Source organism: Cupriavidus lacunae, from assembly GCF_003353055.1.
GTDB lineage: Bacteria > Pseudomonadota > Gammaproteobacteria > Burkholderiales > Burkholderiaceae > Cupriavidus > Cupriavidus lacunae.
The window spans coordinates 169,516-219,928 of the sequence record NZ_QKWJ01000006.1 but is presented as its reverse complement, the minus strand read 5'-3'; the positions used below and the strand labels follow the sequence as shown (position 1 = coordinate 219,928).

The window sequence follows — 50,413 nt, the reverse complement described above, 5'->3', positions numbered from 1 at the left end:
CGCCAGCGTTCAATCTGAGCCAGGATCAAACTCTTCAGTTCAATCTCTGTGTGGACCCTCGCGGGTCCTCGCTCTTTCGAGCGGTCGCTCACTCTCAGAAAACTGACTGACCAGATCCGAAGATCCAGTCACGTTTTGCTGTGCGAGCACTGTATAACTTGTGAAGCATCACTGTCCGAAGACAGCGGCGTCCGCTACCCAGCGCCCACACTTATCGGTTGTTTGTTTGTTAAAGAACTCGTCCGTTCGTTACCGTCCGGACCCGCACCGGCTTTGCCGTTTGCGTCGCTGCGTTGTCAGCAGCAGAGAAACNCAGCAGAGAAACGAGATTATGCAGAGCTTTCTTCGTTTCGTCAACCGTTTCAGCAATCTTTTTTTGCTGCGGCCGGCGCGCTGACTTCGCTGCGCCAACCTTCCCGGTCGACCCCGTAACCCGCGCCCCGTCTGCTTTGCAGCGCTGCGTTGTGTTGCGAGGGGGGCGAATAATATGCGAGCACGGCGGGGTTGGCAAGGGGTTTATCGGGAAAAAGCCAAATTGCCTCAAAAGTGCCTTTTTCAATGCCTCGGCCATGAAGCAGCGCTACTTATAGAATGACCGTTCCGGCCCGTGGGGCCGCTCTCTTATAGATGGGGACGTTCGATGACTATCCAAGCGACATGGAAGCCAAGCCAGGGCAACAGCATCTGCCACCTGACCAACGGCACGGCCGAGTGGCAGGCCGACCTGGACGCTTCGGCCGGCGGCGACACGAAATATCCGAACCCGCATGACCTGCTGGACTCGGCCCTGGCTGCCTGCACTACCCTGACCTTGCAGCTGTACGCCAAGCGCAAGGGCTACGTAGTCACCGAAGTCCACGTGTCCGTCGGCCACGAGGAAGCGAACGGCACATATACGATGAACCGCGAGGTCAAGGTCAGCGGGGAACTCACGCCCCAGATCCTGGACGACCTGCTGCGCGTGGCAAACCGCTGCCCGGTGCATAAGACCTTGTCCGGACAATTCTCCATCCAGACCTCGATTACCTGAGCTCACGCAACAAGGTCCTCCGTTGGCTGCCGTCAACACACAAATGATAATCTTTATCATTTAAAGACTCGGATTCTGACACGGCCTGAGTCAGCTAATTGGTTGACCGGACACTGTTGTGTCCGATCTCTTCTTCCGGCACCCACCGCCGTGTCATCGCCCTGACTCAGGCGGTGCAGTATCTTGGCCGCCGCGAAATCCGTTTTTGGGCCCACCCGTTCGGGGGTAGCCCCAACAGATGTGTTGGCCGGCGCACCAAGGATTCGCCGCATTCCGTCCAAACCGGGGTCGTGCGCTTGGTCTGCCATGCATCGCCGACTTACCATGAACGGAAAGCACAAAAATAAAAAAAATGCTTACATACCGTAGCGAGCGGGGGATGCCTTGACCAACTTTATTGAAGCGTATTGCGCGCAGGTGCGACTTGCGGGGGCAGCCGGCGTCATTGCCAAACCGGTCGTCGTGGCGCAGAACGGCACGTATGCCATGCACTACGTGCCTAGCGAATACCTGAACGCCCAGGCGCACCTGGTGCTGGTCAGCACCACGCCCGGCCATGCCCATGTGCGTCTGGCCGCCGCCGTCACCGAAGAACTGATGCGCACCCATGCGCCCGGTCGCGTGATCCAGCGCGAGAACAAGCGCCGCGTCGAGCTGGGCGGCAAGCTGGTGCGGCCCAACCTGATCCGCATGCTCGACCACTTCCGCGTGCCGGAACTGGTCGGCCTGCCGCACGCCGCGGCCTTGTGGAACGACGGCTTCGAGCGCCTGCAGCCACTCGCCTTGCTGCCGCATGCCACCACGCGGCGCGGCCTGGCGTTCGACGGCCCCCTGGAAGAACTGCAGGATGTGCCGATGTTGCGCGAAGTCTTCGAGACCCGGTTCCTGGGCGCCGTGCGGCAGATGCGCACCGATGCCCTGTACATCGCCCTCGGCCGTACCGCCTGGGCCGGGCTGAGGCATGCCGTCAGCCTCCGGCTGCTGGCGCGCCACCAGTTGCTGGGGATGATGCCGGTCCCGGCGCGCGCCGGCAGCATGGTGCGCTACTTCCTGCGCGAGATCGCGGCCAGCGCCCTGTCAGCCAAGGATCCTGTGAGGCATCGCGTGGACTGGCTCGATGCCGCTCATGCGGAACTGGAGGCCAATGTCAGAAAATTGCGCGCGGCCATCAACCCGGATCCGCGTTCCACCTATCTCATCGCGTAAGCGGTCACTCGCCTTCATCCCTGTGATCGACAGACCCCACCAAGGTGGGGTCTTGGGAGGCCGCTTTGCGCCGATAACGTCTCCTGAGGATACTGACACTCCTCGCATTCCCGATTTGCGGCCCCGCGTGGGCCGCGATTTTTTTGGGACGATCGCCTGCTCGCGTCAGGCCAGCCACCAGGCACAAGCTTTGCCTCCGGTCTGAACCGTTTCGCGCCCACCAGCCATGACGACCCTGTCCGCCTTGCGCATTGCCCTGTATGCCACGCTGCTGCTTGGCTCGCTTCCCGCGCCGGCGCAAAGCGACAAGCCGGGACTCGCCATCGCCGCGCTCAAGCCGGGCGGCCCATTGCCGCCGGGCTGGAAAAATCTACCTGTCGCCGCAGGCAAGGCCAGGACCGACTATCAGCTCGTGGCGGATGGCAACACCACGGTGCTCCAGGCCGACGCCAACCATTCCGCCTCGGCGCTGATGCATGAAGGCAACGTGGATCTGGCCCGCACGCCGGAGGTGGCCTGGCGCTGGAAGGCCGAAGGCGCGATTCCAGGCGCCGATAACCGCGAAGGCGCGCATGAGGATGCGCCGGCGCGCCTGGTGTTCTTCTTCGATGGCGACAAGAGCAAGCTTTCGCTGGGCGACCGCACCATGATGCGACTGGCCAAGACCCTGGCCGGCGAGGAACTGCCCTACGCCACGCTGATGTATATCTGGTCGACCAGCGCCGCACCCGGCAGCGTCATTCCCAACCCGCATACCGGCCGCGTGCAGATGATCGTGGTATCCGGCGCGGACGATGCCGGCAAATGGCAAGACCTGCGCCGCAATGTCACGCAGGACTATGAGCGGGTGTTCCACGAACCGCCGGGCCAGATCAAGGCCTACGGCATCTTGACCGACACGGACAACACCAATGCCACCGCCCGCGCCTGGTATGGCGACATCCGCTTCCTGCCAGGGGGCTGAGCGAGGGATTAGGGCGGCGGCGTCTGCCTGACGCTTCGCCGCAGGGCATCCGCGACCTGCGTCATCAGCGCGGCATCATCGTCCACCGCGCGCCCGCCGGCCAGCAGCGCCTCGCGCACGCTGACGACCTTGCCGGCGTCATAGCGCCGGTCACTGTCGATGGCCGCTTCGAAGGCATTGGCACGCCCGTTGATCTGCACGGGGTCGGCGCCGACCAGCAGCACCGCATGGGCCAGCACCAGGTGGTGCTGGCCGTCGGCCGATTGCATGGCGGCAGGCGCGCGTCGCCAGTACTGGGCCGTGCCGGCGATCTTGCGCGCGGCTTCGGGCGGACCCCAGGCCAGGTTGTAGCGGCCGTCGCAGAAGGAGCCGGCCACCGCCTGCCAGTGCGTCTCAACGCCGAGCGTTTGCAGGGCCGCGCCGATGACCTGGCACAGATGCAGGTAGACCGCGTCACTGAGCGCGCCCGGCGGCTGGGCCACTGCGTAGGCCAGGCTCAGGTTGAGGATGCCGGGACCCTGCGGCACCAGGCCGCCCCCGGACATGCGCAGGAACACCGGGCATCCCTGCTGCGCGAAGTCCGCGCGCGCGGTCTCCAGGGCCGCATGGCGCAGGTAAGTGCGCGGCACCACCAGCGACAGCGGCGCCTCCCACAGCTGCGCCACCTGCCGGCCCTGCGCCGCGAGGTCGAGCAGGGCCAGTTCATCCTGCAGCGGGTCGTTGCCCGCGTTACCTGCACCTGCTGTCTCGACAAATTCAAACGGCATCGGATGGCACCTGCCCCGGGGATGGCAACGTGACCAGTCTAGCAACTATGCGCTGAGCGCATCGAAGTACGCCAGCGCCTTCGACGCATACATGGCGCCGGGCCCGCCACCCATCTCGATATTGATGGCCAGCACTTCCGCTAGCTGCTCGCGGGTCGCGCGATGGCGCAGCGCCTGGCTGGTATGGAACAGCACGCAGTCGTCGCAGCCCTTCTGCACGGCCAGCGCGACGGCCACCAGTTCCTTGACGGCGGCGGGCAGGCTGCCTTCCTGGGTGGCCGCCTTCATCACGCCCTGGAAGGCGCTCATGGCGGCGGGCTGGGCCTGGCCGAGCGCGCCGAATTGCTTGTTGATCTCCGCAAGGCGGGTTTTCGGGTCTGTGGTCATGGGGTGTCCTGTGGTGAGTCGTTCGAAGCAGGCAGGCAGCGCGGACGGCGCACGGCAGCACCGTCCGCGCGCGGCATCAGCCGGCCAGGTGCGTCTTCAGCAGCGCATTGAAGTCATTGGCTTTCTCCATCTGGCTCATGTGGCCGGCATCGGGGAAAACCTTGACGGTTGCGCCCGGCGGCGCCGCTTCAGCGTGCTCGGCGGGGATGATGCGGTCCTGCCCGCCCCACACCACCAGCACGCGCTTGCCGCTGCCGGCCAGTCGCTGACCGGGTTGCTCGCCCTGCCGGCCGCCGCCGAAGAGTCCCTGGCCCAGCGCCGTCAGCGCCTCGGCGACGCCGTCCAGCCGCTTGTAGCGCAGCAGGTCGTCCAGCATCTGGCGGCTGACCAGCCCCGGATCGGCAAACAGCAGTTCGACCACGGGCTTGAGCTCGCGCCGCGACTGCGCGTTGACGAAGCCTTCGGTATAGCCGCTGTTGACGGCGTCGCCGAAGCCCACCGGCGACACCAGCGCCACCGACAGCACCCGCTGCGGCGCATCCACCGCCAGCTGTGCGGCCACGCCGCCGCCCATCGAGTGGCCGACCACATGCGCCGCCTCGATCCCGGTCTCGTCCATGAAGCGCGCTACAAAGCCGGCCATCTGCGCCAGCGTCGTGCCCGCGAGCCGCGGCGACGACTGTCCATGGCCGGGCAGGTCGAGCGCCACAACGGTGTACGCGTCGGCCAGGGGGTCGAGGTTGAACAGCCAGTTGTCCAGGTCTCCGCCAAATCCGTGGATGAAGAGCACGGTCTGTGCGCCGTCACCCTTGCGGGCATAGCGAACCCGGATGCCGTCGACGTCGGCAAAATGGTACGCGGCAGCGGCGTCCTCTTCGCCACCGTCGTCCGCCGGCGTTTCATAAGCCGCGACATAATCATCGATTTGCGCATCGCTCACCTCCGCAGGTGCCAGCACGCCCAGCAGCGCTTTCACCGGCAGCACGTCGCCGGCCTGCGCCACCTTGCGGCGCAGCGTGCCCGCGTCGGGCGCCTCCACCGCATTGGCGATCTTGTCGGTTTCCACATCCAGGATCGGCATGCCCACGGTAATCTCGGTGCCTTCGTCGACCAGCCAGGCATTGACCGTGCCTTCCTTCATCGACAGGCCCCACTTGGGCATCACGATCGGAATAATTGCGGTTGCCATCAGTGCTTGCCTCCCTTCATGGTCTTGCGCGCGGCGGCCACGATCTGCGCGGCGCTGGGGATATACAGGTCCTCCAGCGTGGGCGAGAACGGCACCGGCGTATGCGGCGGGCACACCATCTCGATGCCGGCCTTGAGCGCGCCGAAGGCCTGCTGCGCGACCTGCGCCGAGATATCGGTGGCGATATTGCAGCGCGGGCTGGCCTCGTCGACCACCACCAGGCGACCGGTGTTCTCGACCGATTCCAGCACCGTGTCCATGTCCAGCGGCGAGAGCGTGCGCAGGTCGATGATCTCGGCCTCGATGCCTTCCTTGGCCAGCGTCGCCGCCGCTTCCAGCGCGCGATGCACCATCAGCCCGTAGGTGACGATCGACACGTCCTTGCCGTCGCGCACGATATTGGCCTCGCCGAACGGAATGGCGTACGCGCCCTCCGGTACGTCCCCTTCCAGGCCATAGAGGTTCTTGTGCTCGCAGAAGATCACCGGGTCGTTGTCGCGGATCGCCTGGATCAGCAGGCCCTTGGTGTCGTACGGCGTGGACGGGCACACCACCTTCAGGCCGGGGATATGCGTGAACAGCGGCGTCAGCATCTGGCTGTGCTGCGCGGCCGCGCGAAAGCCCGCGCCGACCATGGCGCGGATCACCACCGGGGTCTCGGCCTTGCCGCCGAACATGTAGCGGAACTTGGCCGCCTGGTTGAAGATCTGGTCAAAGCAAACGCCCATGAAGTCGATGAACATCAGCTCGGCGATCGGGCGCATGCCGCAGGCGGCGGCGCCGATGGCGGCGCCCACGTAGGCGGATTCGGACAGCGGCGTGTCCAGCAGCCGGTCGCCGTGCTTGGCGTACAGGCCCTTGGTCACGCCCAGCACGCCGCCCCAGGCGTCCTTCTCGCCGTCCGCGCCGGCGCCGCCGACGATGTCTTCGCCCAGCATGATGACGCTGGGGTCGCGGGTCATTTCCTGGTCGATCGCCTCGTTGATCGCCAGCTTGATGCTCAGTTTGCGAGCCATGTTTGTCTCCTGATGATTGGGGTTGCGCGTGGCGGATCAGTAGCTGACGTAGACGTCGGTGAGCAAGTCCTCGGGACCTGGCTGCGGGGCCGCCTTGGCTTCCTGCACGGCATGCTCGATCAGCGCGGCGACTTCGCGGTCGATGGCGTCGAGCTCATCGCGCGCGATGACGCCGGCCTGGGTGACGGTGCGGCTGAACAGCTTCAGGCAGTCCTTGTTGGCACGGATGTCGTCGAGTTCGCCGGCGGCGCGGTAGGTCTGCGCATCGCCTTCGAAGTGGCCGTAGAAGCGGACCATCTTGCATTCGAGCAGCGACGGCCCGCCGCCTTCGCGTGCGCGGCGGATGACTTCGCCAGCGGCTTCATGGACCGCGAAGAAATCGGTGCCGTCCACCGTTACGCCGGGGATGCCGAAGCCGGCGGCGCGGTCGACGTAGCTGTCCACGGCGGTGCCGTAGTCGCGCGAGGTGGATTCGGCGTAGCCGTTGTTCTCGATCACGAAGATCACCGGCAGGTTCCACACCGCGGCCAGGTTCAGGCTTTCCAGGAAGGTGCCCTGGTTGGACGCGCCGTCGCCGCAGAAGGTGATGCCGACCTCGCCCTTGCCGCGGAACTTGGCCGCCAGCGCGGCGCCGCAGATCAGCGGCGCGCCCGCGCCCAGGATGCCGTTGGCGCCCATCATGCCCTTGGACAGGTCGGCGATATGCATCGAGCCGCCCTTGCCATTGCACGAGCCGCCCTTCTTGCCGTAGATCTCCTTCATCATCGCCACCGGATCGACGCCCTTGGCGATGCAGTGGCCATGGCCACGATGCGTGCTGGCAATGCGATCGCCGTCGTTCAGGTGGTGCAGGATGCCGACGCCCGTGGCCTCTTCGCCCGCGTACAGGTGGACGAAGCCCGGGATATCGCCGCGCCCGAAGTCCACATGCAGGCGTTCTTCGAAATCGCGGATGGTGCGCATCTTCCGGTACACCGTCAGCAACGTCTCCTTGTCGAGCGGCAGCGCGGCGGAATCTTGAGAAGCTCTGGCTGTCATGTCTGTCTCCTTCGTTTTCAGGTGTTGCACTTCAAGAAAAGCGGGGGCATGACGCGGGCATTTGCTGCATTTGCCCGCGGCGTCATCAGGCAAAGGCGTGCTGCGGCACGCTGCGCATCAGGTGATGGCGCGCGGCATGGCGCATGCACGCCGCGACGTCGATGCTGCGAAAGGCGTGGTCATGCAGCGTGATGGTGACTTCGTCGTCAGGCCCGAAGGTCAGCTCGCGCTCGCCGTCGAGCGCGACGATGCCGCTGCGCTGGCGCACGCGATGAGGGCGGCCGTGCTCGAGCCGCTGCCAGTCGGCCACCGACACGGAGCACATCAGGCCAGGCGCGATCGGCGCGCACAGGTCGAATTCGCCTTCGCCAGGCGCGGCCAGCTCGATCGCGAGTCCGCCCTCTTCGCGCCGGCCTACCGGTTCCAGCAGCCCGGCGATGGATGACAGTCCGATGGCCTCGGGGTCGGCAAAGGACACGTAGACCGCGGCAAGCGTGTCGGTCTTCCACAAGGCGCGCGCGCCGATGAAATGCTCGTGCGAAATCACTGCATCGACCAGCGCGATATCGCGGCGAAAGCCGCCGTTGCCGTCGCGGATGACGATGTCCAGGCGCTTGTTCGATGCCAGCGCCTGGCTGGCGGGAATACGGCCGGTGGCATAGAGGCCGGTGGCCAGCCCGGTAATAGTGGGCTCGCGCATTTCGGGGTAGGCATTGTTGGTGCCGGTCGACAGGCCCGCGATCGGCACCGCGCCGCACTCGCGCACCACCGCGCGGTGGGTGCCGTCGCCGCCCAGCACGATGATGGCGGCGACGCCCGCATCGGCCATGCAGCGCGCGGCGTGCAGCGTGTCGTCGACGCGCGACGCGACCGGCATGTCGACATAGTCGACCTGGGGCAGGCCCGAGTCCGGCCCCTGCCGGCGCGCCAGGTGCCGGGCCAGCATGACACGCAGCCCTTCGCGGTCCGGCATCATCAGCACGCGCTGCACCCCGCAGGACGCCAGCGCGGCCAGCAGGCGCAGCACGATATTGACGCGATCGGCCAGTTGCAGGCTATTGGCGTTGGCAATCACGCGGCGGATGTCGCGCGCGGAAATCGGGTTGGCGATGATGCCGACCACTGGCGCGATCTGCGCGCTGGCGCCTGCTGCGTGCCCCATTGCCTGTCTCCTGTTGTCGTTGTCTTGCCAGGCGTATTTGCAATGGCCGTGCCAGTGCGTGCGGGCAGTGCAAACATGGGAAATCGGGGTGTCAGCGGGGTCGAACCTGCGGGATTACCCCGAGGCGGCAGGGCAAAAACGACGCTGCGCTGTGACAGATGTCACAGCGCAGGTGTACAGGGGATGGACAGTCGTATCGGGCGCGGGCGCCGTGCTGCCTGCCGGCCTATGCGTCGGGCGGCTCGACGCCGCCGTCGCGCCGGTTGGGGGACTGGATGCCGTAGCGCTCCATGCGCCGGTACAGCGTCATGCGGCTGACGCCGATCTGCCGCGCGACCGCGCTCAGGTTCCAGCCGGAGGCGCGCAGGTACTGCATCAGCAGCATGCCTTCCGGCGGCAACGGGTGCGGATCGGCGGGCGCGCCGGTACATGGCGGTGCTGGCTGCTGCAGCGCCGCGGATGGTGCCGGCCCGGCCAGGCTGTCGGGCAGGTCTTGCAGGTCGATATAGCCGTCGGCGCAGACCGCGCGCGCGTACTCCAGCACGTTGCGCAGCTCGCGCAGGTTGCCCGGCCAGCGGTGGCGATGCAGCCGCTCGCGTGCGGCGGGCGACAGCCTGACTTCACTGCCCTGCGCGCTGCCTTCCTGCAACAGCTTGCGGATCAGCCAGTCCAGGTCGGTTCGCTCGCGCAGCGGCGGCAGCGTGAAGCGCGCGCCGTTGAGGCGGTAATACAGGTCTTCGCGGAAGCGCCCTTCGGCCACGAGCTGCTCCAGGCCATGGTGCGTGGCCGAGATGACCCGCAGTCGCACCGGCACCGGCCGTGCGGCGCCGACGGGCAACACTTCGCCCTCGGCCAGCACGCGCAGCAGCCGCGACTGCAGCTCGCGCGGCATGTCGCCGATCTCGTCCAGGAACAGCGTGCCGCCGTCGGCCTCCTGGATCAGGCCGCGCTTACCGCGCGGGCCCGCGCCGGAAAAGCTGTTGGGCAGGTGACCGAACAGCTCGCTTTCAATCAGCGTTTCAGGGATCGCCGCGCAGTTCACCGCCACGAACGGGCCGTCGCGGCGCGCGCTGGCCAGGTGCAGGGCCTTGGCAAGGAACTCCTTGCCGCTGCCGGTCTCGCCGTGGATGAGCAGGTTGATGGGGGAATCGACCAGGCGGGCTGCGCGCTGCAGTTGCTGCTGCAGCGCGGCATCGCCGCCGGTCAGCGCCGCCAGCGCATCCGGCATCGCCACCTGTGTTTCCGCGGCCGGCGCCTGCCAGTGCAGCGCCGGCGGCAGCACGCTCAGGTACAGCAGGCCGCTGCTACGGTTCAGCGCCACCAGCCGCTGCTCGCTCGGGCGCGAGTAGACATAGCGGCCCAGGTCGTCCATGCGTGCGTCGAACAGCGCCTCGAACGGCTGGCCCAGCACCGTGGCACCCGGCGCACCGCTGAGTTCGCTCTCCAGCATCAGCCTGGCGCGGTGGTTATGGCCGACGATGCGGCCCGCGTCGTCCAGCGCCAGCAGGTATTCGGGATTAACGTCGACAAACTCGGGCGCCACGTTCAGCTTCAGGATCCAGTCGCGCCGGTGCGCGCGCAAGAAGTAGGCGTTCTCGATATGCGCGGCGTAGATGCGCACCATCTGCAGCGCCAGCCCCTGGCTGTCCTTGGCCTGCGGCGAAGTCAGCGCGGAGATGTCGAGGATGGCGTGCAGGTTGCCGTGCGTGTCGAAGAGCGGCGCCGCAGTGCAGGTCAGCGGGATATGGGTGGCATCGAAATGATCGGCCTGGTGCACCGTGAGCGCCTGGCCGGTGGCCAGCGCAGTGCCGACCGCGCAGGTGCCGGCGCCGCTTTCGCTCCACTCGGCGCCCAGGTAAAGCCCCGCATGCCGCAGTGCAGCGTCGGTGCGGGCATTGCCGATATAGTCGACCGTCACCCCCTGCGCATCGGTCAGCAGCACCACGTAGCCAAGGCCCGCCACCTGCCCGTACAGGCTCTGCAGGCCGTGGCGCGCGATGCGGGCGAAGTCGTCGATGCGCTCCTGGTGCTCGCGCAGGCGCGGCTGCGGCAGGATGCGCGCCTCCTGCATGCGCGACGGATCCAGGCCGTACTGGTGCACGCAGCGGCGCCATGAGTTCTGGATGATGGCGTCGTGCGCGATCCGGTCCGCAAGCACGGCCGGCGGGGGAAGGTATGTGGTCGCCTGGACCACCGTCTCGATGTGCTCGCGTTGCCGCAGGTCCATCGCTGTCTCCTGTCGTCGCTGCCGTCGGCCCCAGGTGTTGTGGATGGGGCGGTGGATCGGGCGGACTGTCGGGCGCGTGCTGCGGGAGCCGCGCCTCTCTCGGTCTCGGGCCTTCTAATGTATCCGAGCCGATCGGCGGTGCGCAAACAGGATTCGCGGCACGCCGGCGGGCGCATGCTGCAAGTGCGGCGCACGCCATACCGGAGAGCCGCAGGCGCTCAGAGGGCCGAAGCGGTCTTCAGGCCGCGCGCCGCGTCGGCGGCGATGGCAAACGAGCGCAGGCGCGCCTGGTGGTCGTGGATCTGGCCGGTCAGCATCAGCTCGTCCGGGCGCAGGTCGTCGACAAAGCGCTGCATGCCGGCGCGCACGGCGTCTGGGTCGCCCACCACCGAGCAGGCCAGCGAGCGGCGGATATGGTCGGCCTCGCTCTCGTTCCACAGCGATTCGATATCGTCCACCGGCGCACGCAACTGCCCGGGGGTGCCGCGCACCAGCGCCAGGAACTGCTGCTGCAGCGAGCTGAACAGGCGGCGCGCCTCGTCGCCGGTCTCGGCCCCGAACACATTCAGGCCCAGCATCACGTAGGGCCGGTCCAGCGTTTCGGAGGGCCGGAAGGTGCGCCGGTACAGGTCCAGCGCCTGGCGCATGAAGCCTGGCGCGAAATGCGATGCAAAGGCGAACGGCAGGCCCATGGCCGCGGCCAGCTGCGCGCTGAACAGGCTCGATCCCAGCAGCCAGATCGGCACCTTGAGCCCGGCGCCGGGCACCGCGCGCAGGCGCTGGCCGGGGCGCACATCGTCGAAGTAGGCCTGCAGTTCTTCCACGTCCTGCGGGAAGGTATCGGCGCTGTCGGCCGACAGGTGGCGGCGCAAGGCGCGCGCGGTGGCCTGGTCGGTGCCGGGCGCGCGGCCCAGGCCCAGGTCGATGCGCCCCGGGTACAGCGAGGCGAGCGTGCCGAACTGCTCGGCGATCACCAGCGGCGAGTGGTTGGGCAGCATCACCCCGCCCGAGCCCACGCGGATGGTCCTGGTACCGTTGGCGACATAGCCGATCAGCACGGCGGTGGCGGCGCTGGCAATGCCGGGCATGTTGTGGTGCTCGGCCAGCCAGTAGCGGTGGTAGCCCAGTTGCTCGGCATGGCGGGCCAGGTCGAGCGAGTTGCGCATGGCCTGGCCGGCGTCGCTGCCTTCCGGGATGGGGGCCAGGTCCAGGACGGACCAGGTAACGCCTGCTCCGGTGGGGATCGAGTCGTGATTCATGAGTTTGAGGCGGGCGGCCTGCACCGCACGCGGGCAATGCGTATGGCTCGCTATCTTAGAGACCCCGCCGCGATCGTGCTGGCGGCCAGATCGCGGCCCTTCGGACGGCGTGGGTATATTCGCGGGCGCGAAAGATTGAGTCGCGCCGCGCTTGCCCGTACCATGCAGCCCGATGCGAAGGAACAAGCGATGACACTCAAGACACTGGACGGCGCGCTGGCCCTGCTGACCCACTTCACCGTGCGCCAGCCGACCTGGGGCGTGCGCGAGCTGGCCAAGCACAGCGGCGTGCACTACGCGGTGGTGCACCGCGTGCTGGCCACGTTTGCCGCCAACGGCTTCCTGGTGCAGGACGCGGCCAGCGGCAAGTATTCGCTGGGACTGCGGCTGTTCGAGCTGGGGCAGGTGGTGCGCAAGAGCTTCTCGCCCGACGAGATCGTGCGCCCGGTGCTGGAGAAGCTCGCCGTGCAAAGCGGCGAGACCGTGTTCCTGTCGTGGCTCGACGGCCATGAAGGCCTGTGCGTGGGGCTGGTCCAGAGCCAGCACCAGCTGCGCTTCTCGATCGAGTTGGGCGAGCGCTTCCCGTTGTACGCGGGCGCGCATGCCAAGGCCATGCTGGCCTTCCAGGATGATGCCTTCCGCGACGAGGTCTACCGCCAGGGCATGGCTCGCATGGGCCCGCATACGACGCTGGACCGCGAGCGCATCGAGCAGCAGCTGGCCGAAGTGCGCGAACGCGGCTGGGCCCACACGCGCGAAGAAGCCGCCGCCAGCGTGGCCGGCCTGGCGCTGCCGCTGTGGTCGCGCGACCGCAGCGCGGTAGTGGGTTCGGTCGCCATCGCCGGGCCGCAGCAGCGGCTGGACGAAGCCGCGGTGCCGCGCCTGCTGGACGCGCTGCGCGATGCCAGCGGCCGGCTCGAAGACGTCATCGGCTTCGTGCGCTGACTGACCGGTCGCCTACACCAACAGGGCCTTGCCCACCGCCCCGCCCAGCACGCGCTGGCCGATCGCATGGCCCAGCGCGCGATAGCTTTCCCATTGCGCCTCATCGAAAAACTGGTCCCCGGTGGGTTGCTGCGGAAACGCTGGATGGGTCGCGCCGTAGTAGCGCACGTCGGCCGGCGCCCATGACACCAGCCGCGGCTTGAGCAGCACGATGCGGCAGGTGCGCGCGCGTGGCGCCCCGCACTCCGGGCCGGTGCGGTAGACGTTGAGCAGCACGGCGCATTTGTCGGCCGCCGGCGCGCCCGGCAGGAAGTCGTCCGGCACGCCGAAGACACGGCTGAGCACCGGGTGGGTGGTGGCAGCCTCGGTATCGACCACGATCTCCAGCCCATGGTCGATGCGCGCCAGCCGGATCACGTTGGCCAGGTCGCCGAAGCGGTAGTCGGGATCGCCGCCGCAGTCGCACAGCACGATCAGCGATACGTCGCGGTCCGGGCGCAGCAGTTCGTACACGCCGGTATTGTCGAAATGCCCGCCGTCGGACAGGTATTGCCAGCCGCGCCGCGTGCCATGGAAGCGCGCGCTCAGTTCGCAGCCCAGGTAGTACTGCGTGCGAAAGAGCGCGATGCCCGCGGCCAGCCACGGATGCGTGGCGCGTTCCGGAAGGCGCCTGGCGCGGCCCCGGCGGCCGCCTTCGCGCGCGTGGCTGGCCGGATACGACGGCCACCATATGCCCAGCCGCAGGTTCGCCAGGCCAAGCAGCAATGCTGTGCCCAGCGTGGTCGCGCGCCCCAGTCTGGTGGAGACGGCTGCGCCCGAGATTGCCATCCAGTCGCCCACCGTTCGCCATTCGGCCAGCTTGCCCGACGACGGCGGTGACACGTCCGGGCAGCAAGCCCGGCCGTCGATGGTGAAGCGCGCGTAGGCGTCCGGCGGGATCGCCGCGGCCGCGCCGGGCTGCGCCACGCAGGGGCCGGGCGCCAGGCACAGCGGCTTGCCCTTGCGGTCGCGCTGCACCAGTTGCTCGGCCGGGTCGACGGTCAGGTTCAGCGTGACATTGATCAGGTGCAGCGGCGCCAGCACGCGCGGATCGTAATAGGTGTTCAGGCTGAGCTGGTCGCCGGGAACGGGCTCGGCCACGCTGAAGCGGGGGCGCAGGCTGCCGTCCGGGTCGCCGTTCGGATGATCGGGGGCCGCAAAGCGCTCACCGTTGGACGCCCCCAGGTACGCACGGGTGAGCCGCGCCGCATAGAACGGGTGCAGCGTCGACAGGTTCAGGAAGCCCGCGAAGCGCCCCATCACCAGCGCCAGCACCAGGCTCACCACGAGCAGCGTGGCCAGCGCCGGGCCGGTATAGGCGTTGCCGAACACCAGCCAGTCGACCGGCTCGCGCCCGTCCCAGCGTACCCACAGCACCAGCCACGACCACAGCACGAACAACAGCAGGGCCAGCACGGCCGCCACCGCGCCCGCCAGCAGCGACACCGGCAGCCGGGCGCACAGCGCGCGCCACGGCGTGTCGGCGCTGCCCTGGCGGCCGGCGTCGCGCCAGCGCGAACCGTAGCGCACCAGCCAGACCAGCACGCCCAGCACGGTCAGCGGCAGCGCCGCGCCCCATTGGTGGTGGGCCTGGTGGGCATAAAGGTAAGCGGTGCGTGCGACGGTGTCGGCAATGCCCAGGGCCCCCAGCCACAGGGTCAGCGTGAGGGCACCGCGCAACGCGCGCGTGGCGCGCACGCGATAGGCAGCCACGGTGGGCGGCTCGCCCTGCAGCAGCGCCAGGCACGACAGCACGCCCAGCAACATCAGCACGCCTAACGCGAAGAAAAGCTTGCCGATGACCAGCCCCGGACCGAGCCATTCCGACCAGCGCGCCGCGGCCAGCAACAGCAGGCCCTGCAGCATGGCAAGCAGCGGCGCGGGGCCCACGAAGCGCGCCGTCGCCTGCGGGTCGTTGGCGCGCGGGTAGATCAGCCAGTAGGCCAGCCCGGGCGGCGCCGCGCCAGCCAGCGCGGTGACCAGCGGCAGCCACAGCAGGGTGCTCCACCAGATCGCGCATTCGCCCTGGTTGAAGGCCTGCCGCGCGTCATGCAGCAGGTCCATCTCATAGCGCCCCAGCCCGTAGAAAACGCCCACTGCAATGTGTTGCCCGAGCGCCAGCACCGCCAGCAACACCAGCAGCGCGCTGCCGATCACGTAATGCATGGCCAGCCAGTTGCGCACCACCAGCGCGGCGGCATAGAGGTTGTCGCCGGCACCGGTGGGCGACAGGTAGCGGCCGTTCTCGCGCAGCCACGCGACCGCGCCGCGGCCGGGATCGTTGGCATAGGACACCGAGGTATGGATGCGCCCCGGCGGCTCGCATTGCAGCGTGTGATAGGCATCGGCCGCCGCCTGGGCCGGGCCGGTGCCGCGGCGCAAGCGTCCGGGCACAAACAGGCTGACGAAGAAGGCCCCGAGGTAGCCGCCGCCGCTGACGGTGGACAGGTAGTCGAACTGCGCCAGCAGCGAAGCCAGTTCCGGCACGGTCTGCGCGGCCCCGGCGGCGGCGGCCGGCGTCGCGGCTTCCGGCGCGGGGGACGGCGCTGCCGCCTTGGCCGGCATCGCAGTACCGGCCATCGCCTGCATCACGCCCAGGCAGAAGGTGGCGCTGCGGATGCCGCCGCCGGACAGCGCCAGGGCCCAGTTGCGCTGGCCATCGTCGCTGCGCGGCGCAATGCCTAGCTGGCGGCGGCGCTGGGCAATGCGGGCGGCCTCATCGCCGGATCCGCCGGTTCCGTGGTGTTCCGCGGCCATGCGCGTCCTCCCGGTGACAGTCGGTCTGCGCCAAGTATAGGCGGCGGCGCTCCGTCGTTGCCGCACCGCCGGCGCGGCCAATAGTCGCCCTGCGCCGCCATCCGATCCCGCCTGACCCCGAGTTAACCCTGATTGTTGCGGCTCGGGCCGAGGCCTAGCATTTCTCTGTATCAGAGACGTTGTCTCTTATACAGAGACACAAGCAGTCGAAGCAACCCGCAACCATGCTCAAGACCCTGGACGGCGCCCTGGCGCTGTTGACCCATTTCACCGTCCGCCAGCCCAACTGGGGCGTGCGCGAACTGGCGCGCCACAGCGGCGTGCACCACGCCGTGGTGCACCGCGTGCTGGCGACCTTTGCCGCCAACGGCTTACTGGTGCAGGACGCGCTGGGGCGCTACGGGCTGGGGCTGCGCTGGTTCGAACTGGGACAAGTGATGCGCAAGACGTTTTCGCCGGCCGAGGTGGTGCAGCCCGCGCTGGAGGCACTGGCGCGCGAATCCGGCGAGACCGTGTTCCTGTCGTGGCTGGACGGTGGCGAGGGCTTGTGCACGGACATCGCGCAAAGCCAGCACCAGTTGCGCTTTTCAATCGAAGTGGGACAGCGCTTCGCGCTGGACGCGGGCGCGCACGCCAAGGCCATGCTGGCGTTCCAGCCGGAAGCGTTCCGGCGCCAGGTTGCAGGCGACGCGCCCGACCTCGAGGCGCGGCTGGCGCAGATCCGCGCCGACGGCTGGGCCTATACCTGCGAGGAATCCGCCGCCACGGTGGCCGGGCTGGCGCTGCCGCTGCGCCACCGCGACACCCAGGCGGTGGTGGGATCGCTGGCCATCGCCGGCCCGCTGCAGCGCCTGACGCCTGAGGCCATGCCGCGATTGCTGGAGGCGCTGCGCATGGCGCGCAACACCATCGGCCCGGTAGCGGGTTTCATGCGCTGAGCGCGCACAAGTCATCACACACAACAGACAAAACCAGACAACACTACGGGGAGCGGTGGACAACATGACCATGCCAACACAACTGAACGCGCCGATGGCGGCGCAGCCTGCGACACGGACACGCTTCATGGAGCCCTTGCTGCTGCTGGTCTCCGTGGGGCTGTCAGTGTTCGGCGCCATGATCGGCATGCAGCTGATCGTGTCGCTGGGGATCTCGGCCAACACCTCGATCATCGGCGCGCTGATCGCGATCGTGTTCTCGCGCATCCCGCTGGAGATCACGCGGCGCTTCCGCGTGCTGGAGCGGCAGAACCTGGTGCAGACGGCAATCTCGTCGGCCACCTTCGGCGCCGCCAACTCGCTGATGATCCCGATCGGCGTTCCGTATGCGATGGGCATGCCGGAACTGGCCACGCCGATGCTGATCGGCGCGGTGATCGCCATGTTCGTCGACGGCGCCATGCTGTACTTCCTGTTCGGCAGCAAGATCTTCCCCGCCACCGGCACCTGGCCGGCCGGCATCGCCACGGCCGAGGCCATCTGGGCCGGCGACCGCGGCGGGCGCAAGGCGGCGTTCCTGGGCCTGGGCATTGCCGTGGGGGTCGGCGGCGCCTGGCTGGGCGTGCCGATGTCCGCGTTCGGCGCGGCCTTCCTGGGCAACCTGGCGGCGCTGACCATGTTCGGCATCGGCCTGCTGGTGCGCGGTTATTCGGTGGCGCTGACCGGCGTCGACATCGCCAAGGCCTATATCCCGCACGGCCTGATGATCGGCGCGGGCATCGTGGCGCTGTTCCAGGTCGCCAATGAAATCCGCCGTGCGCGCAACGCCCCGGCCGCGGACGCGCGCACCGTCGAAGTCCCGGCCTCGCGCGCCAGCCGCATCCTGTCGGGCGGCTTCCTGGTCTACCTGGCGATTGCGCTGCTGATCTCGGTGCTGGCCGGCCATGTCTCGGACATGTCGCCGGGCATGCTGGTGGTGTTCGTGCTGTATGCCGCCTTTGCCGCCTACGTGCATGAGCTGATCGTCGGCATCGCGGCGATGCATTCGGGCTGGTTCCCGGCCTTCGCGGTGGCGCTGATCACGCTGACCATCGGCATCCTGATCGGCTTCCCGCCGACGGCACTGGCGGTGCTGGTGGGCTTCTCGGCCGCCACCGGCCCGGCCTTTGCCGACATGGGCTACGACCTCAAGACCGGCTACCTGCTGCGCGGCGAAGGCCGCGACATGGAGGCCGAGTTGGCCGGGCGCAAGCAGCAGTTCCTGGCCGCGATGATCGGCTTCGCGGTGGCCGCGGTGGTGGTGCTGGTGTTCCACCGCACCTTCTTCGCGCAGAACATGATCCCGCCGGTGGACCGCGTCTACGCGGCCTCGATCAAGGCGGGCTCGTCGGCCGAGATCGCCCGCAACCTGGTGATCTGGGCCATCCCCGGCGCGCTGCTGCAGCTGATCGGCGGCTCCAGGCGCCAGCTCGGCATCCTGCTCTCGACCGGGATGCTGATTGCCTCGCCGCTGGCCGGCTGGGCGGTGCTGGCGGGTCTCGCGATCCGCTTCGTGCTGCAGCGCCTGCGCGGTGACAAGCACGTGGCCGAGATGAGCGCCTTTGCCGGCGGCGTGATTGCCGGCGACGCGCTGTTCAGCTTCTTCGGCTCGGTCACCAAGCTGAAGAAGTAAGCCTTACCCCGGGGCGCACGCGCTGCGCCCGCCTGTCCTTACCGAGACGTTTCCATGGATATCCAAGCAATCCGCGCCGACACCCCGCTGACGGCTTCCACCATCTATCTCGACACGGCCGCGGCCTCGATTCCGCCCGACGCCGTGCTCGAGACCGTGCGCAGCTACCTGCTCGATACCGGTCATATCGGCATCTACCTGCCGGCCTTCCGCAAGCAGACCTATGCGCGCGTGGAAGCAGTGCGCGGGGCGCTGGCGGGGCTGCTCAACTGCGCTTCCGACGAAGTCGCATTCACCAAGAACGCCACGGAGAGCATCTCCATCGTCGCGCGCGGCATCGACTGGAAGGCCGGTGACGAAGTGCTGGTGGCTGACACCGAGATGCTGAGCAATCTGCTGCCCTGGCGCCGGCTGGAGCAATCGCACGGCATCGTCGTGAAGATGGTCGCGGCCAACGCCGAAGGGATGCTGTCGCCCGAGGCGTTCGAGGCCGCCATCACCGCGCGCACGCGCCTGCTCACCTTCTCGCACCTGCCCAATTCGACGGGTGCGGTGCAGCCGGCCGCGCAGCTCTGCGCGGTGGCGCGCCGCCACGGCGTGCTGTCGCTGGTCAATGCCGCGCAGAGCGTGGGCATGCTGCGCTCGGACGTGGCCGAACTGGACTGCGATTTCCTCGCCGGGTGCGGACGCAAGGCGCTGCGCGCGACCGAAGGCTCGGGCTTCCTGTATGTGCGCCGCGCACTGATCGAGCAAGTCGAGCCCGCGCTGGTGGGCTGGTGGAACGGCGCCTACGACCGCGACACCGGCGCCCTGTCGCTGGTGGCCGGCGCCAGGCGCTTCGAGGCTGGTTGCCCGATCGTGCCGGCGATCCTCGGCATGGGCACCGCCATCAACTACGCGGCCGCGATCGGCATCGACGCCATCGAGGCACGCGTGCGCGACCTGACCGAATACGCAGTGGCGAAGTTCGCGTCGATCCCCGGCTTCGAGCTGTATGGCCCGGCCGACGTGGCCAACCGCATCGGCATCGTGCCGTTCAATGTGCGCGGCGTGGACCCGGCGCGCATCGTTGCCGCGCTGGAAGCGCAGCAATGCATCATCGAAGCCGGCAACTTCATGGCCGACGCCATCCTGGCGCGCTACGGCGTGTCCACCATGGCGCGCGTCTCGCTGCACTACTTCAACACGCATGAAGAGATCGACCGTGTCGCCGCGCTGATCCGCGCCGCGATCGCCTGATCCCGCAAAGAACCTCACCAGACTCCTGACGGAAACCAAGACATGACCCAACGCATCCTCCTGATGAGCAGCTCGCGCAAGGACAACCTCGGCTACCTCGAGCACGCCGGCGAGCAGATCCACACGCTGCTCAGGCGCGAGCCGCGCAAGGTGCTGTTCGTGCCGTTCGCCGGCGTGACCTTCAGCTTCGACACCTATGAAGGCACGGTCAAGCCGGTGTTCGAGAAGCTGGGCTACGCGCTGGAATCGATCCACCACAGCGCCGACCCGCTGCGCGCCGTGGCGCAGGCCGAAGCGATTGCGGTCGGCGGCGGCAACACCTTTGCGCTGCTCAAGCGCATGTACGACGCCGGCATCGTCGACGCGATCCGCGCCAGGGTGCGCGCGGGCACGCCGTATGTAGGCTGGAGCGCCGGCAGCAACGTCGCCTGCCCGACCATCCGCACTACCAACGACATGCCCATCGTGCAGCCGCCGTCGCTGCGCGCGCTGGGGCTGGTGCCGTTCCAGATCAACCCGCATTTCATCAGCGGCAAGCCCGCCGGCCATAACGGCGAAAGCCGCGAAGAGCGCCTGGCGGAGTTCCTGCACATCAACGCGCCGGAACAGGTGTTCGCGCTGCCGGAGGGTTCGGCGCTGCTCTCCGACGGCAACCACGGCACCGTGCTGGGCGAGCGCCATGCGCTGTGGTTCCCGGCCGAAGGGCAGGTCGAGACCATCCGCGAAGGCGAGACCTTCCCGCTGTCGCAGATCACCGGCCCGGCCGGCATGCAGGACTGGCCGGGTTTTGCGGCCTGAGCCGGCGGCACTGCCTGAGCCGCTGACGCTCTGACCCGGGCCGGTCCCGGGCACAACAAACAGAAAACCGCACCGCGGGCCGCGCCATGCCGCCCGCGCGGGCCCCCTTTTGCCCTTTGGAGGAGAAAACAAGATGAGTCAGACCATTCGCCACGCCGTCCGCCTGGCACTGCCGCTGCTGCTGGGCCTGCCGGCCGCCGCGATGGCGCAGTCCGGGGTGACGCTGTACGGCGTGATCGATACCGCGCTGACCTACCAGTCCCATTCGAACCCCGCGGGCCAAGCCCAGATCGGGCTGCAGCAGGGCGGCGAAGGCTTCCTGTCCGGCAGCCGCTTCGGCCTGCGCGGGATTGAAGACCTGGGCGGCGGCGTGAAGGCCGGTTTCGTGCTGGAAAACGGCCTGCTGGCCGACACCGGCAAGTTGGACCAGCAGGGCCAGCTGTTCGGGCGCCAGGCCTACGTGAAGATCGGCAATCAGTGGGGCGAGCTGGCACTGGGCCGGCAGTACACCACGGCCAACACCATGCTGTACTACGTCGATCCGCTCGGCGTGGGCGCGGCGCCATCGAACGCGTGGATGGTCTACCTGACCGGCCAGCGCTACGACAACGCCGTCAGCTACACCGGCAACTTCGGCCCGCTGTCGGTGATCGCCGAATACGCGCTGGGCGAAACCGCGGGCAACACCCGCGCGACCTCGTCGGTGTCGTTCGGCGTGAAGTACGCCGCAGGCCCGATCAGCGCGGTGGGCGACTTCCAGCAGACCCGCGACAGCCAGAGCCGCGCCGCGAGCATCTACCTGGCCGGCCTGAAGGCCGCGGTGGGCCGCGCCAGCCTGTTCGCCAACTACATCCACAGCGACCGCGACGCGGGCTTTGATTCGTCCAAGGGCGGCACCGACACGGCCACCATCACCAGCATGTCGACCGCAGCCACGCCGACCAACCGCGCCGCCATCAGCTCGGTCTTCGGCGGCAGCCGCCACGACGACTTCTTCACGCTGGGCGCGAGCTACGCCGTCACCGGCAACGTCACGCTGATCGGCAGCGTGATGCACCACCGCACGCGCGCCGACGGCTTCAGCGGCAACCGCACCACCGCCTATGCGGTCGCCGACTACGCCTTCAGCAAGCGCACCGATGCCTACCTGGCGCTGGCCTACGACCGTGTGCACGGCGACTGGTCGGGCCTGTTCGGCAACAACACCACCAGCTGGACCGGCGGCAGCGGCAAGCCGCTGGACGGGCGCGACAGCCAGACCACGGTGATGGTCGGCCTGCGCCACCAGTTCTGACTTTTTGTAGACGCCCTGGCCGCGCCGCGCGGGCAGGGCACATCCTTTGGAGAAAGCCATGGCCCTGCAGCAGACGCTGGTCATTCACGAAGCCCTGGACAGCCCGCACGCCAACGGTGCGGTCGTCAGCGAACTGTTCGCGCCCTACGCGGGCGCCGGCGTGAGCGTGGAAGTCACCACGATCCACAACGCCCCGCCCGAGAACACGGCCAACACCACCGACTTCATCACCATCGTGATCCCCGGCACCGCGGGCAAGCGCGGCGGCGGCAGTGCGCCGACGCTGGGCGTGATCGGCCGCAACGGCGCCATCGGCGCGCGTCCGGAACTGGTGGGGCTGGTGTCTGATGCCGACGGCCCGATCGGCTGCCTGGCGGTGGCGCTCAAGCTGGCGCAGATGAAGGCGCGCGGCGACCATCTGGTGGGCGACGTGATCGTGACCACGCATCTGTCGACCAATGTCTCGATGCAGCCGCACGACCCGGTGCCGTTCATGGGCATGCCGGTCTCGTCCGACACCATGAACGACTACCAGGTGCTGCCGGAGATGGACGCAATCCTGTCGATCGACGCGTCCAAGGGCAACAGCATCATCAAGCACCGCGGCTTTGCGATCTCGCCGACGGCGATGCAGGGCTACATCCTGCGCGTGGCGCCGGACCTGGTGGCGACCATGGAATCCACCACCGGCTGCCCGGCGGTGACCTTTCCGGTCTCCCAACAGGACATCACGCCGTACCACAACGGCCTGTACCACTTCAACAGCATCATGCAGCCGCACGTGGCCACCCGGGCGCCGGTGGTCGGCGTGGCGGTGACGGTGCAGTCGGTGGTGTCGGGCAGCGCGACATCGGCCAACCATGAGATCGACATCGCCGAAGCGGTGCGCTTCTGCGTGGAGGTGTCCAAGCGCTTCGGCGCCGGCAAGTGCCAGTTCTTCAACACCGCCGAGTGGCAGAAGATCCGCGCGGTCTACCCGGACCTGTCGGTGTTCCAGACCGCGGGCAAGCGCTGAGCGCAGCGCCGGCGGCCCGGCCGGCTCAGGCAGCTTCGGCCGGGCCTGGCTGGTTGGCCGCCTCGGTCGGGGCGGCGCCGCCGTGGCGCCGCTTCCATTCGTCGAAGCCGCCGGCCAGCGCCCAGGTCTTGGGGTAGCCGGCCGCGCGCAGGCGCTCGGCCAGCAGCGCGGCAGACAGCTCATTGGGGCAGGCGCAATAGACCACGATGTCGGCCTCGGCATGCGGCACGCCCAGCGCGTCCAGGCTGTCGAGCGCGCCCTGCATGTCCAGCACCATCGAGCCGGGGATGCGCTCCATCGGCGTGTCACCGTGCGCGCGCACGTCGATCACCACTGGCAGGCTGCCGGCCTGCCGGCGCGATTCCAGTTCATCCACGGTCATGCGCGGCACGTGACGCGTGCGGCGCAGCAGCCGGAACCGGCGCCACCAGCGCCACGCCAGGAACAGCGCGAACACTACCCCCAGCGCCACCACCGCCATATGCCCATAGGCGCTGAACGCCTCCAGGATGGCATCGATAAAGTCACTGAACACCACGCCGATCAGCAAGGCGCTGCCGGCCCACACCAGTGCGCCGATGGCGTCATAGAACAGGAACACCGTCAGTGGCGTGCCCGTCATGCCGGCCATGGCGGTCGACAAAGCGCCGGCGCCGGGCAGCAGCTTGGCGATCACCAGCGAGCGCGGTCCCACGCGCAGGTACAGCGACTGGGTCTGGCGGATGCACGAATCCTGCGAAATCGACACCCGGCAGATGGTGCGCAGCATCGGCTGCCCCAGCCGGCGCCCGGCGAAGTACCAGCCGGTGTCGGCAAGCAGGCAGGCAAAGATGACCGCTGCCAGCACCGCGCCGATCGACGGCCCGGTCTCCTGCACGCCCAGCGCGCCGGCGACGAACAGCATCGGGTACGCCGGCACCGGCAACCCGGCCTGCTCGACCAGCACGTTCAGGAACACCAGCATCAGCCCGTGGTGTTCCAGCAAGGCCTGTAACTCTCCCACCGCGCACTCCCCATTAGTTCAGGACGCCAGTGTGCCAGCCGCCCGGGGTCCGTGCAGCGGCAGCTTTGCATGGGTGTTTCAAAATTCCTGACAACACGGCGCGCCGCCGGGTGCAGTGTTCGACCTACGTTGTCCGACAACATCACATCCTGGCAATCTGAAGATTCCACCCACACGTTCAGACATCTCCCATGGACCTTCAAGGCTTCGCCTCAATAGGCTTACACCCTAAACGAGGAGAAGTCGATTGAAGAATCCCACAGGAGAACAGGAATCGTGATGCCAATACTCCTCTATCAATGGGAAGACCACCAGCCGCAGGTCTACCAGTACGCGCAAGCTCAGTGGGACAGCGCCTCCAGCGATTGCCCCTTGGTCTCGGCGCCGAGTGTCAGCACGACGAGCGCTGCCACGACGAAGGATGCGGCACCCAGCGTGAAGATGCCGGCTTGCCCGGTGATCGGCAGCAGGACACCGACGATGTAGGGCCCCGTCAGGGAACCGATCCGCCCGATCGACGATGCGAAGCCGGCGCCGGTGGCGCGCGAACGGGTCGGATAGAGCTCCGGGGTATAGGCATAGAGCACCGACCACATGCCGAACAAGAAGAACTGCATCGCAAGTCCCGCGGCGATCAGGTGCGCAACGCTCGCCTGGGTGGCCGCCGCCTGGCCATAGAAGTAGGCGGCGACGGCACTGCCGAGCAGCATCAGCACGCAGGTGGGCTTGCGGCCCCAGGCCTCGAGCAGCCAGGCCGAGAAGATGAAGCCCGGAATGCCGGCCAGCGAGATCAGCACGGTGTACAGCACCGACTTGGTGACTGCGTAGCCAGCGTGCTGCAGCAGCGCGCAGAGCCAGGTGGTCAGGCCGTAGTAGCCGAGCAGCGCGAACAGCCACAGCAACCAGAGCATCAGCGTGCGCTTTGCGTAGACACCATGCCACAGTTCGGCAAACGCGGTGCGGCCGCTGGTCTTCGCCTCCGGGAAACCGACGTGGCTGACCGGCGGCAGTTCGCGTTGTCCTGACGCGAGTAGCACGCGGCGCTCAAAGCCACTGATCACGGATTCTGCCTCGTAGTGCCGGCCGGCACCCTCCAGCCAGCGCGGCGATTCTGGCACCCCGCGACGCACGATGAAGACGAAGACGGCAGGCACCGCCAGCGCGATGAAGATGCCGCGCCAGCCGATCACCGGCAGGAGGCAGTAGGCCGTGACGCCGGCGGCAATGAAGCCGAGCGGCCAGAAGCCTTCCAGGATAGCGACGTAACGGCCCCGGCTTCTGGCGGGAAGGATTTCCGACACCATCGCGAGGCCGATCGGAAACTCCATGCCCATGCCGAAGCCGAGCAGCACGCGGCAGGCCATCAGCGCATTGACGCTGTCGGACAGGCCGCACAAGAGGCTGCCCACGCCCCAGACGATCATGCTCAGCTGGAACACCGGCCTGCGCCCGAACTTATCGGCCATCATGCCCGCGATCGCCGCGCCAAAGAACATGCCGACGAAACTGCTGCTGCCAAGCAAGCCGGTCTGCACTGCCGTGAGCCCGAACTCTGTCTTGATGGAGCCGAGCACGAACGTCATCATGCCCACGTCCATCGCGTCGAAGAACCAGGCGGTGGCGATGATGGCGAACAGCGAGCGCTGGTAGCTGGTCAGCGGCAGGCGCTCAAGGCGTGCCGCCACGGAAGGGCGGTGAATTTCACCGGCATAGTCATTCATTGTCTTGTCTCCGTATTTTTTTGAACTGATGTACTGCTGAGCGTGAGCCGAGGCCCCACGCAGGTCGTCTCCTCGCGGGACGAGCCAAGCAAGTGCTGGTCGCGCTTGCCAGCGCAGCCGGCGACGCACACGATCACTTCCCGCTCGCGTTCGGCGGCCGTCAGGACGCGGTCGCGGTGGACGGGGAGGGCCTTCGATCCAGGGTGTCCGGCATGCGCCGCAGATCCCACCAACGCACGACACCGTTACGTCAACCTCGAGCTCTTCGAGGGTGCCGAGCAAGCCCAGCTCCGGCGCCACTACCATTTCCTTGCCGCTCTTGGCGAGAACCACAGTGTAGGGCACCGCCGAGCCATCCATGGCGAGCTTCGGAGGCGTGAAACATTCGATGTGCTTGCGCTCATCGAGCCAGTGCGCGACCGCGCTCTCGAATGCTTCCAGCATTCCCGCTGGTCCACAGCAATACGCGAGCGCTTCGGATCCGTGCGCGCCGACGATGACCGGGATGTCAGGCTTCGACTCAACCAGGGTGTTGTAGAGGCGCACCCTGCCGCCTTCGAGCGCCGGACCGAGCATGTCCGACAGGCTGGGCTCTCCCATGCTGGACCAGTGAAGAACGTAGTTGGTCCGTCCTCGCTCCTCCAGGTCCCGGATGGCCGAAATGAACGGCGTGATGCCGATGCCGCCGGCAACGAACACGTTCATTGCGCTGTCGCTGGTGCGGATGCCGCTGCGCGGGAGCGAGACCCCGATTCGCGCGCCCACCTGCAGCTCGTCATGCATGTAGCGCGAGCCACCGCGACCCGCGGGATCGCGCTTGACCGCGATAACGTAACGAGCATCGTCGCTCAGCGCGTTGCAAAGCGAATACGTGCGGACAAGCTTTCCCTCGAAGTGCACGTCGATGTGCGCACCAAGCCGGAATGCAGGCAGTTGCCAGCCGTCGGGATCAGCGAGCACGTAGCGCTTGACGCCTGGCGACGGCTCGTCGATGCTGGTTACGACGACCGCCACGGTCTTGATTGGCTTTGCCATCACGCGGCCCTGACAATGTCACCGACTCGAACGATCCCGCCCTTCACGATCTTGCAGTTGAGACCGGCACGATTGATGAGCGGTTCGAAGACTGCCTTGCCGAGGGCCTTCTCGATGTGCCGCCATGGCGTTGACAGGCGTAGCGCCTCCAGCAGCGTTTCGCCGAGCCAGAACTGCCGGCCCACCAGGTGGTTCAGAGGAACCCCTTGCACAGTCACATTGCGCCGATGCTCTTCAGGGTAGAGCGAGATCTTGCAGTCCCGGGCGAGCGCCTCGAGTGTCTCGATCTCGAAGACGGTGATCTGCCGCCCCTCGTCCGGCATGTGCGAGTAGGAGCCTGCCTCGTGGCCAAGAATGTACCGGTCGCCTTCGATCCCACGACCCGCGACGAGCGTGAGCTGTTCGAACGACTTCATCGGAAGCAATGCTCGCGGCGTCAGGTGAAGGTATCGCACGACACCGGTCCAGGACGGCGGAGCGGCGGTCGCCTCGGTCGGATGCACTTTGCTCATGGCGTGGGGTCTCCTGTATGGGTTCTGTTCGTTGCAGCGGACGCGTCAGGCGTCTTCCGTATGTCTGATGTCTCCGGGAAAGTTGTCGCAGAAGTGGCAATGCCCGGCACTCGATTCTCACGAGATGCCTGGGCCGGCGTAAGGCGTACTACTACTGTTCGGAGATGGCGTAGAACTACGCTATTCGGTGGGAGCAAGCGGGGGGGCCATCGCGAGTTGTCGCTCTTGGCAGGCGTGGGCTGTTTCGCCGGCGTGGCCGGCGGGGCTCTTTGCTCGTTGGCTTGGGGATGTGGGTCGGGTTCGATGTTGTCGTAGGTTTAACCGCCTGGTTCCGCCCTGCTGGGCGGGTCACTTTTTGTCCGAGCGACAAAAAGTAACCAAAAAACGCGTCGCCTCTGGCGGCTGGCCATCAATTTGGTGGTGGGGGTGGTTCGGGCGGCGGTGCTTGCCGTTTGGCGTGGTTGGCCGTTCTACCCAGGTACGCTCCCTGTCCGGTGCCTACGTCGACGGACTATTGGACGAACCCGACTTTAGGCTATTGGCAGCCTGCTAACGAGGTCATCGGTGGGACGCCTTCGGCTGCGCTGCGCGCACTCAGTATCGTAGGTCGGGTGCTCGGGCACGGAGTGCGTCGCTGCGCTCGCACGGCGCGGTCGGGATGCCGAGCCCCAAAAAAAAGAGCGCAAATCAGGACGTGGCCGTCCGCCTGCCACGTTAGGGCCGGCGCGAAGCGCAGCCGAAGGCGTCCCACCGACGCGGTACTTAGCAGGCTGCCTACAGCCTAAAGTCGGGTTCGTCCAATAGTCCGTTGATGTGGGCACAGACAGGGTGCGTAGCAGGCCCGAACGGCCAACCACGCCAAATGGAAATCACCGCCGTTTGAACCACCAACACCGAGGAATGGATGGCCAGCCGCCTGAGGCGACGCGCTTTTTGGTTACTTTTTGTCGCTCGGACAAAAAGTGACCCGCCCAGCAGGGCGGAACCAGGCGCTTAATCCTACGACAACATCGAACCCGACCCACAACCCTGCCTCGGTGTGCAGGCTCAGCACGGTGCCTTCAGTCCAACGCGATCTTCCCCTTCTCGATCACGGTCTTCCACCGCAGCAACTCCTGCGCCTCAAACTGATGGAACTGCTCAGGAGTGTTGGCCACCACCTCGAAACCGTTCTCGGACAGCTTCTGTCGCATCTTCGGGTCGTTCAGCGAGGACACCAGCGCACCATGCAGGCGGCTCTTCACCTCGGGCGGCAGGCCGCGCGGCGCGGCCACGCCCTGCCACGAGTACACCTCCACATCCTTGACGCCAGCCTCGGCCATGGTCGGCACATTGGGCAGCACCGGCAAGCGCTTGTCGGAGGTCACCGCCATCGCCTTGAGCTTGCCGGCGCGGATGTGCTGCAGCACGGCGTTGATGTTCTGGAACGACACGTCGACCTGGCCGGCCAGCAGGTCGCTGATGGCCGGGCTACCGCCCTTGTAGGGAACATGCAGGCCGTCGGTGCCGCTCTTCTGCCAGAACAGCGCCGCGGTCAGGTGGTCGGACGAGCCCGCGCCGGACGAGGCAAAGCTGACTTTGCCGGGGTTCTTCTTCATGTAGGCCACCAGTTCCTGCAGCGTGCTGGCCGGGAACTGCGGATTGGCCACCAGCACGTTGGACGCGCGCACCGCCACGGTCAGCAGGTCGAAGTCCGTGACCGGGTCATAGCCAAGGTTCTTCTGCAGGAACGGGTTCACCGCATAGACGCCGATCGACGCCACCATCATGGTGTAGCCGTCCGCCGGCGCGCGCTTGACATAGGTGGCGCCGATGGCGCCGGTCGCGCCGGGGCGGTTGTCGATGACGAAGGGCTGGCCCAGCTTTTCATTGAGCGGCACGGTCAGCATGCGCGCGATGGCGTCGCTGGAGCCGCCCGGCGGGAACGGCACCACGACCGATACCGGGCGTTGCGGCCAGTCCTGCGTCGCGGCGGCTGCGGTGGGGCTGACGGTCAGGGCCGCCACCGTGAAAGCTGATCCGAGCACGAAGGCGCCCAGCCAGTGGTGCAGGCGCAGGGCGCCCTGGCGTTGGAATGTGTACATCGTTGTCTCCTGCAGTGTTTTTATAGGATGAGCCTGACAAGCCGATGACGGCGGGGCCGGCCGGCGGCATCGCCACGTGCGCCCAGGCCCGGCATTTCCTCTGGCGGGCGCCGCTTCTTCCACCCATATCGTTGCTGCGTATGTTATCTGTCATCGTATGACTGATAACCCAGTATAATGAGGCCATCTCGAACCGGTCAAGTCCGGGAAACCCCGCCCGTATTCGTACGCACACGCCATGCCGAACGCCCAATCCGCCCCGCCCGTCACGCCCCTCCCGCTGCGCCGCCGTGGCCGCACGCTTGCCGAGGAAGTGGTGCAAGCCCTCGGCGAAGAGATCTTCCAGGGCCGCCTCAAACCCGGCGACAAGCTGCCGACGGAGTCAGAGATCATGGCGTCGATGGGAGTCAGCCGCACCGTGGTGCGGGAAGCCCTGTCGCGGCTGCAGGCGAGCGGCCTGGTGGAGACACGCCACGGCATCGGCACCTTCGTGCTGGCGCGCGCGGCCGAAGCGCCCTCGCCCTTCCGCATCGGGCCGGACGCGCTGGGCACGGCGATGGATGTGATGGCGATGCTGGAATTCCGCGTCAGCCTGGAAGCCGAGGCCGCGGGCCTGGCCGCAACGCGCCGTACCGACGAGCAACTGGCCGCGATGCGCCAGGCGCTGGATGAACTCAAGCGCAGCGCCGGCGCCGGCAATGACGCCGTGGAAAGCGACTTCGCCTTCCACCTGGCCATCGCGCGCGCCACCGGCAACCGCTATTTCACCGACGTCATGGGCCACCTGGGCACCATGGTGATCCCGCGCAGCCGCTTGCAAGTCAGCACGCCCGAGCGTGTGCAGTACCTGGAACGCGTCAGCATCGAGCACGAGAATATCTACGACGCGATCGAGCGCCGCGACCCGGACGGCGCCAAGGCGGCCATGCGCATGCACCTGACCAACAGCCGCGAGCGGCTGCGCAAGGCTTCAGGTTCGGCCGGCGCGCAGGGCTGAGGCGAGCCCCGCACGCCGGGCTAACTGCCTTGTCCGCCACGTCATACGATGTCCAATAAGGAATGAAGCCCGGCGTCCTGGCCGCTATGGCGTCAGCCGGCACCGGCGCGCAAAGTCGACCAGTTCCACCAGCGACGACACCTGCAGCTTGCCCATGATGCGGGCCTTGTAGCTGCTGACGGTCTTGTTGCTGATAAAGAGGCTGGCGCTGATGGCCTTGTACGACATGCCGCGCGCCAGCATCTGCAGCACCACCAGTTCCTTGTCGGACAGCCGCCGCAGCATCTCGTCGTCGGCCGACATGGACTGGCGCGGCGCACCGCCGCGGCCCAGCACCGGGAAGACCGTGTAGCCGGCCAGCACCGCCTCGACCGCGCGCAGGATCTCCTTGATGTCCTGCGTCTTGCTGACGAAGCCTTGCGCGCCGGCCTGCCACGACCGGCTAACGAACACCGCCGGGTCCAGCGCCGTCACCACCAGGATGCGCACCTGCGGATGGATCACCCGCAGGCGCGGCGCCACGTCCAGCCCGCTGGAGCGCGGGATGTCGAGGTCGAGCAGCACCAGGTCGGGCGTACGCGCGCGCACCATCTCGATGGCACATTGCCCGTTGTCCGCCTCGATCACCTCGTCGACGCCAAGCAGCTGCAAAAGGTGGTGCCGGAGCACCAGCCGCATCGCCGGATGGTCATCAACGATCAGGATGGTTGTCATGCGCGGGTCCGTGGTTCGAGGAAGCATCGGCTGAGGAAGCATCCCCAAACAGGCATGGAATAGCCGGGGCGGCGCACGCCGGGGCGCGATGCCACGCCAGTATAGGGAGCCGCAAGCGCGCGCAGGATGGGAGGAATCCGCATCGGCTGCAGCGAAAGTCCTAGGCCGGCCTCAGACGCGCGGCGCCGCCGCGGGCTGCGTGCCCCTGCACACGACAGGGACAACGGGAAACCGCCAGTGGTGCTACTCTATTCCAGCGTGTTTCATCCATGGAGAACACTGTGCCTCGCAAGACCCCCATTGAGCGCTACCGCAATATCGGCATCAGCGCGCATATCGACGCCGGCAAGACCACGACGACCGAACGGATCCTGTTCTATACGGGCGTCAACCACAAGCTGGGCGAAGTGCACGATGGCGCGGCCACCATGGACTGGATGGAGCAGGAGCAGGAGCGCGGCATCACCATCACGTCGGCCGCCACCACGGCCTTCTGGAAGGGCATGGCCGGCAACTACCCCGAACACCGCATCAACATCATCGATACGCCGGGACACGTCGACTTCACCATCGAAGTCGAGCGCTCCATGCGCGTGCTGGACGGCGCCTGCATGGTCTACGACGCCGTCGGCGGCGTGCAGCCGCAGTCCGAGACCGTCTGGCGCCAGGCCAACAAGTACGCGGTGCCGCGCATTGCCTTCGTCAACAAGATGGACCGCGTCGGCGCCGACTTCTTCCGCGTGCAGACGCAGATCGCCGACCGCCTCAAGGGCCGCGCCGTGCCGATCCAGATCCCGCTGGGCGCCGAGGACCATTTCCAGGGCGTGATCGACCTGGTCAAGATGAAGGCCATCGTCTGGGACGACGCCAGCCAGGGCGTGCGCTTCGAATACCAGGAGATTCCGGCCGATCTCGTGACCACCGCGCAGGAATGGCGCGACAAGATGGTCGAGGCCGCGGCCGAGGCCGACGAGACCCTGCTCAACCAATACCTGTCAGGCGAGCCGCTGACCGAGGCGCAGATCAAGCAGGGCCTGCGCAAGCGCACCATCGCCAACGAGATCGTGCCAATGCTGTGCGGCAGCGCCTTCAAGAACAAGGGCGTGCAGAGCATGCTGGATGCGGTCATCGACTACCTGCCGTCGCCCGCCGACGTGCCAGCCATCCTCGGCCATACCGAGGACGACCGCAAGGCCGAACGCCATCCCAACGACGAAGAGCCGTTCGCCGCCCTGGCGTTCAAGATCATGACCGACCCCTTCGTCGGCCAGCTGATCTTTTTCCGCGTCTATTCGGGCGTGGTCAAATCCGGCGACGCCGTCTACAACCCGCTCAAGAGCAAGCGCGAGCGCCTGGGCCGCATCCTGCAGATGCACGCCAATGTGCGCCAGGAGATCAAGGAAGTGCGCGCCGGCGACATCGCCGCGGCCGTTGGCCTGAAGGAAGCGACCACGGGCGACACGCTGTGCGATCCCGACAAGGTCATCATCCTTGAACGCATGAGCTTCCCGGAACCGGTGATCTCGCAGGCAGTCGAGCCCAGGACCAAGGCCGACCAGGAGAAGATGGGCATTGCGCTGAACCGCCTTGCCCAGGAGGACCCGTCCTTCCGCGTGACCACGGACGAGGAATCCGGGCAGACCATCATCTCCGGCATGGGCGAGCTGCACCTGGAAATCCTGGTCGACCGCATGCGGCGCGAGTTCGGCGTGGAAGCCTCGGTCGGCAAGCCGCAGGTGGCCTACCGCGAAACCATCCGCCAGCCGGTCAAGGACGTCGAAGGCAAGTTCATCAAGCAGTCGGGCGGACGCGGCCAGTACGGCCACGTGGTCCTCAATCTGGAACCGAAGCCGCATGGCGGCGGCTATGAGTTCGTCGATGCCATCAAGGGCGGCGTGGTGCCGCGCGAGTTCATCCCCGCGGTGGACAAGGGCATCCGCGAGACTCTGCTGTCGGGCGTGCTGGCCGGCTACCCGGTGGTCGACATCAAGGCCACGCTGGTGTTCGGCTCGTACCACGACGTGGACTCGAACGAAAACGCATTCCGCATGGCCGGCTCGATGGCGTTCAAGGAAGGCATGCGCCGCGCCAGGCCCGCGCTGCTGGAGCCGATGATGGCGGTCGAAGTGGAAACGCCCGAGGAATTCACCGGCAACGTGATGGGCGACTTGTCCTCGCGGCGCGGCATGGTGCACGGCATCGAAGACATCGCCGGCGGCGGCGGCAAGATCGTGCGCGCCGAGGTGCCCCTGGCGACCATGTTCGGCTACTCCACCACGCTGCGCTCGCTGACGCAGGGGCGCGCGACCTTCACGATGGAGTTCAAGCACTATGCGGAGGCGCCGGCCAATGTGGCCGAGGCGGTGATATCGGCGAAGCGGGTGGGGTAACGAAGGTTTGCTCCCCTTTCCCACAAGCGGGAGAGGGGCCGGGGAAGAGGGCCGGCGCATCCACGCGCCCGCACCCTCCCCCTTCACCACCTCAGCAAGCCGCCGCCGTCATCTTGAAGATCCCCTGCGCATTGCCCGCATCAAACCCCAGGTCATAGCGCTGCGGCGCGGCCGCTGCTTCGGCAAAGCGGTCGCGCGTGATGAACTCGTAGAACGATCCCGGCACGTCCCGCTCCACCGGCTCGCCCTGTGCGCCGACAAAGGTGCGGCGCACCGTATCCGCACGGAACGCGGTCTGCCTGACGCGGCCGCTGCGCGAGACTTCCACTTTGTCCTTCATCGGCCGGCCCAGCTGCTTCTGCAGCTCGGCCAGCGCGAACACGTCGTCGACGCGGTCGGTGGCGTGGTTGAAGGCGTTGCCCTCGGTGGCGATCCAGGCCATCTCGGCCGATTCGTTCAGCAGCGTTTCATAGTCCGCCAGGCTCGGCGTGGCGTGCTGGCGCTCGAAGCACGGCACCAGCAGGCCGACCAGCTCGGCGCCGTCGGCGAGGTCCAGCGCGCCGTCGCGTTCCAGTTGCCACAGCAGGGTCTGCGCGCGCGGCGTGAGCGGGTCGGTCGAGGTGCCGGTGACGCGGCTGACCGCAATGCGGAAGCCTTCGCTGAAGCGTTCAGGATGGAATTCGCTGAGGAAGAACTGGGCGATTTCCTCAGGCGCGTCGGCATGCGCATACGAGCGGCCGGTCATGCCGATCCGGTCCAGCGGATAGGTGCCGTTGAGCACGTAGCCGAGCGGGCGCAGGATGCGGGTGAAGGCGGCCTCGCCTTCGGGCAGCGCGCCGTTGTCGCGCCATTTCACCGTGCGCAGCGCGCCGTGGTCGAAGGTGACCTGGCCACCGGCGGCGGCGACGTCGTCGGTGTAGGCGCGGCCGGTCGGCACGCGCTCGAGGATGCCGCCGAACAGCACCATGTTCAGGGCCTGGGCAATTTCCGCGCGGGGGGCGCGGCCCTGCTGGCCTTGCGGCAGCGCCGCGGGCAAGGTGACCAGCGCGAGCAGTTGCGCGGCGCGGGCGGCGCCGACATTGGCGGTGAGGAGCGTGGAGATATTGGAGGTCATGGGCGCAGACAGGTGAGCACTGGGAAGGCAGCCGGGCTGGCGCCGATCCGCAGGGCAGGATAGGGGCGTCCCCATGGCCCGCACAAGCGCGCATTGCGCACAACGTTGTGCGTGCGGCGCACGATCGGGACAGCGGTGCCGTCTGACGGTGCAGGCTGGCGGCGCTGTTTATACTGTCGGCCTTCCTTCCCCCGCCGTCCCATGAGAAACGACATCCCCAACCTGGGCGCGCTGCAGGCCTTCGAAGCCTCGGCACGGCTGGGCAGCTTTACCCGCGCCGCCGCCGAGCTGGCGCTGACGCACAGCGCGGTGGGACGGCAGGTGGCACAGCTGGAGCAGCGCCTGGGCGTGGCGCTGTTCACGCGCGTGCGCCGGCGCCTGGTGCTGACCGATACCGGGCGCGAGTACGCCGCGCGCATTCGCCGGCACCTGGACCATCTGCAGCGCGACACGCTGGAGATCACCACCGGCCGCGCCATGGGCTACACGCTGGAGCTGGCGGTGGTGCCCACCTTTGCCACCCAATGGCTGATCCCGCGCCTGCCGGACTTCGCCCGGCGCCATCCCAACGTGACGGTCAACCTGTCGGCGCGCTCGCAGCCGTTCTCGTTCCAGGAGTGCGCCTATGACGCGGCGATCTACTTTGGCGACCAGTTCTGGCCGGGCACGCGCGGGGGCGTGATTTTCCGCGAAGGCGGCATGGTGCCGGTGTGCAGCCCCGCGTTCCTGGCCGAGCATCCCGTGACCGACGCCGCCAGCCTGGCGCGCTGCCGCCACCTGCACCTGAGCACGCGCGCCAATGCCTGGCGCGACTGGTATGCGGCGCAGGGCTGGGCATATGACCTGGCCGCCTCGCGCGGGCCGCGCTACGAACTCTTCACCATGATGACGGCGGCCGCGGCGGCCGGGCTTGGCATCGGCCTGGCGCCGCGCCTGCTGATCGAGCGCGAACTGCAGACCGGCCAACTGGTGATCCCGCTGGCGGGCATGCTGGACGAGCAGCAGGGCTACTACTTCGCCTATCCGGAAGGGCGTCCCGAGTCAGAGGCGCTGGCGGCATTCCGCAACTGGATTCTCGGCCTGTCGCGCGACGTGCCGGCTACCGCCGCCAGCAGCTGATCGCGCCATTCGCGCCCGCGGCCGGGCTCATGTCCAGCGTCTTTGCCGCCCTACCTCGCTGCGCTTGATGGCGCACTTTTCCGGGGCGTTGGCGCAATGCAGGTAAACTACCGCCTGTTCGCCGCACCGGGGACGACCCGGAACATGCCTTCCAAGTCATGTCGGCCCTGGCCGATACACTTCCCGAAGTGGGCGCCGGCGAACCCGCTCAATGGCCCTCGGGCCGCTCCCGTGGCGCCGGCAACCGGCGCTGCTCAAGGCTTGCCCGGCAGTACTGCCGGCATTCGCCGCCAACCAGGCATCGCCGCCCGCTTCGACCTTCGCCCGGGCCCCGCGCATCCGCTGCGATGACGACCCGCGTGCCCCGCGCGGGACTGGAACCCGCAGGCCATCGGCCTGACGGATCCGCGCCGGCGCGCCGCAAGCACCGGTGCGGGTCGGACTTCCGGAGGAAATCCACGAACAAGACAGCCTGCCACTGGCTGCTGGCGGCCGGGCTTTTGCCCGTCGCAGCCCTCACCGGCACCAACGCCCACGCCGAGCCAGGCGTGACCGTATACGGTATCGTCAGCTCCGCCGTGCGCTACACCTCCAACCTGGATGGCCAACACAACGACCAGGCCGCGCTGGTCTCGGGCGGCATGGTCGGCAGCCGCTTCGGCCTGAAGGGCGATGAAGACCTTGGCGGCGGCAACCACGCCGTAGCGCCTGCGCTGACGCGTTGTTTTTGCAAGCCCCGCGAAGGAATTACCAGCGCAGCCTTCCCGCAATGACAACCCCGTGCGCCCCCGCGCCACAAACAGCGCAGGCATGGTCATTGCGCATGCCATGCATTCCACCGTCTTGCGACAAGGAGCACAGCATGCAAAACCACCCCCCCAGCAGTGAAGGCGCGGCCATCGTCGGTTCCGGCGTGGGCGAAGGCCCGGGCCCGGAAGTGATGGCGGCATCCAGCCTGGATGGCACCAAGACATATTCGTCCGATGGCGAGCATGTCGGCAAGATCTCCGAGATCATGCTGGACGTGCCGCACGGCCGCATCGCTTATGCGGTGCTGACCAGTGGCGGCTTCCTCGGCATGGGCGATACACTGCACGCCATCCCGTGGAATGCGCTGGTCATGGACACCGACGAGAAGTGCTTCCGGATCGCCGTGACCGCGGACCGGATCAAGTCCGCGCCCGGCTTCAACAAGGACAGCTGGCCCACCATGGCCGACCCGCAGTGGGGCAGGTCGCTGCACGAGTATTACGGGCGCGACCCGTACTGGATCTCTCCGCCGCTGTAAGCTTTTGCGGCGGTTTGCCGGAAGGGGCCGCGAGTGCGCCAGGCCGGGCGCGCTCGCGGCCTGCTTGCATTGCGCGGCAAGGCCAGGCCACGCCAGGCAAAGTCGTGCGAGACGCAGCGGCCGGCGCCAGGCCGGCGCTGCCCGGGAGACGACCATGAGGACACCGGACGGCGGCAGCATGACGCCCTTGCCAACTCCGCCAGCATCCCCGGCCGAACCTGACCCGCCGGCCGACGCGCCCGGCTTTCTTGCCGGCGGCGGCGAAATGGGCGCGCTGATCCGCGCGTCCGACTGGGCTGCCACGCCGCTTGGCGTGCCGCGCGCCTGGCCGCACAGCCTCAAGACGGCCATCCGCATCATGCTGACCTCGCGCCAGCCGATCTGGATCGGCTGGGGCGACGCGCTGCATTTCTTCTACAACGACGCCTACAAGTCCATCATCGGCGGCAAGCACCCGGGCGCGCTCGGCCAGCCGACCTCAGTGGTCTGGCGCGAGATCTGGCCAGAAATCGGACCCCTGCTCGCCACCGCGATGACCGGCACCGAAGGCACCTTCGTCGAGCAGAAGCTCCTGATCATGGAGCGCAACGGCTACCCGGAAGAGACCTACTACACCTTCTCCTACAGCCCGGTGCCGAATGACCATGGCGGCACCGGCGGCATCATCTGCGCCAACAGCGACGATACCGAGCGCGTACTGGCTGAGCGGCAGCTGAACGTGCTGCGCGACGTGGCGGCGTCGGCCACCGATGCGCGCGCGTGGCGCGAAGCGTGCGCGCGCGCCATGGCGGCGTTGTCGTCGAACCCGCGCGACATCGTGTTTGCGCTGTTGTACATTGCCGAGCCCGGCGAATGCACGCTGCAACGCGCGGGCGCCATCGGCATCGATCCGGCCCACCCCGCTGCTCCGCCGGAAATCGCGCTGGACGCGTTGTCGCCCTGGCCCGTGGCCGATGTGCTGGCGCATCAGCGGCCAGGGCTGGTCAACGGCCTGGCCTCGCGCTTCGCGGCGCCGCTGCCCGGCGGCGCGTGGGGCGTGCCGCCGTCGTCCGCGGCGTTGATCGAGGTAGCGCCCTCCGGCAGCGCGTCGCATCGCGGCGTGCTGGTGGTGGGCCTGAATCCGTTCCGACTGTTCGATGACCGCTACCGCAGCTTCCTGACCCTGGCGGCAGGCCAGATCGGCGCTGCCATGAACTCCGCGCTGGCGTACGAAGAAGCGCGCAAACGCGCCGAGGCACTGGCCGCGATCGACCGCGCCAAGACCACCTTCTTCTCCAACATCAGCCATGAGTTCCGCACGCCGCTGACGCTGATGCTGGGCCCGCTTGAAGAACTGGTGCGGCGCGCGGATCCCGGCGAAGACCGCGCCTTGCTGGAGATGGCCCACCGCAACGGTCTGCGCCTGCTCAAGCTGGTCAACGCACTGCTGGATTTTTCGCGGATCGAGTCGGGCCGTGTCAGGATGCACCGCCAGCCCACTGACCTGGCCGCGTTCACCGGCGATCTCGCTTCGCTGTTCCGCGCCAGCGTGGAGGCAGCCGGCATGACGCTGCGGGTCGAGTGCCCGCCGCTGGCGCGCGCCGTGCCGGTGGACCGCGACATGTGGGAGACCATCGTACTGAACCTGGTTTCCAACGCCTTCAAGTTCACCTTTGCCGGCACCATCACCGTGGCCGTATCCGCGCACGGCGACGACGCCGTGGCGTTCAGCGTGCGCGATACCGGCATCGGCATCCGTGCGGCGGAACTGCCGCGCATCTTCGAGCGCTTCCATCGCGTGGAAGGCGCACAGGGGCGCACCATCGAAGGCAGCGGCATCGGCTTGGCGCTGGTGCACGAACTGGTGCGGCTGCACGCCGGCACGATCGAAGTGCAGAGCGTGCCAGGCGAAGGCTCCTGTTTCACCGTCATGCTCCCTGCCAGCGTGGCCGACGTGCCCGACCTGGAGGCCGCGCCCGCGTCCAGCAGCATGCAGGCGCGCGCCTATGTCGATGCCGCGCTGCGCTGGCCGGAAGCGCAAACGGCATCGCCGGCGATGACGCTGGCAGCGGAAGACGCCGCGGCGCCGGCTGAGGCGTCGAGCGGCGCCATGGTGCTGGTGGTGGATGACAACGACGACTTGCGCGACTACATGCGGCGCCTGCTGAGCGCCGCGGGCCATCGCGTCGAAGTGGCCGCTGACGGCGAGGCGGCGCTTGCGCTGGCGCGCGCGCAGCCGCCGGCGCTGATCGTCTCCGACGTGATGATGCCGCGCCTGGACGGCTTTGGCCTGCTGCGTGCGCTGCGCGCCGACGCCGCGCTGAGCGACACGCCGGTATTGCTGCTGTCCGCGCGCGCCGGCGAGGAGGCGCGTGTGAGCGGTCTTGGCTGCGGCGCCGACGACTACCTGGTCAAGCCCTTCTCCGCGCGCGAACTTCTGGCGCGCGTGGCCAGCAACCTGCGCCTGTCCGAGTTGCGCCGGGCCACCGAGCACCGCCTGCAGGAACTCAACGCCACGCTGGAGCGCCGTGTCACACAAGCCGTGGCGGACCACGACCGCTTGTGGGAACTGAGCGAAGACCTGCTGACGGTGGCGGGCTTCGATGGCAGCCTGCAACGCGTGAGTCCGGCTTGGACGCGCACGCTAGGCCATGCGCCGCAGGACGTGCTGAGCCGCCCGTACCTGTCGTTCATCTACCCGGACGATGTGGCGTACGCCACCGCGCAACTGGCCGCACTGCGCCACGACGGCATGCCGGTGCGCTTTGAATGCCGCCAGCCACGCGCCGACGGCGCGCTGCGCTGGCTGGCCTGGACGCTGTCGGTGGATCCGGCCAACGGCCATATCCACGGTGTTGGCCGCGACGTGACTGGTGACCGCGAAGCCCAGGCCGCCCTGCGCCATGCCGACGAAGCCCTGCGCACGGCGCAGAAGATGGAGGCTATCGGCAACCTGACCGGTGGCGTGGCGCATGACTTCAACAACCTGTTGCAGGTGATCGGCGGCAACCTGCAGCTGCTGGCGCGGGACCTGGCCGGCGATGCTCGCGCCGAGCTGCGCCTGCGCAATGCGCTGGCCGGCGTCGCGCGCGGCGCCAAGCTGGCGTCGCAGTTGCTGGCCTTCGGGCGGCGCCAGCCGCTGGCGCCCAAGGTGGTGAACCTGGGCCGGCTGGTGCGCATGCTGGACGACATGCTGCGCCGGGCGCTGGGCGATGGCATCGAGATTGAAACCGTGGTGGCTCAGGGCCTGTGGAATACGCTGGTCGATCCGTTCCAGGTGGAGAACGCGCTGCTGAACCTGGCGATCAACGCCCGCGATGCCATGCACGGACACGGGCGGCTCACGATCGAGGCCCGTAACGCGTCACCCGGCGAAGCGCCGGATGACCCGGCGGCGGCCACCCCGATGCAATACGTGGTGCTGGCTGTCACCGATACCGGCGTGGGCATGCCGCCCGAGGTGCAGGAGCATGTCTTCGAGCCCTTCTTCACCACCAAGCCCGAGGGCCAGGGCACCGGCCTGGGCCTGAGCATGGTGTATGGATTCATTCGTCAGTCGGACGGACACGTGAAGATCCTCAGCAAGCGCGGCCGCGGCACCACGGTCACGCTGTACCTGCCGCGCGTGCGGCAGGAAGAGGACCCGGATATTGAATTCGACGCGAACCCGCCGCGCGGCGGCACCGAGACCGTGCTGGTGGTGGAAGACGACGAGGACGTGCGCGCCACGGTGGTCGAGATGCTGGGCAGCCTGGGCTACCATGTGCTGCGCGCGCGCGACGCGCAAGGCGCGCTGGCGATTGTCGAACGCGGCGTGCCGGTGGATCTGTTGTTCAGCGATGTGGTGATGCCCGGCCGGCTGCGCAGCACGGAACTTGCCCGCAGGGTGCGTGAGCGGCAGCCGGGCATCGGCGTGCTGTTTACTTCCGGCTATACCGATAGCGTCATCGTTCATGGCGGGCGGCTCGATGCCGGCATCGAACTGCTCAGCAAGCCCTATACGCACGAAGCGCTGGCACGCAAGGTGCGGAACGTTCTGGCCAACCGCGGCCAGCATGCGGCGATGGCCACCGGCGCGGCGCCAGCCGTTCAGGCGCCCCTTGCCGGCGGCGTGCGCGTGCTGTGCGTCGACGACGATGCGCTGGTGCGTGCCGGCACGGCGGAGTTGCTGCGCGCATGCGGCGTCCAGGCGCTGGAAGCGGAGGGCGAGACCGAGGCGCTGGCCTTGCTGGCCGGCCATGCGGTCGATGTGCTGCTGACCGACGTGGCACTGGCCGGCGACTCCGGTATCGACCTGGCGCTGGCGGCGCGCAAGCGCCATCCGGGGCTGCGTGTGGTGTTCGCCACCGGCTACGAACTGGCGCTGACGCCGGCGCAGTGCAGCGCGCTTGGCGGCGTCACGGTGCTGCGCAAGCCCTACCCGCCGCAGGCGCTGCTGGATGCCCTGCGTGGTGCCAATGCGCCGACTTGAACTGCAGGCCCACCACGAGGCGACGCGCCAGTGCCAGCACGCCAGCGCGTTGTGCGCGTCGAGCCAGTGGCTGCCGCGCCCGGTCCTCGAAAATAATCGAGCGGTCCACAAAATTTATCTTGTAATGAGATCGATTCCCATTTACTATCCGATCACTGCCTGACGCACAACGCACCGCCCGGCCGACAGGCAGACCGGCCAGGCCGGCGCTACCGCGACACGCGGCGGCGACCAACGCTGGCAGGGACAACAGATTTCCGGATGCCGCAGCAGCGGCCTTCGACACCGACTTTTGTGGGGACCGCTCCGTCACGCGGAGCGTTTGGCAGTAGCCAGTCTTCGGAAGATCGGGAAAGCAACCAGACCCCGCTTTCCCGATCGCGTCTTCCGGCGACAAGCCAGGCCACCTTTTTATTCCGCGCGTCGTGCAGGCACGGCGCGCCACCAGGGACGCGGGCGCCAGCGCTCATGCGGCCCTGGTGCTTCCCGCCTGAAATTCCGCCAGGCCACTGACGCCGCCCGCATGCGGCGCCAGGCCGGGCGCCGCCCTGGCTGCGGGGCACCAGCCGCAGCATGCCAATGCCATCCGCCATGTCATCCGAGAGCACAAACCCGATCCATCTCAAGCGCGCCGGCCTGAAGGCCACGTCGCCGCGGATGCGCATCCTTGAAGTGTTCCGCACCAGCGCCCGGCGTCACCTCAGCGCGGAAGACGTCTACCGCATCCTGCTGACGCAGGACGAGGACGCAGGGCTGTCCACGGTGTACCGCGTGCTCAACCAGCTAGTGCAGGCCGACATTCTGCTGCGGCACAGCTTCGAGTCCGACCACGCCGTATTCGAACTCAACGAGGGTGGCCACCATGACCACCTGATCTGCGTCGCCTGCGGCCGCGTGGAGGAGTTCCGCGACGAAAGCATCGAGCAGCGCCAGCGCCAGGTGGCCGCCGACAACGCCTTTGTGTTGCGCGAACACATGCTGGTGCTATATGGCGTCTGCCCCGAATGCCGCGCACCTGACGGAGCCATCCATGGAGCGCCTGAACAAACCGCTATCTGAACTGAAACGCCTGATCAACCTGTGCCTGCGGCAGGAGCCCGGCTGCCACGACTGCCAGCTGCGCGCAGTGTGCGTGCACCGGCCCGACCACACCGGCTGCAACTGGAGCGCCGAAGTCGATTTCCCCGAACGCAGCGAAGCCGATGCCGTGCGTCACCTGCGCCAGGCACGCCACGTGGTGATGATGGTGCGGGAACAGTACAACGTGGAGGCGGGCACGGCGGCATAGATTTGGGCCCGCGGCGTGCATCCAGGACAGAATCCCTGATCAGATATCGAGTTGCGCGCCAGTGATGCCGACCTCAGCGCCCAGCCACCGCCCGCCCCTGCGCCGGCGTCTGCGCCCCCGCCACAGGCCGCAACACCAGCCACACCGCCACCCCGATCAGCGCCCCACCCGCGGCGTGGGCCCACGACAATGCCTCGCCCAGGAACATCGCGCCCCAGACGATCCCGAACGGCGGGATCAGGAAAGTCACGGTCAGCGAGCGCACCGGGCCGAGCTCGGCGATCAGGCGGTAATACAGGATGTAGGCCAGCGCCGTGCACAGCACGCCCAGCCCCAGCATGGCGGCCCAGACGCCGACGCCGGCAGCGGGCAGCGTGTTGTGGCGCCACAGCGCGGCGAGGCAGAAAGGCAGCAGGAACACGGTGGCGCCGACCATGCTGCCGGCGGCGACCAGCCGGCTGTCGAGGCCGCCGCGCTGCGTGATCCAGCGCCGTGCGAGGAAACCGGCCAGGCCGTAGCAGGCGGTGGCCACCAGGCAGGCCAGCGCGCCCAGCAGCACCTCGGTCGAGAAGGCCACCGGCCCGGTGCGGGTCAGCACCGCGACCCCCGCCACGCCAAGCATCACGCCCAGGGCCTTGGCGCGCGTGAGCCGCTCCGAGAACGCCAGCGCGCCGATCAGCACGCCCATCAGCGGCGTCATGGCATTGAATACGGCGGAGTAGCCGGCTGGTAGCCACAGCGCTGCCACCGAATACATCACGAACGGGATGCCGGAATTGACCACGCCCAGCGCCAGCACGGCCGGCCATTTGCCCTGCATGTCCCAGCGCAGCCTCAGCAGCGGCAGGCATGCGGCAAGCGTGAGCGCGCCGATCAGCACCCGTACGAAGGCGGTCGGCAATGGCCCCAGCACCGGCGCGCCGATGCGGATAAACAGGAAGCTGGCGCCCCAGATGGCGGCCAGGGCGAGCAAGCGGGCAAGATCGGCGGGTTTCATCAGGGCAACCGGGAGTCGCCGGGCAAGCCGGCGCGGGTTGAGGGTTGCAGCGATTTGACGCCTGCGCAGCGCGTACCGCAAGCCAGATTCGGACCTGTGCCTCGCCGTCGCTGCTAATGGCGACCCGTCTGCTGCTTGAAATTTAAGTGACGTTGACTGATCTACGACAATTTTGAGCGCCGCTCTCCGCACAATGTCGCACCAACTCGTCACTTTCCTTACCAAAGGCTTTCATCATCACCCTACGCTGGAGGGGGCGTTGTTACCGACGCGTGACAAGCCGCATTCGATTAAATTAAACTCTGGTCTGCGCCAGAGTTAATTGACCCCTCCGACGCATTCCCGACAAGCCGCCAGGGCTCCTGGCGGCTTCTTTTTTTCTGAATGGGGAAAATGCGGCTTGTCCGGCGTATCGGCATGGCATGGCTCCCAATTGCCGCGCTGCCGGCGTCACAACGCCTGCAAACCAGGCTCCGGACGGCTGCCTGCGTCAACCGGCGCGGCCCCTGCCGCGTTGCCAGTCCACATGAAACGACAGTTCCTGGGCCTGCTGGCCCGCGTCTACGTCCTGCAATTCGCCCTCGAAGTGCCGGCTACGGTGGCCATGCTTGCCGACATGCTGCTGGAATACGGCTTCCAGGTTGATATCGGCACGGTGCGCCCGTTGCTGCGCGCGCTGCAAATGGAAGGCTACATGGAAAGCGTGCTGCGCGATGGCATCGGCCGGGTCTACCTGCTGACCGAGCGCGGCCGCGAAGAATTGCAGGCCAGCCGCCAGCGCATCGACGAGCTCTATCGCCGCCTGCACGCCGGTCAGCAGGCCACCGACGAGTTGCCGCACGGGGCCTGATCCGGCCGGGGCGGCGCAGGGAGCGTACCCGTTTCTGCGGGCCGTCCCCCTCGCCGCCATGTGCGCCTTTCGCCTGACTTTTTGCCTTACTTCTTCTCGGCCTTCCCTTCGTAGCGCTTGCTCCATTCGGCGAGGATGCGGTCGCGGTTGTCGCTCGCCCAGCGGAAGTCGTTCTTGATCAGGCGCTTCTCGTAGTCGGCGGGCAGCAGCGCGTCGGGCTTGGCAATGCCGGGCACGGCGAGCACGGCAAAGTTCTTCTCATACAGCGCCATCGCCTCGCGCGAGGCAGAGAAGTCGGCCAGCTTGCGCGCGGCGTCCAGGTTCTTGGTGCCCTTGACGATGGCGGTGGCCTCGATGTCCCAGCCCAGGCCTTCGCTCGGCAGCACGATATCGATCGGTGCCCCTTCCTTCTTCGACTTCATCGCGCGGTATTCAAACGCGATGCCGATCGGGAACTCGCCCTGCGCGGCCATCTTGCACGGCTTGGAGCCCGAGTGCGTGTACAGGCCGATGTTCTTGTGCAGGCCATCCATGTACTGCCAGCCCTTCTGCTCGCCCATCATCTGCAGCCAGGCGCTGACATCGAGGAAGCCCGTGCCCGACGAGGCCGGATGCGGCATCACCACCTTGCCCGCGTAGACCGGCTTGGCCAGGTCGGCCCACGAGGTAGGCTTGGGCAGGCCCAGCTTCTGCGCCTCCACGGTGTTGAAACAGATCGCCGCGCCCCATACGTCCATGCCGACCCATGCCGGCGGGTTGGCCGGGCTGCGGTACTTGGCATCGATTGCGGCCAGGTTCTTCGGCGCGTACGGGTCGAGCATGCCTTCCTTGTCCAGGATCGCCAGGCTGGAGCCGGCCAGGCCCCACACCGCATCGGCGCGCGGCGCGGCCTTTTCCGCCAGCAGCTTGGCGGTGACGATGCCGGTGGAGTCGCGCACCCACTTGATCTCGATATCGGGATGCACCTTTTCGAATGCGGCCTTGTAGGCGGCGATCTGGTCGGCTTCGAGCGCGGTGTAGACCGTCAGCACGGTGGCGGCGCTGGCATTGCCGGCCAACAGCGGCAGGGCGGCCGCGGCGGCAATCGCCGCGACAAGGTTGGTGATGCGGGACATGGTTTCTCCTTTGGGTACGGTCGGTGTTCCGGAATGCAGGGGTACGGCGAAGCGGGAAAATGTCAGCCAGTGCGCCAGCGCTGCGCGCGGCGCAGCCAGCCGGCCGAGACCGCGTGCAGCAGCAAGGCCGCCAGCACCGAGGTCAGCAAGATCAGCGTCGACATCGCGGCGGCGGGCGCGGTGTCGCCGGCGTCGTCCATGTTCAGCACCGAGATCGCGGCCAGCACGGTGTCGGGGCTGTACAGGAAGATCACCGCCGAGACCGTGGTCATCGACGACACGAAGAGGTAGCGGAAGATATCGAGCAGCGCCGGCAGGCACACCGGCACCGTCACGCGCCAGCACGTCACCAGCGGCGCCACCCCAAGCGACAGCGCGGCGGCCTCGAACTCGTTGTCGAGCTGGCGCAGCGCCGCGGCCGCGGTCAGGTGGCCGGTGGTGTAGCAGTGCGCCACGTTGCAAAGCACCAGCAGCGCCATGGTCCCGTACAGCGCGTGCAGCGGATTGCCGGGCGCGTTGAAGAAGAACACATAGCCCAGGCCCAGCACCAGCCCCGGCACCGCCATCGGCAGCAGGAAACCCGCGCGCAGCACGCCGTGCAGCCAGGCCGGGCCGCGCGTGCGCAGCGTCAGCCAGGCACCCAGGAAGATCGCCGCGGCGCCCGCCAGCGCGGTCAGCACCGACAGCTTCAGGCTGTTGCGGTAGGCCAGCCAGCCGCCGCCGTCCATGTTGTCGAAGTCGTAATGCGCCAGCGTCAGGCCAAGGTTGTACGGCCACAGCTTGACCAGCGATGCGCCCACCGCGGTGGCGATCACCGCCAGCAGCGCGGTGCTGACCAGCAGCACCAGCAGCAGGCACGCGCTGTCCCGGCCTCGCTCGGGCGCCGGCACATACACCTGCGCGCGGCTGCCCATCTGCGTGCGCTGGCGACGCTGCAGCGCCATGTCCACGGCAAAGGTCAGCAGTGCCGGCGCCAGCAGCAGCATGCCGATCAGCGCGCCGCGGTCGAACTGCTGCTGCCCGACCACTGCCTTGTACGCTTCGAGCGCCAGCACCGGATAGCCGCCGCCCACCACCTTGGGTACGCCGAAGTCAGTGACCACCAGCGTCAGCACCAGGCAGCCCGCGGCAAACAACCCCTGACGCGCGCCCGGCAGTGTGACCGTGCGGAAGGTGCGCCACGGGCTGGCGCCCATCGCGCGCGCCGCTTCATAGAGACGCGCGTCAGCCAGCGACAGCGTCGCCACCAGCACCATCAGCGCATGCGGGAAGGTGTAGAAGGCCTCGCCCAGCACGATGCCCCAGAAGCCATAGATGCCGCCCTGCCCGAAGGCGCCGCGGAAGATGCCCTGGTTGCCGAACAGGTAGACCAGTGCGATCGCCGGCAGCAGCGACGGCGCGAACAGCGGCAGCAGCGCGACGCCGCGCCACAGCGGCCGCAGCGCGATGCAGGAGCGCTGCAGCGCATAGGCAAAGCCGAACGCCAGCGGCACCACCAGCGCCACCACCGCCAGCGACACTGCCATGCTGCGGCCGAGCATCGGCAGGAAATTGGGGCTTGCCACCAGCGCCGCCATGCGCGCGCCCAGCGCCCACTGGCCCGCGGCATCGAACCAGGCCTGGCGGAACAGCGCCAGCAGCGGCAGCAGCAAGCCCACGGCCAGCGCCGCCAGCCAGATCCACTTCATCGCGGCGGGGGCGCCGTGCGCCAGCCGCGAGGCCAGGCCGGTGCCGCGCAGCGATGCGGCTTGCGTATCCCCGGGCAGGACGACAGTGGCCGCGCGCATCATGCAAACACCCGCAGCGCCTGCGCCGGCAGCGCAATCCAGAACTTGTGGCCGCCCGCATCGGGCAGCCGGTGCCGCGCCTCGCGCGCCACGTCGGCAAACAGGGTCAGCCCCGGCAGGCGGTCAGCTTCCAGCGCCAGCCGGTAGCGGTTGCCCAGGTAGGTCTGGTCGACCACGCGCGCCAGCAGGCGGTTGGGCTCGGCGGGATCCGGGTCCAGCCGCACGGCTTCCGGGCGGCAGCACAGCCGGCCGGCGGATGCCGACGGCTGCGGCGAGCCGACCAGGAAATCGACGGCCTCGCTGCCCTCGCCAACGGTGAAACGCCCGGCCTGCACGCTGCGCCCCGGCAGCCAGTTGGCCTGCCCGACAAAACCAGCGACAAAGGCCGACGCCGGCTGCTCATAGATCTCGGCGGGGGTGCCGGCCTGCACGATGCGCCCGCCGTCCATCACGGCGATGCGGTCGGCCATGGTCATGGCCTCTTCCTGGTCGTGCGTGACCATCACCGTGGTGATATTCAGGCGGCGCTGTAGCTGGCGCAGTTCCAGCCGAAGGTGTTCACGCACGCGCGCGTCGAGTGCCGACATCGGCTCATCGAGCAGCAGCAGCGAAGGCGCCGGCGCCAGCGCACGAGCCATTGCCACGCGCTGCTGCTGGCCACCGGAGAGCTGGCCCGGGAACTTGCGCTCGCTGCCGGCCAGGCCGACCAGGTCAAGCATCTCGGCCACGCGCGCGTCGCGGTGCGTGCGGCCCATGCCGCGCCCGTGCAGGCCATAGGCCACGTTCTGCGCCACGGTCAGGTTGGGAAACAGCGCGTAGGACTGGAACAGGATGCCGTAGTCGCGCGCCTGCGGCGGCAAGCCAGTCAGCTCACGCGCACCGACGTGGATGCGACCGGTGTCCTCGCGCTCAAGCCCCGCGATGATGCGCAGCAATGTGGTCTTGCCGCACCCTGAGGGACCCAGCAGGCACAGCAGCTCGCCCTGCCCGACCGACAGCGACACGCCGTCCAGCGCCACGAAGCCGCCAGCGCCGCCAAAGCGCTTGCTGACCTGCTCCACGGCCAGGAATGCCCTGCCCTCCCCGGACTTGCCTGCCTGCATCACCGAATCTCCGCAATCTCAATCGAATCGGTCGCAGCATAGGCAGTGCAGATGCCAGCCGTGTGGCAGATCGGCAAAGTATTTCGATGGGGGTATCGGGGGATTTGGGATCGGACGCCGGCATGGGAATGCCGGCAAGTTATGGATCGTGCCCTTGGGCGCCTAGGACGCGTGCTGCCCCGGCACGCCGGCAGAGATGGGCACCGGCACGTCCAGCCCTTTCGCCAGCAGCGCCCGCAACGCCTGCTGCGGCACCGCCTGGCTGAACAGGAACCCCTGCAGCCCGTCGCACCCCTGCGCCCGCAGGAATTCGAACTGCGCCGCCGTTTCCACCCCCTCGGCAATCACCTTGAGGTGCAGTTGGTGGCCAAGCGCGATGATCGCCGCGGCCACCGCCTGGTCGTGGCCGGGGGTGGCCACGTCGTCGACGAAGGACTTGTCGATCTTGAGCCGGCTGATCGGCAGCCGGGTCAGGTAGTTGAGCCCGGAGTAGCCGGTGCCGAAGTCGTCGATCGACAGCCCCACGCCAAGCTCGCGCAGGCGGCGGAAGGTCTCGATGGTGGTCTCGCCGCCATCGACCAGGATGCCCTCGGTGACCTCGATCACCAGCCCCTGCGGCGGCAGGCCGGCCTGCTGCAGGCAGCGCGCCACGGTGTCGGGGAAGTTGGCCTGGCGCAGCTGCAGCGGCGAGACATTGACCGCCACCTCGATCTCGCGGCCCAGTTCCTGGCGCAAGGCCTGGATCTCGCGGCAGGCGGTGGCCAGCGTCCATTCGCCCAGCGGCGCGACCAGGCCGCTCTGCTCGGCAATGGGAATGAACTCAGCCGGGTGCATGACGCCGCGTTCCGGAGTCTCCCAGGTGATCAGCGCCTCGACGCCGGGAATGGTCAGCGTGGCGGTCTCGACGATGGGCTGGTAGCGCAGTCGGAACTCGTTGCCGGCCAGCGCGCGCCGGAGCAGCCCTTCAATGGTGAAGCGCGCCAGCGAGGCCTCGGCCATTTCGCTGGCAAAGCGGCTCAGTTGCGCGCGTCCGCCCTGCTTGGCCGCATAGACGGCCGAGTCGGCGGACTTGAGCAGCTCGGTCAGCGTGTCGCCGTCGTCGGGGAAGATCGCCATGCCGATCGACGGCGTCACGCGCAGGCGCTGGCCGCCGGCCTGCAGTTCTTCATTGACGCGCGCCTGGATCTTGGCGGCGATCAGCTCGGCCTCGCTGTCATAGCGCAGGCCACCCAGCACCACGCCGAACTCATCGCCGCCCATGCGCGCCACCAGATCGCCCTGGCGTACCGTGCCCTTGATGCGGTCGGCCATGGTGCGCAGCACGTCGTCGCCCACCGGATGGCCGAGCGAATCGTTGATGTGCTTGAAGTGGTCCAGGTCGAGCAGCAGCAACGCCACGCGCTCGCCGTGGCTGCGCGCGTGCAGCAGCAGCGCCTGGGCGCGTTCGCTCAGTTCGGCGCGGTTGGGCAGGCCGGTCAGCGGGTCGTGCAGCGCCAGGTGGCGGATGTACTCGTCCACGCGGCGGCGCTCGGTCAGGTCGTAGCCAATGGCCTGGTAGCCAAGCGTGGGCAAGCCAGGCTCGGCATGGTCCGAAGGCCTGGCCGGCGGTACCTCGGGGGCGGGGGCGGGCAAGGCGAACACCGCGAGCTGCACCGGCATGCGCGAGCCGCCCTTGCGCACCCAGGTCCATTCGCGCTCGTCGGTGAGCCCCAGCCGCGCCTTGGCCAGCAGCGCCGGCAGCCCGGACGGCACCGTCGCGCCCAGCTCGGCGCTGAGGGCACGCGCATGCTCGGCCAGTTCGGCGGCAACATGCAGGCCGGTCATGTTCATGTGGCCGACCAGTTCCGCGCTGGTGTACCAGAGCATGCGCTGGCCGGCGGCGTTGATGCCAGTGATGAGTCCGT

Annotated in this window: 38 protein-coding genes and 1 pseudogene (1 of these 39 cut by a window edge); 19 read left to right on the top strand and 20 right to left on the bottom strand. The window is 67.9% G+C overall.

The annotated features are described in order from the left end of the window. Window positions 1–640: 640 nt before the first annotated feature. The 3 genes from DN412_RS08205 (at window position 641) to DN412_RS08195 (ending at window position 3,200) form a co-directional block, all read left to right on the top strand. The gene (locus tag DN412_RS08205; RefSeq protein ID WP_115014038.1) at window positions 641–1,030 is read left to right on the top strand and encodes an OsmC family protein; all 390 of its coding nucleotides are present in this window, start codon (window positions 641–643) and stop codon (window positions 1,028–1,030) included. 384 nt (window positions 1,031–1,414) lie between these two features. Next, window positions 1,415–2,236 (top strand): hypothetical protein, encoded by an 822-nt coding sequence (locus DN412_RS08200; RefSeq protein WP_115014037.1) that lies wholly within the window; start codon window positions 1,415–1,417, stop codon window positions 2,234–2,236. Window positions 2,237–2,462: 226 nt separating this feature from the next. Next, window positions 2,463–3,200 (top strand): DUF3047 domain-containing protein, encoded by a 738-nt coding sequence (locus tag DN412_RS08195; RefSeq protein WP_115014036.1) that lies wholly within the window; start codon window positions 2,463–2,465, stop codon window positions 3,198–3,200. A gap of 8 nt (window positions 3,201–3,208) precedes the next feature. Here DN412_RS08195 and DN412_RS08190 read toward each other — a convergent pair whose 3' ends face one another. From DN412_RS08190 to DN412_RS08155, 8 genes are all read right to left on the bottom strand, one after another. Continuing rightward, window positions 3,209–3,967 (bottom strand): lipoyl protein ligase domain-containing protein, encoded by a 759-nt coding sequence (locus DN412_RS08190; protein WP_115014035.1) that lies wholly within the window; start codon window positions 3,965–3,967, stop codon window positions 3,209–3,211. 45 nt (window positions 3,968–4,012) lie between these two features. Next, window positions 4,013–4,354 carry a carboxymuconolactone decarboxylase family protein gene (locus DN412_RS08185; RefSeq protein ID WP_115014034.1) on the bottom strand — a complete coding sequence of 114 codons (342 nt, stop codon included), beginning with the start codon at window positions 4,352–4,354 and terminating at the stop codon, window positions 4,013–4,015. A 76-nt stretch (window positions 4,355–4,430) separates the two neighbouring features. Next, a complete protein-coding gene (locus tag DN412_RS08180; protein ID WP_115014033.1) occupies window positions 4,431–5,543 on the bottom strand; it encodes an acetoin dehydrogenase dihydrolipoyllysine-residue acetyltransferase subunit in 1,113 nt (370 codons plus the stop codon). Then, window positions 5,543–6,559 (bottom strand): alpha-ketoacid dehydrogenase subunit beta, encoded by a 1,017-nt coding sequence (locus DN412_RS08175; RefSeq protein ID WP_115014032.1) that lies wholly within the window; start codon window positions 6,557–6,559, stop codon window positions 5,543–5,545. Before DN412_RS08175 ends, DN412_RS08180 begins: the two co-directional genes overlap by 1 nt. A 36-nt stretch (window positions 6,560–6,595) precedes the next feature. Next, window positions 6,596–7,597, bottom strand: coding sequence for a thiamine pyrophosphate-dependent dehydrogenase E1 component subunit alpha (locus DN412_RS08170; protein ID WP_115014031.1), 1,002 nt, complete (start codon window positions 7,595–7,597; stop codon window positions 6,596–6,598). 85 nt (window positions 7,598–7,682) lie between these two features. Next, window positions 7,683–8,759: an ATP-NAD kinase family protein gene (locus DN412_RS08165; RefSeq protein WP_115014030.1), complete on the bottom strand. Its 1,077-nt coding sequence runs from the start codon at window positions 8,757–8,759 to the stop codon at window positions 7,683–7,685. A gap of 226 nt (window positions 8,760–8,985) precedes the next feature. Continuing rightward, complete coding sequence (locus DN412_RS08160; protein ID WP_115014029.1) at window positions 8,986–10,986, bottom strand: sigma-54-dependent Fis family transcriptional regulator; 2,001 nt, start codon at window positions 10,984–10,986, stop codon at window positions 8,986–8,988. Between the two features lie 218 nt (window positions 10,987–11,204). Beyond that, window positions 11,205–12,245 (bottom strand): LLM class flavin-dependent oxidoreductase, encoded by a 1,041-nt coding sequence (locus tag DN412_RS08155; protein ID WP_115014028.1) that lies wholly within the window; start codon window positions 12,243–12,245, stop codon window positions 11,205–11,207. Window positions 12,246–12,434: 189 nt separating this feature from the next. On the opposite strand from DN412_RS08155, the gene DN412_RS08150 reads away from it, so the two are divergent. Then, window positions 12,435–13,190, top strand: coding sequence for an IclR family transcriptional regulator (locus DN412_RS08150; protein WP_115014047.1), 756 nt, complete (start codon window positions 12,435–12,437; stop codon window positions 13,188–13,190). A gap of 12 nt (window positions 13,191–13,202) precedes the next feature. Here the strand turns inward: DN412_RS08150 and DN412_RS08145 are convergent, their stop codons facing one another. Beyond that, window positions 13,203–15,986, bottom strand: coding sequence for a hypothetical protein (locus DN412_RS08145; RefSeq protein ID WP_115014027.1), 2,784 nt, complete (start codon window positions 15,984–15,986; stop codon window positions 13,203–13,205). A gap of 224 nt (window positions 15,987–16,210) precedes the next feature. Between DN412_RS08145 and DN412_RS08140 the strand changes: the two genes are divergently transcribed. The 6 genes from DN412_RS08140 to DN412_RS08115 all read left to right on the top strand — a co-directional run bounded on the left by DN412_RS08140 (window position 16,211) and on the right by DN412_RS08115 (window position 22,942). Next, entirely contained in the window at window positions 16,211–16,924 is a 714-nt protein-coding gene (locus DN412_RS08140) for an IclR family transcriptional regulator (RefSeq protein ID WP_115014026.1), read from the top strand. Between the two features lie 64 nt (window positions 16,925–16,988). Beyond that, window positions 16,989–18,596, top strand: coding sequence for an OPT/YSL family transporter (locus DN412_RS08135; protein WP_115014025.1), 1,608 nt, complete (start codon window positions 16,989–16,991; stop codon window positions 18,594–18,596). A gap of 54 nt (window positions 18,597–18,650) precedes the next feature. Next, window positions 18,651–19,835, top strand: a complete 1,185-nt coding sequence (locus DN412_RS08130) for an aminotransferase class V-fold PLP-dependent enzyme (protein WP_115014024.1) — start codon at window positions 18,651–18,653, stop codon at window positions 19,833–19,835. 42 nt (window positions 19,836–19,877) lie between these two features. Then, entirely contained in the window at window positions 19,878–20,633 is a 756-nt protein-coding gene (gene pepE / locus DN412_RS08125; protein WP_115014023.1) for a dipeptidase PepE, read from the top strand. A 133-nt stretch (window positions 20,634–20,766) separates the two neighbouring features. Then, complete coding sequence (locus DN412_RS08120) at window positions 20,767–21,927, top strand: porin (RefSeq protein WP_115014022.1); 1,161 nt, start codon at window positions 20,767–20,769, stop codon at window positions 21,925–21,927. Between the two features lie 58 nt (window positions 21,928–21,985). After that, complete coding sequence (locus DN412_RS08115; protein ID WP_115014021.1) at window positions 21,986–22,942, top strand: DUF1177 domain-containing protein; 957 nt, start codon at window positions 21,986–21,988, stop codon at window positions 22,940–22,942. A 25-nt stretch (window positions 22,943–22,967) separates the two neighbouring features. Here DN412_RS08115 and DN412_RS08110 read toward each other — a convergent pair whose 3' ends face one another. The 4 genes from DN412_RS08110 to DN412_RS08085 all read right to left on the bottom strand — a co-directional run bounded on the left by DN412_RS08110 (window position 22,968) and on the right by DN412_RS08085 (window position 29,297). Further along, a complete protein-coding gene (locus DN412_RS08110; RefSeq protein WP_115014020.1) occupies window positions 22,968–23,945 on the bottom strand; it encodes a DedA family protein/thiosulfate sulfurtransferase GlpE in 978 nt (325 codons plus the stop codon). A 341-nt stretch (window positions 23,946–24,286) separates the two neighbouring features. After that, window positions 24,287–25,666 carry an MFS transporter gene (locus DN412_RS08105; RefSeq protein WP_115014019.1) on the bottom strand — a complete coding sequence of 460 codons (1,380 nt, stop codon included), beginning with the start codon at window positions 25,664–25,666 and terminating at the stop codon, window positions 24,287–24,289. A gap of 1,034 nt (window positions 25,667–26,700) precedes the next feature. After that, a complete protein-coding gene (locus DN412_RS08095; protein WP_115014018.1) occupies window positions 26,701–27,213 on the bottom strand; it encodes an MOSC domain-containing protein in 513 nt (170 codons plus the stop codon). A gap of 1,061 nt (window positions 27,214–28,274) precedes the next feature. Continuing rightward, window positions 28,275–29,297 (bottom strand): Bug family tripartite tricarboxylate transporter substrate binding protein, encoded by a 1,023-nt coding sequence (locus DN412_RS08085; protein ID WP_115014016.1) that lies wholly within the window; start codon window positions 29,295–29,297, stop codon window positions 28,275–28,277. A 238-nt stretch (window positions 29,298–29,535) separates the two neighbouring features. Here DN412_RS08085 and DN412_RS08080 point away from each other — a divergent pair, with 238 nt between their 5' ends. Next, window positions 29,536–30,294, top strand: coding sequence for a FadR/GntR family transcriptional regulator (locus tag DN412_RS08080; protein WP_115014015.1), 759 nt, complete (start codon window positions 29,536–29,538; stop codon window positions 30,292–30,294). 84 nt (window positions 30,295–30,378) lie between these two features. Here DN412_RS08080 and DN412_RS08075 read toward each other — a convergent pair whose 3' ends face one another. Then, complete coding sequence (locus DN412_RS08075; RefSeq protein ID WP_115014014.1) at window positions 30,379–31,008, bottom strand: response regulator transcription factor; 630 nt, start codon at window positions 31,006–31,008, stop codon at window positions 30,379–30,381. Between the two features lie 281 nt (window positions 31,009–31,289). Between DN412_RS08075 and fusA the strand changes: the two genes are divergently transcribed. Then, window positions 31,290–33,398 carry an elongation factor G gene (gene fusA / locus DN412_RS08070; RefSeq protein WP_115014013.1) on the top strand — a complete coding sequence of 703 codons (2,109 nt, stop codon included), beginning with the start codon at window positions 31,290–31,292 and terminating at the stop codon, window positions 33,396–33,398. Window positions 33,399–33,489: 91 nt separating this feature from the next. Here the strand turns inward: fusA and DN412_RS08065 are convergent, their stop codons facing one another. Next, on the bottom strand, window positions 33,490–34,512 hold the full coding sequence (locus tag DN412_RS08065; RefSeq protein WP_115014012.1) for a DUF1338 domain-containing protein: 1,023 nt from the start codon (window positions 34,510–34,512) through the stop codon (window positions 33,490–33,492). A 201-nt stretch (window positions 34,513–34,713) separates the two neighbouring features. Between DN412_RS08065 and DN412_RS08060 the strand changes: the two genes are divergently transcribed. From DN412_RS08060 to DN412_RS08035, 6 genes and pseudogenes are all read left to right on the top strand, one after another. After that, window positions 34,714–35,631 carry a LysR substrate-binding domain-containing protein gene (locus tag DN412_RS08060; RefSeq protein ID WP_115014011.1) on the top strand — a complete coding sequence of 306 codons (918 nt, stop codon included), beginning with the start codon at window positions 34,714–34,716 and terminating at the stop codon, window positions 35,629–35,631. A gap of 482 nt (window positions 35,632–36,113) precedes the next feature. Then, window positions 36,114–36,335, top strand: a pseudogene (locus tag DN412_RS44420) (porin); the annotation flags it as partial. A 158-nt stretch (window positions 36,336–36,493) separates the two neighbouring features. Further along, window positions 36,494–36,919 carry a PRC-barrel domain-containing protein gene (locus DN412_RS08050; protein WP_115014010.1) on the top strand — a complete coding sequence of 142 codons (426 nt, stop codon included), beginning with the start codon at window positions 36,494–36,496 and terminating at the stop codon, window positions 36,917–36,919. A gap of 178 nt (window positions 36,920–37,097) precedes the next feature. After that, complete coding sequence (locus DN412_RS08045; protein ID WP_167471077.1) at window positions 37,098–41,369, top strand: response regulator; 4,272 nt, start codon at window positions 37,098–37,100, stop codon at window positions 41,367–41,369. 573 nt (window positions 41,370–41,942) lie between these two features. Next, complete coding sequence (gene fur / locus DN412_RS08040; protein WP_115014008.1) at window positions 41,943–42,428, top strand: ferric iron uptake transcriptional regulator; 486 nt, start codon at window positions 41,943–41,945, stop codon at window positions 42,426–42,428. Beyond that, entirely contained in the window at window positions 42,400–42,657 is a 258-nt protein-coding gene (locus tag DN412_RS08035) for a hypothetical protein (protein ID WP_115014007.1), read from the top strand. Before fur ends, DN412_RS08035 begins: the two co-directional genes overlap by 29 nt. Before the next feature lie 73 nt (window positions 42,658–42,730). On the opposite strand, the gene DN412_RS08030 is transcribed toward DN412_RS08035, so the two are convergent. Next, window positions 42,731–43,654 carry a DMT family transporter gene (locus tag DN412_RS08030; protein WP_115014006.1) on the bottom strand — a complete coding sequence of 308 codons (924 nt, stop codon included), beginning with the start codon at window positions 43,652–43,654 and terminating at the stop codon, window positions 42,731–42,733. 526 nt (window positions 43,655–44,180) lie between these two features. Between DN412_RS08030 and DN412_RS08025 the strand changes: the two genes are divergently transcribed. Next, window positions 44,181–44,504, top strand: coding sequence for a PadR family transcriptional regulator (locus DN412_RS08025; RefSeq protein ID WP_078198751.1), 324 nt, complete (start codon window positions 44,181–44,183; stop codon window positions 44,502–44,504). 86 nt (window positions 44,505–44,590) lie between these two features. Here DN412_RS08025 and DN412_RS08020 read toward each other — a convergent pair whose 3' ends face one another. The 4 genes from DN412_RS08020 to DN412_RS08005 all read right to left on the bottom strand — a co-directional run. Further along, on the bottom strand, window positions 44,591–45,619 hold the full coding sequence (locus DN412_RS08020) for a putative 2-aminoethylphosphonate ABC transporter substrate-binding protein (RefSeq protein ID WP_115014005.1): 1,029 nt from the start codon (window positions 45,617–45,619) through the stop codon (window positions 44,591–44,593). Window positions 45,620–45,681: 62 nt separating this feature from the next. Beyond that, a complete protein-coding gene (locus tag DN412_RS08015; protein ID WP_115014004.1) occupies window positions 45,682–47,409 on the bottom strand; it encodes a putative 2-aminoethylphosphonate ABC transporter permease subunit in 1,728 nt (575 codons plus the stop codon). After that, complete coding sequence (locus tag DN412_RS08010; RefSeq protein ID WP_115014003.1) at window positions 47,406–48,509, bottom strand: putative 2-aminoethylphosphonate ABC transporter ATP-binding protein; 1,104 nt, start codon at window positions 48,507–48,509, stop codon at window positions 47,406–47,408. The genes DN412_RS08015 and DN412_RS08010 overlap by 4 nt, the downstream gene beginning before the upstream one ends. A gap of 162 nt (window positions 48,510–48,671) precedes the next feature. After that, window positions 48,672–50,413, bottom strand: partial view of a bifunctional diguanylate cyclase/phosphodiesterase gene (locus DN412_RS08005; RefSeq protein ID WP_115014002.1) — the 3' portion only. 1,507 nt of this gene lie beyond the right edge of the window; the window shows 1,742 of its 3,249 coding nt (coding positions 1,508–3,249); its start codon lies beyond the right edge, outside the window; its stop codon occupies window positions 48,672–48,674.

Excerpts from the sequence above, each read along its gene's own strand:
- DN412_RS08150 (WP_115014047.1), top strand. The coding sequence starts at position 12,435 with ATGACACTCAAGACACTGGACGGCGCGCTGGCCCTGCTGACCCACTTC.
- DN412_RS08170 (WP_115014031.1), bottom strand. The coding sequence starts at position 7,597 with ATGACAGCCAGAGCTTCTCAAGATTCCGCCGCGCTGCCGCTCGACAAG.
- DN412_RS08140 (WP_115014026.1), top strand. The coding sequence starts at position 16,211 with ATGCTCAAGACCCTGGACGGCGCCCTGGCGCTGTTGACCCATTTCACC.
- DN412_RS08105 (WP_115014019.1), bottom strand. The coding sequence starts at position 25,666 with ATGAATGACTATGCCGGTGAAATTCACCGCCCTTCCGTGGCGGCACGC.
- DN412_RS08080 (WP_115014015.1), top strand. The coding sequence starts at position 29,536 with ATGCCGAACGCCCAATCCGCCCCGCCCGTCACGCCCCTCCCGCTGCGC.
- pepE (WP_115014023.1), top strand. The coding sequence starts at position 19,878 with ATGACCCAACGCATCCTCCTGATGAGCAGCTCGCGCAAGGACAACCTC.
- DN412_RS08165 (WP_115014030.1), bottom strand. The coding sequence starts at position 8,759 with ATGGGGCACGCAGCAGGCGCCAGCGCGCAGATCGCGCCAGTGGTCGGC.
- DN412_RS08145 (WP_115014027.1), bottom strand. The coding sequence starts at position 15,986 with ATGGCCGCGGAACACCACGGAACCGGCGGATCCGGCGATGAGGCCGCC.
- DN412_RS08160 (WP_115014029.1), bottom strand. The coding sequence starts at position 10,986 with ATGGACCTGCGGCAACGCGAGCACATCGAGACGGTGGTCCAGGCGACC.
- DN412_RS08085 (WP_115014016.1), bottom strand. The coding sequence starts at position 29,297 with ATGTACACATTCCAACGCCAGGGCGCCCTGCGCCTGCACCACTGGCTG.
- DN412_RS08175 (WP_115014032.1), bottom strand. The coding sequence starts at position 6,559 with ATGGCTCGCAAACTGAGCATCAAGCTGGCGATCAACGAGGCGATCGAC.
- DN412_RS08035 (WP_115014007.1), top strand. The coding sequence starts at position 42,400 with ATGGAGCGCCTGAACAAACCGCTATCTGAACTGAAACGCCTGATCAAC.
- DN412_RS08050 (WP_115014010.1), top strand. The coding sequence starts at position 36,494 with ATGCAAAACCACCCCCCCAGCAGTGAAGGCGCGGCCATCGTCGGTTCC.
- DN412_RS08060 (WP_115014011.1), top strand. The coding sequence starts at position 34,714 with ATGAGAAACGACATCCCCAACCTGGGCGCGCTGCAGGCCTTCGAAGCC.
- fur (WP_115014008.1), top strand. The coding sequence starts at position 41,943 with ATGCCAATGCCATCCGCCATGTCATCCGAGAGCACAAACCCGATCCAT.
- DN412_RS08065 (WP_115014012.1), bottom strand. The coding sequence starts at position 34,512 with ATGACCTCCAATATCTCCACGCTCCTCACCGCCAATGTCGGCGCCGCC.
- DN412_RS08195 (WP_115014036.1), top strand. The coding sequence starts at position 2,463 with ATGACGACCCTGTCCGCCTTGCGCATTGCCCTGTATGCCACGCTGCTG.
- DN412_RS08075 (WP_115014014.1), bottom strand. The coding sequence starts at position 31,008 with ATGACAACCATCCTGATCGTTGATGACCATCCGGCGATGCGGCTGGTG.
- DN412_RS08115 (WP_115014021.1), top strand. The coding sequence starts at position 21,986 with ATGGCCCTGCAGCAGACGCTGGTCATTCACGAAGCCCTGGACAGCCCG.
- DN412_RS08020 (WP_115014005.1), bottom strand. The coding sequence starts at position 45,619 with ATGTCCCGCATCACCAACCTTGTCGCGGCGATTGCCGCCGCGGCCGCC.
- DN412_RS08185 (WP_115014034.1), bottom strand. The coding sequence starts at position 4,354 with ATGACCACAGACCCGAAAACCCGCCTTGCGGAGATCAACAAGCAATTC.
- DN412_RS08155 (WP_115014028.1), bottom strand. The coding sequence starts at position 12,245 with ATGAATCACGACTCGATCCCCACCGGAGCAGGCGTTACCTGGTCCGTC.
- DN412_RS08045 (WP_167471077.1), top strand. The coding sequence starts at position 37,098 with ATGACGCCCTTGCCAACTCCGCCAGCATCCCCGGCCGAACCTGACCCG.
- DN412_RS08015 (WP_115014004.1), bottom strand. The coding sequence starts at position 47,409 with ATGATGCGCGCGGCCACTGTCGTCCTGCCCGGGGATACGCAAGCCGCA.
- DN412_RS08025 (WP_078198751.1), top strand. The coding sequence starts at position 44,181 with ATGAAACGACAGTTCCTGGGCCTGCTGGCCCGCGTCTACGTCCTGCAA.
- DN412_RS08135 (WP_115014025.1), top strand. The coding sequence starts at position 16,989 with ATGACCATGCCAACACAACTGAACGCGCCGATGGCGGCGCAGCCTGCG.
- DN412_RS08120 (WP_115014022.1), top strand. The coding sequence starts at position 20,767 with ATGAGTCAGACCATTCGCCACGCCGTCCGCCTGGCACTGCCGCTGCTG.
- DN412_RS08030 (WP_115014006.1), bottom strand. The coding sequence starts at position 43,654 with ATGAAACCCGCCGATCTTGCCCGCTTGCTCGCCCTGGCCGCCATCTGG.
- DN412_RS08205 (WP_115014038.1), top strand. The coding sequence starts at position 641 with ATGACTATCCAAGCGACATGGAAGCCAAGCCAGGGCAACAGCATCTGC.
- DN412_RS08190 (WP_115014035.1), bottom strand. The coding sequence starts at position 3,967 with ATGCCGTTTGAATTTGTCGAGACAGCAGGTGCAGGTAACGCGGGCAAC.
- DN412_RS08130 (WP_115014024.1), top strand. The coding sequence starts at position 18,651 with ATGGATATCCAAGCAATCCGCGCCGACACCCCGCTGACGGCTTCCACC.
- DN412_RS08010 (WP_115014003.1), bottom strand. The coding sequence starts at position 48,509 with ATGCAGGCAGGCAAGTCCGGGGAGGGCAGGGCATTCCTGGCCGTGGAG.
- DN412_RS08180 (WP_115014033.1), bottom strand. The coding sequence starts at position 5,543 with ATGGCAACCGCAATTATTCCGATCGTGATGCCCAAGTGGGGCCTGTCG.
- DN412_RS08095 (WP_115014018.1), bottom strand. The coding sequence starts at position 27,213 with ATGAGCAAAGTGCATCCGACCGAGGCGACCGCCGCTCCGCCGTCCTGG.